This is a genomic window from Glycocaulis sp. (genome assembly GCF_050485565.1).
In the GTDB taxonomy this organism is placed as follows: domain Bacteria; phylum Pseudomonadota; class Alphaproteobacteria; order Caulobacterales; family Maricaulaceae; genus Glycocaulis.
Genome location: NZ_JBJHBQ010000014.1, coordinates 1 through 56,748 on the forward strand (window position 1 = coordinate 1; position 56,748 = coordinate 56,748).

The window sequence follows — 56,748 nt, forward strand, 5'->3', positions numbered from 1 at the left end:
GTCACCTATTGGTGACAATGTGCTGACGCTGGAGCTCAGAATGGAACCGGCAGAGTAGGCCGCCCGGTCAGGTATAGCCGATCCAGACCGCCAGCATCAGAGCCAGCGCCCCGGCAATGGTCAGCTTTATCATCAGCGGAAACACAAAGCGCAACCAGCGGTCATAGGGAATGCCGGCAAGGCCGAGTATGCCCATCAGCACCGCATTGGTCGGCACGATCATGTTGGAGAAACCGTCGCCAAACTGGAAGGCCAGCACCGTCACCTGACGGCTCACCCCGACCAGATCACCAATCGGGGCCATGATCGGCATGGTGGCGAAAGCCTGACCGCTACCAGACGGAACAAACAGGTTCAGAAGGCTCTGCAGCAGGAACATGCCGACAGCGGAAAACTCCGCGCGGACCTGATCCAGCGGCGTCGCCAGCGCGTTGACGATGGTGTGCAGCACCAGCCCGTCTTCAAGAATGAGCGAGATCGAGCGGGCGAAACCGACCAGCAGTGCCGTCGCCGTCAGCTGCGCCGCCCCGGTGATGAAGCTTTCAGCCGCATCATCAAGGCGCAGACGCCCGAAAATGATGGCTGCGACCGCCAGCGCCAGGAAGATGGCGGCGAGCTCAGTCAGCCACCAGCCCTGCAGCATCACACCGAGCACAAGGCCGACAATCGTCGCGCCGAGCGAGAACAGGACCAGACGGCGCTGCCAGTTCATCTTCGGATAGTCTTCCGCTGGCGGGGCCACGGTGGCGGGCAGCCCGGCCATCAGGCTCTTGGACGGATCGGCCTTCACCTTGCGGGCATAGCTGTAGACGTGATGGAAGCCGATGGCGAACATCGGCACGGCGATAGCAAGCCGGTACCACCAGCCCGAAAGCGGCTGAAGCTCGGCAATGTCCTGCGCGACCATCACGGTGAACGGGTTCATGAACGAAATGCCGTAGCCGACGCCATAGCCGACAACCATCATCCCGACAGCCGTCATGGAATCGAGCCGCAGCGCCGCGCATAGCGCGACCAGTATGCCGACAAAGGCGATGTATTCTGCGGCCATGCCGAATGTGGCGGAGAACGTGCCGAAGATGAACATGGCAGCAAAGATCAGCAGCGCCAGCCGGTCACGGAAATGGTGGAGCATGCCGCCAATCGCCGCGTCGATAGCGCCTGTTGAGCGCACCACGCCCAGCACGCCGCCAATCAGGAAGACAAAGAAGATGACATCAGATGCCGAGGCCATGGCGCGCGGCACCACGCTGAGCAGATGCCAGGGCGCCAGTGTCTGCGCGTCCTCGACCACCTCATAGGTGCCGGGCACCACCATCATCCGCCCGGCCTCGTTGGGCTGCATCTCGAAACTGCCCGCAGGCAGTATCCAGGTCAGCACCAGCGCGAAGGCCATCATGATGACCATCAAGACCAGCGTATGCGGTATCTGCAGCCAAGAGCGCTTACCCGCGCCTTCCTGTCCGGTCATCGGCAATCCCCTCTTATTGTCTTCGTCCGGCTGCCATTGGTGATGGGCGCGCCGCGAAGGTCAAGCGCACAACCGCGATAAAATACAGGGGATGGACGGTCCCGGTCTGATGAGGGGGCTGCCCCCGCCAGACCGGGCCGGTATCAGTCGGAATGCACCGCCAGCAGGGGGATGCGCGCCGCGCGGACAGCCGGGATAAACCCGCCCAGAAAGCCGACGATCAGGGCAAGGATCACCCCTTGCACCACCGCATCGGAGGTGACGGCGAAGGAGAACACCACTTGCGTGAAGCCCGACCCCAGCGTGGAGGCACTCACCCCGTCAAAGACAAGCCAGGTTGCCAGAGCGCCGATCAGCCCGCCTGCAAAGGCCAGCACCAGCGCCTCGGCCATGGCAGCGAAAAACGCCGGGAAACCGCCAAAGCCGATCGCCCGCAGGGTTGCCAGTTCACGCGTGCGTGCATCGACCGAGGCATACATCGCGTTCCAGGCGCCGGCGAGTGCGCCGATGGCCATGGCAAAAGCCAGCGGCCAGCCAAGGAACATGATGAGATTGGTCGTGCCGCCCGCTGACCGCGCGAAATAGGCCCGCTCGGAGAGCACCTCCATATTGAGACGAGGCTCGTTCTCCACGTATTCGCGAAGCTCCTCCACCGCTTCTGGCGAGGTTAGCCGTGCACGGATGGTCTGCACGCTGGAGCCACGGTCATAGAGGTTCTGGATCACGCCAAGATCAGCCCAGATTTCAGAATCAAACACCGATCCGCCGGTCGAGAAAACGCCGACAATGGTCCACTCATTGCTGCCCAGCCGGATGCTCTGCCCCAGCTCGAACCCGTCAAATTCACGCAGCACGCTTTCACCCACAACCAGCTCCCCGGTGCCGGGACTGAACATGCGCCCCTCCACCATCGAAAACTGCGGGCGAAGCTCCGGCCCGTACTGCCCGACCCCGCGAAGGGCCAGATTGGCCGGCGTCTGCGTGGCGCGCTTTATGCCATCGGCGATGACATAAAGCTCGGCGGAGATAAGAGGCTCGCCCTCATCGCTGGCGGCGATACCCGGCGCGATTTCAATAAGGCGCACCTCGTCGCGGGCGATATTGGAGTTCATCTCCGCCATCGCGCCGCCGCGCAGCATGATCGCCACATCTTCCGAGCCCGCACCATCGACGGTGGCCCTGAAACCGCTGGCCATAGCCATGAAGCCGAGCAGCACGCCAACCACCAGGGCGATGGAGAGGACTGTCGCCAGCGACATGCCCCAGCGCTGCGGGATGGAACGCAGATTGAGAAGCGTTACGGCTGTTGTCTGTTTGAGCATGATGATCTCTCCTAGATCTTGCCGAGCGCTTCGGAAATGCGCACCTGCATGGCATTCCAGGCAGGCAGCAAACCGGTCACGACACCCAGCGCCGCCATCAGGGCAAGCGCGGTCAGAACATTGGTCAGCGATATGCCGAATGGCGGCAGGAAGCCCGACATGGCGGCGCTGGCTGCAGAGGCCGCCAGCGTGGCAAGCCCCAGACCGATCAGTCCGCCAAGGAAGCTGAGCAGCATCGATTCCCACAGCACCATGCGGAAGATGCGCGGCGCGGTGAAGCCAAGCGTTTTAAGCACCGCAATCTCGCGGGTGCGTTCATTGACCGCCATCACCATGGTCGTACCGACAATCATCAAAATGGTCGCGAATGCCGCCCCGATAACCCAGGTCAGGATCAGGCCGATATTGCCGAACTGCTCCATGAAGGCTTCGTTGAACGCAGCCTCGGTAGTGGTCGATGTTTCCGCCGGCGAATTGGCAAACAGAGCATCGATTTCCTGACTGACCTGGTCGTTCAGGGCCGGGTTTGTCGTGTTGATCGTGAACCAGTGAAAGCCGTCGCGGCCAAAGGCCAGACTCTCATTGAAATACTCATAATGGAGCATGAGATAGTTGGTCGGATAGGTGCCTTCGGTGTCATCAAACACCCCGCAGATATCCAGCTCCCAAGCCTGCGAACCATCCATGTTCTGCCAGATATTGGACATGAGCGGGATACGGTCGCCCGTTGACCAGCCAAACTGGTTGGCAAGCGCCCGGCCGACAATCGCGCAGGTACGCCCCTCAAGGAACGCAGCGCGCTCTTCGGGCGGCAGGACGATCTCGGTGGGATAGGCATCCAGATAGGATTGCGGATCGACCGCGAAGCTCTGCACGAAGTTCTGCGGCTCCTGATAATAGCCGCCAAACCAGCTGGCCGGGGCGGCGTTACGTACCCCCTCCACCTGCTGGATACGGCCCCAATAGGCATAGGGCAGCGCCACGGTGAAATTGATCCGGTTGACGGTTACCAGCCGCTCCTGCGCCGCCGTGCCGGATCCGGCCGAAAATGCGTTCTGGAACGCGCCCAGCACACCGAAGATCAGGAAGGCGACCAGAATCGACACCATGAGCAGAACCGCCCGCAACCGCTTGCGGAACAGGTTCTTGCGGATAAGAGTTGCGTCGTTCATCAGGCTTTCCCCTTCTCCTCGAAGCGGCCCTTGTTCAGGTGCAGCTCACGCGCGGCATAGGTCGCCGCTTCCGGGTCGTGCGTGACCATGATGATGGTCTTGCCCAGCTCCTTGTTGAGCAGCTGGAGCGTCTGCAGGATTTCATCTGCCGTGCTGCGGTCCAGATCACCCGTCGGCTCGTCAGCCAGCAGGACTTTCGGGTCAGCCACGATGGCGCGGGCAATCGCCACGCGCTGCTGCTGACCACCGGAAAGCTGACCCGGACGGTGTCCGGCCCGTTCCACCATGCCGACAATATCAAGCGCGGTTTTCACCCGTTCTTTACGCGCCTTGCCCGACAGGTTCGTCAGCAGCAGGGGCAGTTCCACATTTTGCGCGGCGGTAAGCGTCGGCATCAGATTGTAGAACTGGAAGATGAAGCCGGCATTCTTGGCACGCCATTTGGCAAGGCGGCCCTGGCTGAGATTATCGATGCGCTGGCCCTCGAACAGGACCTCGCCCGAGCTGGGCTTGTCGATCCCGCCCAGCAGGTTCAGCAGAGTGGTTTTGCCTGAGCCCGACGGCCCCATGATGGCGATGAAATCACCCTGCGAGATCGTCATGTCGAGCCCGTCAAAGATCGCGACGGTCTCCTTGCCGCGCGTATAGCGCTTGGAGAGGCCCTTGAGTTCGTAAAGTCCTGATGCGTCTGCCATGATGTCCTGTCCCTTGAAAATTCAGTCCCGGCCAGTGGCCGTCATCACTCGATAAAGGTCACGCGGGCGGCCATGTCCGGCAGGACGCGGGCGTCGCGCTCATTGAGGGCCACGCGTACCTTGATGGTTGCGCGGCTGCGGTCTGCAGTGGGTATTATCGCCTCCACCCGGGCGGGAATCCGCCACTCCGGATAGGCATCCAGCACCGCCTCGACGCGCTGGCCGGGCGTCACGCGCTGGATCTGGCCTTCATTCACATCAACCTCGATCTCCAGCGAGGCCATATCCACCAGTGTCGCGACACCGGTACGGGTGAACCCGCCCCCGGCGGAGCCGGGAAAGAGTATCTCGCCAACTTGCGCATTCTTCGCGATCACGACGCCGGCAAACGGCGCGCGCACGACGTGGCGGGCAATCAGGTCCACCTGACTGGTCCGGCGGACACGCGCGCTGTCCAGCTCGGCGCGCGCAGCGCGCAGCTGGGCCTCAAGGCTTGATTGCTGGGCCTGCGCAGCCGTCAGCGCCGCTTCAGAGGCAATCTCCCGCTCAAACAGGCTGGACGCCCGGCGCGTAACCGTACCGGCCTCGCGCGCCTGAAACTCCAGAGACCGCACGCGCGCCTCGGCTGCCGCAATCTGGGAGTCGATAAGCTCCAGATCGAGCTGCGCACGCGTATCGTCCAGCCGGGCCAGCACTTCGCCCGCCTCGACCTCGGTGCCTTCTTCCACCAGCACTTCGGCAATGCGTCCGGTAATCTCGGCGGATACCGTCGCCTGACGGCGCGCCACCACATAACCAGAGGCGACAAGACCCGATGCGCGCGGTGCACGCGGTGCCGGAGCAGGTGCTGTTTCACCCGGCGCACTTGCCGCATTGCTGACTGGCGCAGGCTGCGAGCTGGCAGCGGTCTGCTGCGCGGGCGCAGCCTGTTGGCCATCATTACCGGTCAGGAACCATACCGCGCCTGCGGCCAGCGCCGCCGCTACCAGCATGGCGCCGATCAGCATGACCGGCGAAACGCCGCCACTGCGCCGCTCCTCCTCATCCCGGTTGATGCTCAGCGACCGCAATTTGTCCCGGCGATCATCACTCATTGATCTTGTCCCCTGCCTGTCCCGCGCCCTGATGCGCCACGCTGGCACAAGGGGTAGAAGCTCCGCCCCTACCTGTAAAGCACCCTTTACGATACATTTTCGTAATGTTCCGGCTGAATTGCTTTGGTCAAATTACTTTGATTTGCAAAGTTTATGGAGTCAACAAGCAAAATGACGTGATGGTGGTGGCTGATGGTGATGCCATAATGGCCTGGTGGCACGATGACGTGTTGGCGTAAAGGCGCGGTGGTGGAGCGATGACGTGTTGGCGTAATGGCGCTGCGGGGCAACGCGGATCATGCGGTATGGCTCGGCATGTCCGCCTCTTTCGCGTCATTGCCCCTCCCCCGGAATGGCTGGAGCAACATGCGATCAAGCCAGAGATCACGCGGTGTGCGGAACTGCTCGATGCCAATCGTCATCGCGTCATGTCCCGCTTCGGGTTGCGCACGGTAGGTGCCGAACAGCCGGTCCCACCAGGACAGGTTGAAACCGTAATTGCTGTCGGTTTCGTGGCGCAGGACCGAATGGTGCACACGGTGCATGTCTGGCGTCACCACGAACAGCCGCAACACCCGGTCGAGGCCGAACGGGAGGCGGATATTGGAGTGGTTGAACATGGAGGTGGCGTTCAGCAGCACCTCGAACACCAGGACGGCCAGAGCCGGTGCACCGAGCAGCGCCACCAGCGCGAGCTTGATGAGCATGGACGCTACGATCTCGCCGGGATGGAAGCGCAGGCCCGTCGTGGCGTCAAACTCCAGATCCGCGTGGTGCATACGGTGAAAGCGCCACAGCAGGGGCACTTTATGAAACATCACGTGCTGGCCATAGATCGCCAGATCCAGCAGCAGGACCGAAAGCGGCAAAGCTAGCCAGAGCGGCGTATCCAGAAGGTTGAACAGGCCCCAGCCCGCTCCTTCAGCCCACAGGGCAAAGGCCACCGCGAGCACCGGAAAGGCAAGGCGCAAAATCGCCGTGTCTAGCACGACCAGCGCCAGATTATTGCTCCAGCGGACCAGGCGTGGAATTTCGCGCCTGCGGCGAGGCGCAGCCAGCTCCCACACCATCATCACGCCCAGCACACCGCCGAACGCGGCGAGGCGCAGCACAGGCTCGGCGGCAAGAATGGTCTCGGGCATGGCTCCCTCATGACGCATCGCAAGCTCAGTATAGGACGCGCCTGAGGAATGAGAACGCGGCCAACCGGCATGGTGGACTATTGCCCGGCTGAGGGCATCAGCCGGGCAATCAGGAAATGCATCCGCATGGCCATTATGTCAGGCCGGGCAAGCGCATCGCTGACGCCGTGCCCACCCAGCTCATTCTCGATGAAGAACACCTCGCCACCGGCCGCCTGAAGGCGGAAGGCCAGCTTTCGCGCATGGGCCGGGCCGACGCGATTATCCGTGGTCGACACCGTGACGAGGAAGGGCGGATAGCGCCCGTCCGGCCGGATGGCCTGAACCGGCGAGTAGCCAAGAAGCGCCTCGCGCATTTCCGGCACGCGCGGATCACCATACTCGTCCATCCATGCCGCACCCATGGCGATCTGGTGATAACGCAGCATATCAGCCAGCGGAGCATCACTGACAGCCGCGCCGAACAGATCCGGCCGCTGGGCCGACACCACCGCGGAAAGCAGCCCGCCATTGGATGTGCCGAACACGCCCAGCATGTCGGGCGTCGTGAGCCCGCTATCGACAAGGTTTTCGGCGACCGCGATGAAATCGTCATAAGACACCTGACGGCGTTCACGCATCGCAGCGCGATGCCATGCCACGCCGCGCTCGCCGCCGCCGCGTATGGCGGGGACCGCCAGCGCGCCGCCCCGTTCAAACCACAGCCGCATGGCTGGCCCGCCCATGCCCCCGCCGAAATAGTTCGGCGCGAAGGAAATGCCGAAAGCGCCATAACTGGTCATCAGCACCGGCACCGGGCCATCGGGATGTTCCGGCCGGACGAGATAGAAATCGATGCGCTCACCATCGGGCGCAAAGGCCGAGCGGACTTCAGCGATATAGCCTGACGCATCAAAGGCCGGTTCGGCCTGCTCGATCTGGATATCTTCGCCGTCCGGGCCGGGAACGGACAGTGTGGGCGGCAGCAGGAAGCCCGCACGCCGGAGCACCACCTGATCACCAGCCGGATCTGCCGCCACCACTGAAACCTCTACGCCGGGCTCGGCCTGTGCCACTGTCCGGGCTGTCCAGCCATCGGCGCCGCGCCGCACCGCACGGATCTGGGTCTGGAGCGATGCGCGCACGGAAAAGAACACCTCATCGCGCGTCGAGGCAAACCCGCCAAAACTGTCGATGACCGCCTCATCCTCGGGGATATGAACGACTTCCAGCCGACCGGCACCCGGCGCCTGGGGATCAAGGCCGAAGGCGATCACACTCTCGGCAGGCACATCTTGGCCGTTGATCCGGGCTGGTTCGGAGAGCTGGAACACCACATGGCTTGTCGTGCCGCCCAGAGGCCCGAACGCCTTGACGGAGCGCGGCACAGGCACTTGGGCTACCCGGCCCTCGCCATCAACGGTGAACACCTCAAAGGTGGAATAATCGATCACGCGGGTGGCCAGCACCTGCGGATAGGCGCCGTAACGCAGAAGCTGCAAGGTGGCATCGCCCGGTTCGCCGGTCAGCACCACCGGGGCTTCCAGCGGGTCGCCGCCGCGCCGCCAGAGGCGTGCCGAGGCCGACCATCCCGCAACGGTAATCACGCTGTCGCCAAGGCTGTGTGCAACAAGGACCGTATCGGCATCAATCCAGGCAGCCTGCACCCGTGCGGCACCCAGCTCAAACCCGTCCTCCACGAAGCTCCCGGCTTCAAGATCAAACTCGCGCAAGGCGCGCTCATCCGCGCCGCCATCAGAGAACGCCAGCAGGCAACGGCTGTACTCGGGCGGCAGGCACGAGGACGTGTAGGCCCAGTCCAGCGTGAGCTGGGCGTTCATTTCGTCACCATAGGCACCGATATCCAATACGGTTTGCCATTCACCCGGCAGACCGTCCTCACCGCGGGGCGCCACTTGCAAAAGGCCGCGCGGATGGCTCGCATCACGCAACACCCGGACGGCACGCTCGCCCAGTAATGTGTAGGTTTGCGGCGGGCGATGGCCACGAACCGCCTCGCCCAGCTCCAGCGCTATGGCGTCATAGCCGGGCTCGGACGTCAGCGCCGCACGCGACGCTTGCGTTGCCGCACGCGCCCAGTCCAGCGCTTCCTCGCCGAAATCGGGTTCCAGCCATTCCAGATCATCCGCCGCAGGAAGGGGCGGGCAAATGACCAGCGCAAGTCCCGTTCCGGCAAGGGCAACAAACCGCCGCAAGCTCATCATTGCCCCTCCTCGCCCGGCTGGATGTCAATGAGCTGGATACGGAAAACAAGCGTGCTATTGCCCGGTATGGGACCGATACCATCCTCCCCATAAGCCATTTCCGGCGGCATGGTGACGATCCAGTCATCGCCCGGACGCATCAGCCGCAGCGCAATGCCCCAGCCGGGAATAAGCCGGCGCAACGGAAACTGCACCGGCTGCTCGGCCTCCAGCGAGGAGTCGAAGACTTCGCCGCTCTCCAGCCGCCCCTCGTAACGCACGACGATCTGGTCGGACAGGCGCGGGTGCGGGCCGTCTGCCGGACCGGAGCGGAGCACCTCATAGCGCAGCCCTTCAAGCACCACGACATCGTTGGAGGCGGCCGGCTCAAGCGTAGCGAAGCTGGCAGAGGAAAGAAGCAGGCAGGCAAAAATACAGGAACTGACCATAATGGCCTCCATGCAAGCGGGCTCCGGCAATGCCGGGGCCCGGATGACTAGAAGTCGTAGGTGAAGCGCACACCGGCTGTGCGCGGGCGCACATGGTGCTGGCGCAGTATGCCACCACCCAGCTGGGAAACGGTCACGCCCCGGCTGTCGGCAATGTTCTCGACAAAGCCCTCGATCCGGGCCCCCTGCACACGGAATGATCCGCGCGCATCGAGCACGTGATAGTCCCCCTGCTCCAGCGTTCCAGCCAGATTGCTCGGCGCACCGGATACATAACGGTGGGTCAGCATGGCCATCGGCTCAAGGGCACCATCACCGGTCCAGGTAACGGCGTTGGAGATGCGCCAGCGCGACGCCCCCGGCATACGCGCACCCGGCTCAACGGTCGTGCCGCCCGACACCACCTCATTACGCAATGTGGCATCCAGATACCCTACCATCGTCGTCAGGCTCAGCTGGGCCAGAGGCTGCCAGGTGGCCGAGACATCGACACCGTAATTGCGGGCCGCGCCCACATTGTCGGCAAAGGCGAGATTATCACCGCGAACGACCTGAAGCTGGATGTCGTCCCAGTCGATATAGAACACAGTCGCGTCAAAAAGCCAGGACCGGTCTGGTGACGAGGCGCGCACCCCGATCTCGTAGTTATAGAGCGTGTCCGAGCCAAAGCTTTCCGGAGACGGAAAATTTGGGTTCGGCGGGATGGGGTTGGGACCGCCGAAGCGGAAGCCACGCGAGGCCAGGGCATAGGCCATCAGGTTATCGCTGAACTCATAAGTCAGCGATATCTTGGGGTTGAACCCCGTCTCTCCTGCACTGGCCGGATCGGGCTCGGATACCGGATCACCGCTGGACAGGAGCGTAAGCAGCCCCGTCATCCGGCTTCTATGGTTGATGCTGGTATCGAAATAGCGCCCGCCTGCGGTCAGCGTCCAGTTCGGGGCAAAACGCCAGTTGGCCTCGCCGAAAACTGCCGCTTCCTCGCCGTTGACGCGCAACATGTAATCGGTGAAGCGGTCTCCGGGTGCCGCCAGCGCGCCGACCCCGGCCCCGAAGGCCGGCCCGTAAATCTGTTCGATGAGCGCTGCCGCTCCGTCGAACTCCGCATAACTCGGCATGTCGATCCGCGTACGGTTATAACTGGCACCAACCAGCCATTCGAACGTGCCGCCGCTAGGCGACATCAGGCGCGCCTCGAACAGATCGCCCGATGACTGCCGCTCGGCCACCAGCGGCACCTGTGTGGGAATATTGGCAAAAAGTCCGCCGAAATTGGCCGTGAAATCGGCGATGTTATGGGTGCTCTTGTCCATCCGCGCCGCGTGCAGGACGAGCGTCGCACTGCCCAGATCGATATCACTGCGCAGGCTGTGCACCTCGGTAGTGGCCCGGAAGGGCTCCAGCAGGCTGGACGAGCGGGTCAGGTCGCCAAGGCCGGGAAAGGCCGAAAAGGAGTCCTCGGTTTCGCTGCGGAAGAACAGGCTGAGCGCCGATACAGAGATCGCCTCGCTTGCCTGCCATTCCACCGATATGCGTCCGCCATAGCTGTCTATGCCATTGGTGTCGGTCTGCCCCACACCAACATTGTCCAGGTAGCCGGCATTGCGCCGGTAGGTGCCTACCGCCCGGATGGCGAGCCGGTCCTCGATGACCGGCACATTCACCATCGCCTTGCCGGTATAGTTGGGAGAGCCCGCGCTGGACGTGGATGACAGGCTGGTCTCAACCCGCCCATCAAATCCTGAATGGTCCGCGCGCGCCGCCACATAGTTCACCGCGCCGCCCAAAGTCGCCGAACCAAAGAGGGTGCCTTGCGGCCCGCGCAGCACTTCTACACGCTCCATGTCGAACGCATCGATGTCCGGAATGCCCGCGCTGTTGAACGGCTCGGTGAGCGGCACCTCGTTGATGTAGACGCCCGTGGTCCCCTGCCCCACATCAATTGACGTGGTGGACGAGACGCCACGAATGCTGATCGAGGAATAGCCCGGCATGGCATCGTTGAACTGGACGCCAGGCAGACGGGTGAGGTAGTCGGCAAAGCTCTGCGCGCCCAGCTCGTCAAGCTGGCGCCCGGTCAGGGCGGTTACCGAACCGGCAACCCTGCGCAGATCTTCCTCGCGCTTGCGAGCGGTGACATAGATGACCTCAAGCGCGGCAGACGATCCGCGTCCGGACGCATTGGCCATCCCGCCCCCGCCACCGGATGGCTGGGCGCGATTCTGCGTCGAGCCGGCCGAAGACTGTCCCTGCGTGGCAGCGGGGTGATGCGGAGCGGGTTCGATAACCGTCACGCCGCGCTCTGTCGTGCGGGCATTGACGTTGGCGGCGTCGAGCAACAGGGCGAGCGCCTGCGAAGGCTCGTAGCTCCCGCGCACGGGCGGTGCCATCTGGCCTTCAAGATCGGCCCGCGAGAAGGCAATTTCCGAACTCGACTGCCGTCCGAACTCGATCAGTGCGGTTGCAAGGGGCTGGGCCTCGATATCGAAATCCACAACCGCGCCCGGACTGGCAAGCGCCACCGCACTTGTCAGAACTCCGAGGGCACAGCCCGCCATCATTGCCGCAAGGCGGCCTGCAGAAGATGATCGTTTCATTATTCTCCCCGATCTTTCGCTCGCCGGAAACCCGGTCAGAAGCCCAGAACGCGGGAGAGGCGAAAGTCCGCACCTCGTAACGGCAGTTTTAGCAGTATGCATACCGCTCAAGGCAGCGCGCGTGGGGAGCCGGCCGGCTGTCCGGCCCTAGGAGTCTCCTGCCCAGACCAGCAGTATCTGCCCGTCATCGCGGACAATCCCGGCAGGCAGAACGGCAGACACCGCATCGAGAAAGCCCTCCGGACGTCCCGTGCGGTAAAGCCCGCTGATCCTGAATTCCTCCAGGCGCGGATCGGCAAGGATGATCGGTGCTCGCGTGTACCGGTTCACTTCAGCGAGGGCCGAGGCCAGAGGCTCGTCGTCAAGCTCGATGAACCCTTCACGCCACCGCATCTCCCGGCGCGCATCCATCTCTCGAAGCACGGCTGGCTGGCCGGCCGCCTCTACCAGCCGCTGGCCGGGCGTCAGCGTCACGGCATCTGCCGGACGCCCATCCGCCATGGAGGGCGGGCGTACGACCACTGATCCGCTGACAAGGGCAACATCGAACCGGTCATCTTCAAGGCGAACCTCGAAGGCGGTGCCAATCGCTGTCACGCGCGTTCCATTGCCGACGACGGAGAATGGGCGGGCCGGGTCACGCGCCACGTCAAAAAACGCCTGCCCCCTTTCCAGCCGGATCACCCGCTCGTCAGCGGAATATTCCACCCGAACTTCCGTGGCAGTGTTCAGCGTGACAAGAGTTCCGTCGGCCAGCACGAATTCCAGCCGCTCGCCCACCTGCGTCTGGTAGTGATCGGCCACCGCAAACCCGGCCTCGTCACCGGCACCTGCGTCCTGGAGGAATTGCAAGGCGAGATGCAGACCAGCCAGGCCAGCAAGCCCGGCCAGCAGCACGCTGGCGGCCACCGCTTGCCAGGGCAACCGGGGTGAGCGCCTGGGTCCGGCGAGCAGGGCAGACTTGCGCAGCGCCCTGAGATGGGCGGCATCAGCGTGATCGTCGAAAATCTCCAGCGCATGCGCGCCGCGATCAAACGCCTCGCGGTGCGCTGGCGCAGCTGCCAGCCAGCGCTCCAGCGCCGCGGCGTCCGCCTGTCCCAGCGGCCCTTCCAGCAGCAAAGCGTGCCAGTAGGCGGCCGCCTCACTGGCCGACATGGCCTCCAATTCCCGCTCCGGGCTCTCACGGTTCATCGCTCTGCCATCCTGTCAATCAGATGGGCAATGGCGCGCCGCATATTCTTCTCCGCAGCGCTTTCCGATATTCCCAACCGCTTTGCGATTGCGCGGTATGTCATGCCTTCAAGCCGCTTCAGCACAAACACCGTCCTTGGCCGTTCGGGGAGTTCCAGCAATATGGCCGTTACCATTTCAAGGCGTTCCTTGCCTATAAGAACGCGGTCATTCTCAAAACTCTCATCAGCCAGGTGCAGCCCGTCCATCGGTCCGTGCGCGTCCTCATGACGGACACGGCGGCGGCGCAGCCAGTCCTTGAGAACACTGCTGGCGGTCTCGAAGACATAGCCCCGGACGGAGTCGAAATGGGTGATGTCACCCCGCCGGACCAGCCGCACGAGCGTTTCCTGCGTCAGATCCTCCACCTCGGCGCTTTGCCGCACACGCTTTGCGAAATAGCGCATCAGCGACGGGCGGAACTCCCGGGTCAGGCGTTCCAGTCCGTCCGCGTCCGGATCAGACGCCCTATCTTTTGCTGAGGAGTCCCTCATCACCATCCCTCGCCAGGCGCGCCATGAAACATCCGCGAGGGAGCAAAATCAATCGGCACCATCCGCAATCCGATTATCAGACTCTCAGAACGCAGCGCCAGAAACAACGCCTATAGCCCAACACTGTGAAAGGCGCAGAAATCTCGAAGTGAATAAGGGAGCCGAGGGTCTCAGCTCGCAGCCCGCAAGGAGCGCGGACACAAGCGGCCTCAACCCTTGTGCATCAGGATCATTTTCTCGTGCGTCATGTCGCGCAGGGTGAAGGGGATGCCGCCCGTGCCGTAGCCGGACTGTTTGCGGCCCGCGAAGGGCATCCAGTCCGTGCGGAAGGCCGTGGGATCGTTGATCATCACCGCCGAGGCGTCGAAATGATTGGCGGCGTGCATCGCCACATCAATGTCCTGCGCGAAAATGCTCGCCTGGAAAGCGGTCGGCAGGCTGTTTGCCCGCGCGATCGCCTCGTCCAGCCTGTCATAGCGATAGACGGCGACCACCGGTCCGAACACTTCCTGCGTCGAAATTTTAGCATCGTCCGCCGGATCGAGCAGTACGGCTGGCCGGAGCGTGGTTTCCGACAGGCGTTCACCGCCGGTGGCAAGCCTTGCTCCTCCGCTGACCGCCTCGCGGGTCCATTCCGATACGCGCTCCGCTTCGCGCGGCAGGATCAGGGGGCCGACTTCTGTGTCGTGCAGCACCGGGTCTGCCGTGCGCAGGCTCTCCACGCGCGCCACCAGTCTTTGCGTGAAATCCTCTGCAATGTCTGCGTGGACGAAAATCCGCTGTGTCGACACGCAGACCTGCCCCGCATGGTAGAAGCCGCCCTTGACGATGGGCTCAATGATCTTCGCGATATCCGCGCTCCGGTCGACAATGGCCGACGCTGCGCCGCCATGCTCCAGCGCCACGCGCGTACCCGGCGCGGCTTTCGAGCGCAACGCCCAGCCGACCTTGGCTGATCCGATAAAGCTCAGAAAGGCGATGCGCGGATCGGTCGCGAGTTTTTCGGCCAGCTGATTATCGTCGGTGATGAAGGTCTGGCACCAGGCTCCCGGCAGCCCGGCCTCGTGCGCCATCGCCACGAAATCGAGGCAGGAGAGCGGTGTGGTGATCGCCGGTTTGACGATGACCGGACAGCCGGCCGCGATGGCGGGCGCGACCTGATGGACGATCAGGTTGAGCGGGTGGTTGAACGCCGAAATGGCGGCGACAACTCCGACAGGCTCTTTTGTCGTGAACGCCCAGCGGCCTTCAGACGCCGCTGACAGGCCCATCGGAATTTCCCGGCCTACAAGGTTTCGCAGCTCGTCTGCTGCATTATGGACCCCGTCAATGGCGCGCGTTGTTTCAACGATGGCATCAGGCAGAGGCTTCCCGCCCTCGCGCGCGATCTGCAGGGCGAGATGGTCGCGCCGGGCCTCCATCAGACCAGCCAGCCTGCGCAGGATCGCGATCCGCTCATGCGGCTGGAGCCAGCCGGTGCGATCCGCGAACACGCGCACAGCTGCCTCGAGTTTGCGCTCCAGCGCACCTGCGTCATCGGTTTCGATCTCGGCGATCAGGGCGCGGTCATAAGCCTGTACGACTTTCAGCATGTTCAAACCCTCGTCCCGTCCACGGTCATCCGCTCAGGCAAAGTCCACGTCAGGGGAACGGTTACGCAATTCGTCCACCAGCACCCGCGTATTTTCCGAATAATCGATCGGCACATCGACCAGATGGACACCGCCATCGGTGAAAGCAGCCTCGAGCGTTGGCACCAGATCCTCCACGGACGTCACCCGCGATCCTTTGGCTCCGTAGGCTTGCGCGTAGCGCACAAAGTCCGGATTGCCGAAGCTCATTCCGAAATCCGGGAAGCCATCCACGGCCTGCTTCCAGCGGATCATGCCATAGGCACTGTCATTGAGGATCATCACGACAAGGTTCAGCCCCAGCCGGACCGCCGTTTCCATCTCCTGCGAGTTCATCATGAAACCGCCATCGCCGCAGACCGCGAGTACCCGCCTGTCGGGGTAGAGCATCGCGGCCATCATGGCCGAGGGCAGGCCCGCGCCCATCGTGGCAAGCGCGTTGTCGAGCAGCAGCGTATTGGCGACGTGCGTGCGGTAATTGCGGGCGAACCAGATCTTGTACATGCCATTGTCGAGGCAGACGATGCCATCCTCCGGCATCACCTTGCGGACATCATGCACGATGCGCTGCGGCGTGACCGGAAAGCGGTCTTCCTCTGCGCGGTCATTGAGGCGGGCGAGGATTTTCTGACGCAGCTTCAGCATGGCCTCATCAGCCGGGAGACGCCCGTCCAGCCGCTCTGCGAGCGCCTCGACAGACGCCCCGATATCGCCGATCACCTCGAAATCGGGATGATAGACCTGTTCCACGCTCGCCGAATGGTAGCCGACATGAATGACTTTCGGCCCGCCAGCGCTCTCCATAAGGAAGGGCGGCTTTTCGACCGTGTCATGGCCGATGGCGATGATCAGATCAGCGTGATCGACCGCTTCATGGATGTAATCGCCTTCCGAGAGCGCGGCCGTTCCCATGAAGAGATTGGAGCCGCCGGTGACGGCGCCCTTGCCCATCTGCGTATTGAAGAAGGCGAGCCCCGTACGCCGCACGAATTGCGATAGCGGCTCCACAAGGGACGGACGGTTGCCCGCCGCGCCGATCATCACCAGCGGGTGTCTGGCAGCCAGTATCATCTCAGCGGCCTTGTCCAGTGCGGACGGGCTTGCAATCGCGCGCACCACCTCATGGACAGGAATTACCGACGCGCCGTGAGCGTCCTCCGACGCGACATCCTCTGGCAGTTCGAGGTGAACCGGCCCGGGCCGCTCCTCCATCGCAACACGAAACGCGTCGCGCACCATCGAAGGGATACTGCCGGCGCTGAGAATCTGGCGGGACATCTTGGTCAGGGGCTTCATCGAGGCGACGATATCGACGATCTGGAAGCGGGCCTGCCTGGCGCTCATCACCGGCTTCTGCCCGGTGATCAGGATCATCGGCATGGCGCCGAGATGCGCATAGGCCGCGCCGGTCGAAAAATTCAGCGCTCCGGGACCAAGCGTAGCAAGGCAGACGCCCGGCCTTCCCGTCAGCCGCCCATGGGTTGCGGCCATGAACGCGGCCGCCTGCTCATGCCGGGTGAGGATCAGCTCTATGCGCGAGGTTCGCAAGGACTCCAGAAGGTCGAGATTTTCCTCGCCCGGCACGCCGAATATCCGGTCCACGCCCTCATTCTCAAGCGCGGCCACGAACAGGTCCGACCCTTTCGTCATCGCATGAACTCCCTGAACCGGTTTTTTCCAACAAGGCACGGCCATCAGACGCGGGCCGCCCCATGGTTGTGCCACTCCCTGTCCGCGGGCGGAAGGGCCACGTCCCGACGCGCTCTGTCGCGCAACGCGGAACGCTTCGCGAGCTCCCCAACGCCCTGAACTGGCAGTCCCTGCACAGAAAGCCTGTCCAAGGGGTTCCAGTTTGCGCGACACAGATAAGCCAATTGCAGGTCTAGCTGGAGCGGAGGCCGGAGGATACGACTTTGGACCCGCCACATCCGGCAGTCTGTCCGAGGTTGAAGCCATGAGTTGGAACCCTGCAATCGAGCCCGGTTGTCCCGATAATGTCGGGAGTGACGCGATCGAGACCCTCATCATCCCGCGCACCCGCGATCTCGGCGATTTCGAGGTCCGGCGCGCTTTGCCCGCATCGAAGCGGCAGATGGTCGGGCCCTTCATCTTCTTCGATCAGGCGGGGCCAGCAGAATTGCTGACCGGGCATGGCGTCGACGTCCGGCCCCACCCGCATATCGGCCTTGGCACCGTCACCTATCTGTTCAAGGGCGATTTCCATCACCGCGACAGCACTGGTGCCGATCAGATCATCAGCCCCGGCGCGCTCAACTGGATGGTAGCCGGGCGCGGCATCACCCATTCCGAGCGCACGTCAGCAGAGGCGCGCAAAGGCCCCAACAGCCTTTTCGGCATACAGACCTGGCTGGCCCTGCCTGACAGCCATGAGGACGTGGACCCGAGCTTTGAACATTTCGGCAAGGAGACCCTGCCCGTGATCGAGGATCACGGCGTATCGGTCCGCCTCATTCTCGGAAACGCCTATGGCAAGGCCGCGCCTGCGGCGATGTTTTCCGAGACCTTCTACGCCGATGTGAGGCTTGAGCCGGGAAGCCGGCTGCCCATGCCGGACAATCACGAGGACCGCGGCATCTACATCGTTGAAGGTTCGATCTCGGTTGCCGGTCAGGAATTCGGCGCCGCTCAGATGATGGTCTTCCGCCCCGGTGACCCGATCACGGTCGCCGCCGGAGAGCGCGGCGCGCGCCTTATGATCCTTGGCGGCGCGACGTTCAACACGCCGCGCTTCATCTGGTGGAACTTCGTCGCCTCCAGCCGGGAACGCATCGAGGAAGCCAAAACTGAATGGCGCGCGGAGAACTGGGGGCAAGGACGCTTCGACCTGCCGGTCGATGACCGCGACGAGCACGTTCGCTTGCCCGACTGAACCACCCTGCCTGCCGGACTCAAACCGAATGGAGAACAAGAGACATGAACAGCAACTGGCCCCAAATCGACTATCTCAGCTGGCGTGAGACCTGTTCAGCGCTGCATCTCTATCTGCAGATCGTGGGCAAATACCGGCTGGCGCACACGCCCTGGATCAACCATTCGTGGAACGCGACCTTCTACGTCACGCCGAGGGGGCTGGCATCCTCGCCCATCCCTGACGGGCCGGGCATTGAGATCCTGTTCGACTTTCTCAATCACAAGGTCGTGGGCACATGTGGGGAAGGCCGCGAGCTATCGTTTGATCTGGGGCCATCCACCGTTGCGGCCTTCCATGCCCGCTTCGTGCAGCTGGTCTCCGATCTCGGTGGCGACCCGACCTTCCATGGCAGCCCGAACGAAGTGCCATTCCCGGTTCCCTTCGCCGAGGATGACCGCGACCGCCCCTATGACCGGGAGGCCGTGCGCAACTTCCACAAGGCACTGATTTCAATCGACCGGGTCTTCAACCGGTTCCGCACCTCTTTTCTTGGAAAATCCAGCCCCGTTCACCTGTTCTGGGGCGCGCTTGATCTGGCCGTAACGCGCTTCTCCGGACGCCGCGCGCCGCTTCATCCCGCCGGGATCCCGGCACTGCCCGATGACGTGGCGCAGGAAGCCTATGATCGCGAAGTCTCGTCAGCCGGTTTCTGGCCGGGCGGCAACAGCATCGACTACCCAGCCTTCTATGCCTATGCCTATCCATCGCCCGGCAATTACCGCGCCGCGACCGTCCAGCCCGAAGCGGCATTCTGGCACGATACCCTGTCCGAATTCGTCTTGCCCTATGACGCCGTGCGGTCAGCCCCCGATCCCGAAAAGGCTCTGATGGCCTTCCTCGTCTCCACCTACGAGGCGGCGGCGGAACTGGGCGGGTGGGACCGCGATCTGCTGGAATGTGACCATGGAGAACCCCGCAAGGTCCGTGCCCCCGATGCAGCGGTGGTGACCGCCGCGCCCGCCATCGGAGACGAAAAGGTCGAGCGTGAGGATGGCCCGGCGAAGGGCCGCTACCTACTGGTCATTGACGGTGCCGAGGCCGAAATGACCTACAGCCGCGCCGGCGACGGCATGATCATCATCGATCACACCCATGTTCCAGACACGTTGCGCGGCCGCAAGGTCGGGGAACGACTGGTACGCCAGGCCATCGAAGATGCTCGCCGGGACGGGGTCACCATCGTCCCCCTCTGCCCGTTCGCCAAGGCACAGATCGAACGTCATCCCGAATGGCATGACGTGATCCGCAAACCGCAGACATGAGGGGCGCTCTGCGATGACCGGCGCGGTGTGCGCCTGATAGCCCCAAGCAGTTGTTTAATATCAGCAAAAGGAAATACTATCATGGCTAGCATCACGACACCCGACGGCACGCAGCTCTTCTACAAGGACTGGGGACCCAAAGACGCCCAGCCTGTCATGTTCCATCATGGCTGGCCTCTGAGCGCCGATGACTGGGACAACCAGATGCTGTTCTTCCTGTCGCAGGGCTACCGGGTCATCGCCCACGACCGGCGCGGGCATGGGCGGTCTGACCAGACCGACACCGGCAACGATATGGACACCTATGCGGCCGACGTCGCGGCGATCACCGAGGCGCTGGATCTGCGCGATGCGATCCATATCGGACACTCGACTGGCGGGGGCGAGGTCGCGCGCTATGTGGCCCGCGCCAAGGCCGGACGCGTCGCCAAGGCCATCCTGATCGGCGCCATTCCGCCCGTCATGGTGCAGTCGGCATCCAACCCTGACGGTGTTCCGATGGAGGTGTTTGACGGCATGCGTTCCGCGCTGGCCACAAACCGGGCGCAGTTCTTCCGCGATGTGCCCAGCGGGCCCTTCTTCGGCTTCAACCGCGAAGGCGCGACGGCAAGCCAGGGCATGATCGACAATTGGTGGCGTCAGGGCATGGCAGGCGGTGCGAAGGCCCATTATGACTGCATCGCTGTCTTCTCCGAGACCGATTTCACCGAAGACCTGAAGGCCATCAATCTTCCCGTCCTGCTGATCCATGGCGAGGATGACCAGATCGTGCCGATCGAGAACTCTGCCCACAAGGCCATCAAGCTTCTCAAGCACGGCACGCTGAAGACCTATCCGGGTCTGTCGCACGCCCCGTTCGCCACGCACCCCGACATCATCAACGCAGACATGCTCGCCTTCGCCCGCCAGGTGTAACGCCGGAGGGGGTGGTCTTTGTCACCCGAATGACCAGAGGCTTGGGGGATGTTGCAGCGTGGCTGGCAATCATCCCCCGCGCCCTTCGCCAGCATTACAGCAGGAGAGAAACCCTCATGAAGATCGCCCGCATCAACCCGCCGGAGCTGCCGGACACCGAGGCGGCCGGATACTCCCAGATCTCGGTCGTCGAACCTGGCCGCATGGCGTACATTTCAGGACAGGTCGCCGTGCCGCCCGACGGTGCGCCGGTTCCGGCCGATCTAGCCGACCAGATGAAGATCGTTGCCCGGAATGCGCAGGCGGCGCTGGATGCGCTTGGCGCCAGCGCGAAGGATATCGTCATTGCGCGATGCCTCGTCACGGATCTCACGCCCGAACGGCTAGAACAGGTCATGCCTTCGCTGCTGGAACTCTTCGACGGCGCTCATCCCAGCCTCACCGGATATGGAGTGGCTGCCCTCGCCGCGCCAGAGTTTCAGGTCGAGTTGGAAATGACCGTTCGCCTGCCAGACTGACCCGCCCCCTGAATGGCCTATGTGTCCCGGCTTCGTCCTGGGACATCGCCCAGCACAAAGGACCATGAAATGCCCACGCTCTACTACGCTCCCGGCGCATGCTCGCTGGCACCCCATATCGTTCTGGAATGGATCGGCGCGCCTTATGAGGCCGTCAGGGTCAAGCACGGGTCTGAAGAATTGCTGGCCGTGAATCCGGCCGGTGCCGTGCCGACGCTCCGCGAGGATGATGGCTGGCTTCTCACGCAGGCCGGCGCGATCCTTGACTATCTGGCAAACAAGCACCCGGAAGCCGGGCTTTCCGGCGGTGACAGCCTGCGCGCCAGGGCCGAGGCGCATCGCTGGTCGGCCTTTCTGACCTCGGACGTTCATGCCGCCTTCTGGCCGGTCTTCATGCCCTTCCGCTACACGACCGATCAGGGCAAGGAGGCGCGGCGCGCGGTTGTCGAGGCAGGACACAAGCTGGTCGCCAAGCAGTTCGCCATCCTGAACACTCACCTCGACGGGCGCGAGCACATGCTGGATGGGGGGCGTTCGGTGATCGACGCCTACGCGTTTCCGATGATCCGCTGGGCGCAAAAGATGCTGCCCGGCGGGCTTGAGCCCTACGCAAACGTGCAGGCACTCCATGACAGGCTGGCTGCCGACGCCGCCGTCCAGAGGGTTCTCGCTCGCGAGGAGAGCAAGTAAGTTTCATGTCGGCTCGGCCTCAGCTCAGGCCGATGATCTCAAGCAAATAGGACTCCAGCTCCGCCTCGGTCATTTCGCGGGCGGCCAGCATCATGCGCTCGGCGTCAGCGCCCACCGCCACCCTACTCGCCGGGGCATCACCTTCCGCGATGTCGATGATGCGCGCCGCTGCTATGGCCATGTCCATACCGGCCGCCTGCATGCCCTCAAGCCGCCCGGACACGTTACCAAAGGCCTTGCCATAGAGCTTGCGATACTGCCGGGGCAGGGCCGCACTATCCGGCGAAATCCCCTCATCATTTTTCAATGCGCCGAGCCGGACGAGGGTGACGTCAATGCCGAACGGTTTCAGTTCGGTGCGGTACGTGGCTGAAAATGCTTCAATGGCCGCTCCCGACGCGCCTGATGGCCCGTCGAAGGCAAGCGGTACGCGCCCGGTCCAGTCACTGATCTGCACGATACGGCCGCGCGCGCAGCGCAGGGCTGGCAGGTAGGCGTTGATCACCGCCAGCGCCCCGAACACATTCATCTCGAAAACATGCCGGACGGCGTCGTGCGGCAGCGCCTCCACAGGTCCACGCGCGTGGTGTCTCGAAGTGCTTATCAGGAGATCAAGACCTGCCGGGCCGAGCGCGTCCGCCACACCGCAGGCCCACGCCTCGATAGCGACGGCCTTGGTGCTGTCGCAAACCATCAGGCTGACGCGCCCGGCGGAAGCCTCTTTGAGCTCTTGAGCCTCTTCCCAGGACGCAGCCGTCCCGAAGACGATATAGCCCCGCGAGGCAAGCCCGAGCGCGATCTCGCGCCCGAGCCCTGCCCCGGCGCCCGTGACGACGCCCGAGCGGCCCGGGCGCGAAGAGGCCGGTTTCATAAGGTGCCTGCTCACTAGCTGGCGGCGTCAGGCACCGGCGTGTTGAGCAGCTGCTGCTCCCACAGAAAGGCAATGCCGCTCCCGGCAAGGTGCTCGATCACCACGTCGACGAGCCCCGCAGCGGTTTCGGTCCGCGCCCAGTCGCGCTGCCATTCCGAAGCGAGTGCCACCCAGGTCATCATGTTGATACCCGCTGCAATCATGCGCTGGATCGCCACCTGATGGCCCTCGAGCGAAATACCGCCGGACGCGTCGGTAATGACCGTCACGTCCCAGCCTTCGCCGGCTGCTTGGATAGCCGGCATCGCAACGCAGATTTCGGTCCACAGTCCTGCGATGACCAGCTGCTTGCGGCCGGTCGCCTTGACCGCATCGACCACCTTCGGGTCCTCCCAGGTGTTGATGAAGGTGCGGTCAATCACCGTCTGGCCGGGAAACACGTCTGTAATCTGGGGAAAAATGCGCCCGCCCCGATCCTCTACGACGCTGGTCAGGATCGTCGGCACGCCGAAGACCTTTGCGGCCTTCGCCAGCCCTGCGGCATTGTTCACCACCATATGCGGATCGTGGCTGTTCAGGTTGGCGAGCTGGTAGGGCTGGTGGTCGATCATTACCAGCACTGAATCTTCCGGGCGGAGAAGTGAGGAAAGTCCGTTTCTGAAAGTCATGACAATATCCTTTGCTGTCACAACGCGTGGGACTGTCCTTCGAAGACAAATTGCGGACCCACATCGTCTGCGGTCAGTATCGTCATGTGTGAAGTTGGCGCGGTAGCGCCTTCCGGTGGCAAGCTGTGTCGCGAAAAGAGGAACACGGCCCTGCAAAGCGCCAGCTTGCGCCTCAGCCGGGCGTGCCGGCAACGTCGGGTGCTTTTGCAAAGCACTCGATCAGCATCTCGGTGAGGACCCGGACCTTCCTGGCAGGATGCTGGCCGGGAGGCCGGATGACGAATATCCCTGCCTCGCGGATGGGATAGCGCCTCATCACCGGAACAAGCGCGCCCGACACCAGATGTTCGTGGATCAGGGCGTCGGGAAGATACGCGATACCCACGGAGGCCAGCGCGGCAGCAACCAGCGCCGTTCCGTTGTCGGCCTTGAAGCGCCCCTGGGGGCGGACCGCCACGACATCGCTGCCGTCCATGAAATGCCAGGTTTCCGTGCCCTGCATGACAGCCTCGTGGCTGGCAATATCGGCTGGAGTTTCCGGCGCGCCGAACATCTCGATATATTCCGGGGTCGCGACCAGCTTGCCGTAGATTGGCCCTACGCGTCTGGCGATCAGGTTTGAGTCGGCCAAGTGGCCGACCCGGATGGCGCAGTCAAACCCTTCTGAAATGATATCCACGAAGCGGTCGCCATAAGAGGTGTGGATATGCAGGCTGGGGTGGCGCCGCGCCATATCTGCCAGCACCGGTGCAAAGTGGGTTGGACCAAAGGAGAGTGGCGCGGCGACACGCAGACGGCCACGAAGTTCACCGGCGGGCAGGATCGTTTCCCGGGCGGCGTCCATCTCGGCGCACACGCGCGCTGCGTGCTCGCGGAAAGTGGCGCCCGCTTCGGTCAGCGCTGCGCCGCGGGTGGACCGTGCGAGCAGCAATACGCCAAGTTCGGCTTCAATCCGGGCAAGCCTGCGGCTGACGATGGACTTGGATACGCCGAGCCTCAGCGCAGCTGCGGAAACGCCTCCCGCATCAGCGACTTCGACAAATGTGCGTAACTCTTCAATGTCCAAATCTGCGTTCCTTGTTTGGCAACGCAGTTGCCCAACTGGCGGTACTATCGCAGCAAATCTCGCAACGGCAATAGCGTGTTTGCGAGGCAGCTTGCCGGAGCCTTCAATGCCCGCAACCCGTTTGCCACTGTCAGACGTTTTAAAGCAATGGGGCTCACCGTCTCACCGACCTCCGCGTCAGCTTCTGCCTCCGATCGGATGAGCGAGACGCATATTCGGCCCTCCCCATGATCCGGGCCGGAAAGTTTTACGGGATATCCGTTCAGATATGTGGGCCCGCCCGGAAGAGGCCAGCCTCTCAAAACACGTCAGGGAGTCCCCAGTCTGACATCAACGCATCATCACAATGGAGCAAGCGTTCTCACCATCATGTTGCATGGGTAGGTATGGCGCGCCCGAAGAGATTCGAACTCCTGACCCCCAGATTCGTAGTCTCTGACTTTGCATTTTAGGCAAGCTGTTGAAAACACCCGGCTATTGCCTTCAGTTAATTGATTTTGCTTGTCTTTTAGGTGTCGCTACGTTGACAAAAGCGGACACTGAAGGCTAGTATCCGGACACGGTTTGCACATTCGGGTGCGGACATAGTGCGGACACAGAAGCCATGGCCAAGGTCGTCATCACCGACACAATCGCCCGCAAGCTGGATGCGCCAGAGACCGGCAACAAGATAACCTACGACGCGCGTGTGCCTGGGTTCGGGGTCCGCGTGACGGCCTCTGGCGCACGCTCTTTTGTCATCAACTACCGAACGAAGGGCGGACGCGAGCGACGCTACACAATTGGCCGCGTCGAGGACTGGCGCGCGACCGATGCACGCGCCAAGGCCAAGGAATTGCGCCAGAAGGTGGACGCTGGAGGCGATCCGCTCCAGAGCGAGCGCGATGTGCGTGCAGCGGCGACGGTGAAGGAGGCTTGGACTTGGTTTGAAGAGTCATACTTCCCCGAACTACGTCCGGCGACGCGGGCCGACTACAAGAGGCTTGCCAACATGTACGTGTTGCCAAGCCTTGGCGGCATGAAGGCCGCTGACGTGCGCCAAGAGCACATTCGCGCGATGTATCGGGGCATAGAGTCGCCATATCGGGCAAACAGGGCGCTGGCCGTGACCTCTAAACTATTCGCAGAGATGATCGCCGATGGCGGATTTATCGGAGTCGCCACAAATCCCGTGAAGCACGCCATCCCTGCCCGCAAGCGGCACAAGGAGGCGAAGCGCGAAGCCCCCCTCGGCACCGAGCATATCGCCCCCCTGCTGGCCGCTCTGGCGGGCGAACAGGACAAGCAGGGCGCGAACGTGATCCGACTTTTGATGCTGACAGGCGCGCGCCGTGGCGAGACGCTTAAAGCACAATGGAACCAATTCGACTTGGACAAGGGCTTCTGGACGAAGCCCTCCCACCACACAAAGCAGAACAAAGAACACCGCATCGCCCTGTCCGGCGCGGCGCTCACGTTGATGAAACAACTTTGGAACCAGCGCGATCAGGAAGCCGAAAGTGATTGGGTGTTCCCCTCTGGCCGGACTGGCGCGCATAGGACCGAACTCAAGGCGACATGGCGACGGGTGTGCATCGCCGCTGGCCTTGTGAAAGAGGAAACGCGAGGCGAGCGCGTGGTGCTCAAGCCCGTCGCCCGTCTGCATGACCTACGGCACTTTTACGCCAGCAACCTTGTGGCCTCTGGCGCGCACCTCACTGTAGTGCAGGACATGCTAGGCCACACGACCCCGGACATAACCCGGCGGTACATCAAGACAAAAGAAGATGCGCAGCGCGAGGCGGCGAACGCCGTGGGCGACCTGTTCAAGGAAGGCGCGGCGCAGTGAACGCATTCCGTCCAACAAACGGCAAGAGCGTCAATTAAATATAGACGGCCCGGACTCCGGGACTTCGCAAGACGAATTCGTGAAAAATGTGTTAACCCGCGCTTAAGCGTCATATTTCTTATATTGTCCTCCAACATGACAGACGGAGGGCGCTTTGGCCTTGCTTGACAATTATTTGCCGTCCGCTGACGCCGCCGCTGAGCTAGGCGTCAGCACGCGGACGCTCGCTCGCTATGAACGCGAGGGCCTAGCTGCCACGAAAGTCGGCAGGCGCAAGCTCTATTCGGAAAAAGCGATATTGGATTTTCTGGCCAAGCGGACAGTTGACCGAAGCGTCAAACCAGAACGCCGCCCCCGCCGCGCATAACCAGAAAAAAGGCCCCGCCGTGAGACGGGGCCTAGTCGTTTGTGAAACCAGCCAGATTTCGGATTTAATCTATGCCAAAAAACCAAATTTTGCAAGGGCTTGATGCTGGAAAGGCCGTGGATTTTCTGCGCCTGCTGAGGCCCGATGGACCATGGTTGCTGGCCGCGATTCCAACCGATGGTGGCGCACCAACGTGTGCGGCTTACGACGGGAGAACAGCCGCTTATGTTGCGGACTGGATCGAGCCTAAGAACAAGGCTAGACGCGGCATTTACTACCATATCAACGAGACTCGCGCCGGTCTGGGCAAGAAGGCCGACAAGGCCGATGTGACGGCGGTGGAGTTCATCCATGTCGATCTGGACCCCGACAAGTCCAAGCCGCTGGCGGAAGAACAGGCGCGCTTACGCGAGCTAACCTCGACCGGCTGGCCGGAGGGCCTACCGCTGCCGACTTTTACGGTCTGGTCCGGAGGGGGTGTGCAGCTGCTTTGGAGGCTTGCGGAGAAATTGCCTCCGGAGCGCTTCGCCGAGGCCGAGGCTGCATCATCTGCGATGGCTGACGCACTGGGCGGTGATGCCACACATAATATAGATCGGCTTTTCAGATTGCCGGGCACGGTTAACTGGCCTGACGCCAAGAAGACCGCCCACGGGCGCACACCCGTGCTCGCCGAGTTGCTGAATCACGATGCGAGTCGGGTTTACCCGCTGGACGCTTTTCCGAAGCTGACGGCCAAGCGCCCATCGCCTTTGGCCAAGGGACAAGGGGCGATCCCTGTCGACGCCAGCGCGATCCTGAGGCGCTTTGACCTGGCCCCCGACGCCCTTGATCTCATCACGAATGGAGCGCCCGAAGGCAAACGGTCCGATGCGATATGGCGGGTGATGTGTGAGCTTGTGTCTAAGGCGGCGACGCTTGACGAGGCCACGGCGCTGCTGACCTGCCTTGACCTGCCGATCAGCGCCAAGGTGCTGGAACAAGCGCAGCCCGCCAATTGGCTGAAGCCGCAATGGGAGCGGGCCTTCCACAAGGTTCTGATTGACTCCGACTTTCTGCGCAGCAAAGCCGGGGCCGTGCTGGGTGGCGATCAGCTTAACTTTCGCAAGGCCGTCGCGCGCTCAAGCATTTTGCTGGCACACAACGAATTCACGGGCCGGGCGTGCCTCGACAACGGCGGGGGCTTGCGCGAGCTTGGAGACGCTGACCTCGACGCGATGCGCAGCGACTTCGCAGCCCGTTTCGGCTTCCGGATATCGAAGGAACTGCTGCGGACGTACACCACGGCAGAGGCGAAGGGCGCGCCCTTTCACCCCGTCCGCGACAAGCTGGCGGCGCTGGAGGCCACGTGGGATGGCAAGGCGCGCTTGGACACGTGGTTGCCGCGCTACGCTCAAGCCGATGACACGCCCTACACCCGTGCCGTGGGAGCGCTGGTCCTGATCGCGGCGGTGCGCCGCGTGCGCCGTCCTGGAGTCAAGTTCGATACGGCCATGATCCTTGAGGGTAAGCAGGGGTGCGGTAAGTCCAGCCTCGTTCGCATCCTCGCGCTGGAGGACGCTTGGTTCTCGGACTCACTAAAGATGTCGTCCGATCCCAAAACGGTGATCGAAAACACGTGTGGGGCGTGGATACTGGAGCTGGCCGAGCTTCAGGGGCGAGCGCATGAGGTGGAAGCCGTCAAAGCGTTCCTCAGCGCGTCAACGGACCGCGCCCGTGTGGCATACGCAAGTGTGGCCAGCGCCGTGCCGCGCCAATTCATCTGCGTCGGCACCACGAACTCAACGGCGTACCTGAAGGACTCGACCGGTGCGCGTCGTTTCCTGCCCATCGCCGTGGGACAAATCGACCTCGACGCGCTGCGGGCCGACATCGGCCAGTTGTATGGCGAGGCGGCGGCACGAGAGGCCAAGGGCGAGGCGATCACCCTGCCCGAACACCTCTGGGCTGTTCAGGCCGAACTCACCGAGGCGCGGACGCTCCAGCATCCTTACGCCGAAACCATGCAGGATCAGTTTGGCGAGGCCCAAGGTTATATCACGATGGCCGACCTCTATGACATGCTGGGCGTGCGACACCGCCAAGCGCAGGACGCGCAGGCCGTCAGGGACTCGGCGGCCAGTCTCGGATTCACGCGCAGGAAGGTCAGGCTGGGCGGCAAGCCCGTCTGGGCCATGGTTCGCGGCGAGGCCATGACAGACCTAAACGAGATGATGTAGCTGCGTGGCCCGTGGGCCGGTGCTCATGGGCCGGTGCTGTTCCAAAGCGTTCCAACGCCGTTCCAACGCTTTGGAACGCCGAATCCCCAATGGAATAAGGCGAATCCGCCCCCCGTTCCAACGTTCCAACGAAAAACACCAAAACACACCCCCCCCTGCGCCCGGAGGTGTGTCAGGTAACGGAATAGGTAGGGGGGGGTAATTTTGTAGATTCCTTTGGAACGTTGGAACAGAACAGTGAAATGTGTTGCTTAACAATAGTTTAGTCCGTTCCAACGCTGTTCCAACGTTCCAACGCCGTTGGAACACCCCCGGCGAGCGTGTGCGCTGGATCATGGCCGATGGCCAGCCCCTCAAACTGACCCCCTCCGATGATTTTTCTTGCGCGCCTGAGAACGCAAAAGGAACAAAGTGTTAGCAACAGAGTCCTAATCTGTGGGTCTGTAATCCCTTGCTATTGTTTATACTACGCTTTTCCGCTATATTGAAGATGGTGTCCGCATCATGTCCGCCAGCGAGGAAATATGCCCCCCGAAACCGCCCCCATCACCGGCCCATCGCCCATGGCCCGCACCCGTGTTGCCAACGGGTCTGCTGCGCTATTGGCCGCTGACGGGCGAAGCCTGTGGGCGAGGCGATATAAAGAGGTGCTGGCGTCTCATGTCAGCGACAAGGGTGGCGACTCCGAAGTCACCGCTGCTGAGTTAGCGATCCTGAGGCGCGCTGCTGCCATCACCGTGGAATGCGAGCGCATGGAAGCCGAGTTCGCATCGGCTGGGCAGGCTGACCCTAAGGCGCTGGACCTGCACCAGCGCGCGTCTGGTAGCCTGCGCAGGCTATTGGAGTCAGTCGGCCTTGAGCGCCGCGCCAAGGCCGTCAACTCTGATCTGGGCACCTACCTTGAAGGCAAGGCCCGATGAAGCCGCTGGTATCCATGCGCGAGGCTCTGGCCGATCCGGCGCTACTTGGCAACGCCCTGCCCGGCCCATCATGGCTTGGGTGGCGCGCCTTGCTGATAGCGGCCATGGGCGAAGCGCTGACGGCGGAGGAATTGGCGGCGTTTACGCTGCTGACAGGCCGCACAGAAAGCCCGTCAGAGGCCGTTTCGGAGCTATGGGCCATCGTAGGCCGTCGAGGTGGCAAGAGCGCTGCTATGGCCACCCTGCTGGCCTATCTTGGAGGCCTCTGCGACTGGCGCGATGACCTGAAGCCGGGCGAGACCGGGACCGGCCTTGTCGTGGCCGCTGACCTTCGCCAAGCGCGCTCTGTCCTGTCCTATGCGGAGGGCGCGCTTATGGGAGGGGGGGTCCCCCTTCAGGGGGTCATCGTTTCGCGGACGGCGGATGCTATACAGTTAAAAAATAATATTGTTTTGGAGGCCAGAAGCGCCAACTTCCGCCGCTTGCGCGGCCTGACCGCCATTGCAGTTGTGGCGGATGAAATCGCGTTCTGGCGCACCGATGAACACGCGGCAAATCCTGATACAGAGATTTTGGCCGCCGCCCGTCCCTGTCTGGCGACTACTGGCGGCCCGCTGATCGCTGCATCATCACCTTATGCGCGCCGGGGCGAATTGTATGCGGCCTACCGCTCGCATCATGGCCGGGACGGCGATCCGCGCATCCTTGTTGCGCAAGCCGCGTCCCGAATATTGAACCCAAGCCTTCCCCAGTCGGTTGTGGACCGGGCCATGGAACGCGATCCCGCATCGGCTCGCGCCGAGTATGGCGCGGAATTCCGCAGCGATGTTGAGTCGTTCATCCCGCAAGAGACGGTCGACGCCTCGACTGATACCGGCGTCACGCTGCGCCAGCCCATCAAGACTGTGCGCTATGTCGGCTTCGCCGATCCCGCAGGCGGCGGCGGCAAGGACGCCTTCACGGGGGCCATCGCCCATCGTGAATCGGATGGCACGCTCATTCTGGACCTGCTGTACGAGCGCCGCCCGCCCTTTAACCCGGATGAGGTTGCCAGCGAGCTAGCGGCCATTTTTCGCCGTTACAGCGTTTCGGCGATCACCGGCGACCGCTTTGGCGGCGACTTTCCGAAAACCGCATTTTCGCGTGCAGGAATGAAGTACACGGCGTCAGCCAAACCAAAATCGGACCTCTACCGCGAACTCCTGCCCCGCCTGTCCGCTGGCGAGGTGCGACTCCTCGATAACCCCCGGCTCCTGTCTCAGCTCACTAGTCTTGAGCGCAAAACGGCCCGTGGTGGCCGCGACAGCATCGACCATGCGCCGGGTGCCCATGATGACGTCATCAACGCCGCCGCCGGGGCCTTGCTGGCCGCCGCCAAACAACGTCCCACCCGCCCCGAAGGCGTGCAGACCCTCAGAGGGCTTTTTTAGAAGGAAACCTCCATGTCCGACGACTTCCGAGTCCCGACTTCCCTGAACGAAGCCGCCGCCGATGCGCTGCGAAAACGCGATCCGCGCACCGGCGAGGCCGAACCGGACCATGCGCTAGCGCACCTCGCCCATGCCCTGAAAACCTCACGCGAGATTGCCGAGCGCAGCCGCGACCTGTCCGAAGCGCTAAAGCGCGACCGGACGATGACGCCCGCCGCTCGCGCCGTGAAACTCAAATCAACGGTGTTGTCAGTGGCCGAACGCGGCACAACGGCCATCGACTCGGCGCTCAATACGCTGGACGCGGAAATCGCGCGCTTGGAACATGTGACCTCAAGCCCGCCGCCCGGTGATCCTGCCCTTGCGTGCGAAATCCGCTCAAGGCTCGCCAGCATGAAGCCGGACGCCCGGCGCGAGGCGCTGACCACGGCAATCTCTGAAGGTGATGACACCATCACCGCCGCCGCCCTGTCAGCGCCCGCCATGTTGTCGGGCTTCGCCAAAACCGAGTTGGACGCGATCCGCCTTCGCTACCGCCAAGCCCGCCACGCAGCCGATCTGGACCGCCTGGGCCGTCTCAAAACTGCGAAAACCCGTGCGGAACTCGCTGGCCGGTCCTTCGTGGACTTCACCCGCCGCGCCGCCACGGACCCGGAAGCGATGATGGGCGAAGTCGCACAAAACGCCACGAACGAGGCACTGCGAAGCCTCGAAACCATTGGAAAGGACTGACCCATGCACCCGTCAAAAATCAATTACGACAACGGCCCTTTGCCGGAGGTCTTGTCGAATATCTCGCACGCCCCCGAAGGATGGGCCGATCTTTATCACCCCGCCGCCGATGGTACTTACAAGCTGCCCCCCGTCGTGAACGAGGTGCGCCGTGAGGTGCAATACCAAAGTGACGCTGAGATCGCGGAACTCAAGGGACTTATGGCCGACGCCGACAAGGCGCAGGAAAACTATCAGCGCCGTGCCAAGGAAAATGAGATTCGCAATCGGTATCACGATTTACTGGCCGATTTCGAAATGCCACGGGGGCTGAAGGATGGCCTCGTCGCCCTGCTTCGCGCTTCGATGCAGCCCAAGGCTGAAATCATCGAGGTGAATGACGGAATCACCGTGAAGGTAACGTGCCGCGACGGCCAGCCCTTGAACCGCTGGACGGTCGAAGCCGCGCTTCATGACCCTGAGCTGAAGCCATACCTGAAGTACTGGCCAGCATGGCGCGCCCAACAAGAGGAACGCAAGTTCACGCGCGAGTTGGAGACCATAAACTGACATGTAATCACTGTTGAGGGGGATAGCACCCCCTCAACACCTCTAAAACAGATTCGTCAAAAATAATATTGACATATCTATTATCGACAAATTGCAATCGAGCGCGCATTGGGGTGTGAAGTTTTATTTTCTTATTGGGGTCATTATGCGGTAAATTATTTGATGTTTCGACGAAAGAAAGAGTATTATCTGCCTTATCAATATTTTTCAATTCGAAACGGAATTCTCTTCCGGAGCCTACCCTTAATTTAATATAGTCATATTTATCAAGGTTCCCTAGGGGTGTGTAAGCAACGTGCTCGCTCTGACCCTCAGGATGGAATATCTCAGCTTCGCAGGGTTTATTTAGGTCGGCATTATCAGTTTTAATCCAAACGCTTCTATTGGATTCAATTCCACCATCACCATTCGCCATCGCCCTAGCCTCCCCATTTGACCCCCCCACGGTCACTGGCCAATGGCCTAGAGTCAATTAAATTCAGACCCACCTCCCGAGCCGTCTCGTTGGCCTCATCAGACAGACCGGCGACCTTGGTTGCTCGGCGGGCGTCTTCGCGGTTGATGCCGAGATCGCGGCTAGCGGCTTTGATGCCACCTTCAGGGCGACCACCTTGGGGTTTCGACACAGGTTGTGTCGATTGAGCCCGCTCCTCCGTCAGCACCACCCACCTGGCCACCTGCTCATCACGCTCCAGCGCAGTCAGGTCAGCACGGTGGAGGTTCTCGGCGATCTCCCATAGCTCGGCGTCGATCAGAGACGGTGGTTCATGGCCGCTGGCCAGTGGCCGGGGGTCAAACGTTTTTGCGCCAAGGCCGAATTCTCTTGAATCGGTTACCCCTCCCCCGCAAGCTGCTTGAAAGCAACAGGGGGCATATCATGCGCATTATCACAATCTCTCTCGCAGCGTTGGCGTTGACGGCGTGCGAGACCTACAGCTCATCGCCTTACATGGCGTCGACTCAGAACGTCATTGATATTGAGGATCGAGTCGGTGAAGCGCGTGTCCGCTTGGGCGACTTTTCTTCCGATCCGGAGGTAAATGATCGCCCGATATGTCGCCTAACCGCACCGCTCGATGTCTCGCCGGGGGTGCCCGTTTCCGAGTATGTCCGGCAAGCAATGCTGACCGAGCTTCATCAAGCGCGTGTTCATAGCTCCAGCGCTGATACGGTTATCGAAGGCACATTGGACCGGCTAGCGTTTAGCGCCACCGGCACTGGAAGCTGGGGGTTCACTCTATCGCTACGGAGTAACCGCCACCCTGATGGATACACCGTTTCATCTGAGCATGCTTTTTCGACGTCCTTTGATGGTCACATGGCATGCACCAACGGCATCAATGCGTTCGCGCCCGCCGTCAGCACCCTAATCAATGCGGCGGTGAATCACCCTGAGTTCCCCCGGCTCGCTGGCGCGCAGTAAGCCAAAGGTGAATACACAAGACGCAGTGGCTTGGGGCCTTTGGTTCGGGGCCGCTCGCCAAGGGCGAATCTTCTCGCAGTTACGGACACTGTGCGGACATAAATTTGAATGGCGTTTGCGCCGCCAATTCGGTCGCTTTAGGTTGTTGATTTTAAAGAGGAAATGGCGCGCCCGAAGAGATTCGAACTCCTGACCCCCAGATTCGTAGTCTGGTGCTCTATCCAGCTGAGCTACGGGCGCGCTGTCCTGACCGGCGGGGCAAAGCCCTCTCGTCAAGGCGCGCGAAACTAGCCGCGAGGTGCGGCCTTGGCAAGCGCCTGCCGGGGAAAATGGCAGAGCCTTTATGCAGGGCCCGCAGCCTCCCCGTTTCAGGCTTGAGCGAGGCGGGGCGCGGGCTGCGCGGCCTCTTCAAAAAACAGGGCCTGGGAGATGGCCGCCTTCACGGCATTGGGCAGGAAGGGCTTGGTTATCAGGAAGGCCGGTTCGGGCCGCTCCCCGGTCAGCAGGCGCTCAGGATAGGCGGTGATGAAAATCACCGGCACGGACAGGCTGGCGAGAATATCATTGGCCGCATCAATGCCCGAGGAATTATCAGCCAGCTGGATATCGGCCAGCACGAGGCCGGGCTGATGGCGGGCCGCTTCGGCAATCGCTTCAGACCGGGTTGTGGCGATGGCACATACCTCATGGCCCAGATCACCGACAATGGCCTCGATATCAGCCGCAATGATCGGTTCGTCCTCGATGATGAGCACACGCGTTTTCAGGGCGAGCTCGATATCGCCATGCGCGCGCGCGACAAGGTTTTCCACCTCCGCTTCGGGCAGAGCCAGGACCTGGCCAGCCTCCTGCGGTGTAAACCCTTCCATCGCCGTCAGCAGCAGGGCCTGACGGCTGCGTGCTTCCAGCCGCTGCAGGCGCGAATCCGGTCCGCGCTGCGCGTCTGCGCCAATCATGTCCACCACTGGCGACGCATCGTGAAAGACCCGGAACAACGCGATGCGCGGCGCCAGCGCGGTATTGAGCGTCACCTTGCCGGCCACCGCGCTCTCAAGCGCCAGCTGGACCAGTGCATCGCCGCGCTGCTGCTCGCCCGCCAGCGCGCGCGCATAGCGGCGCAGATAGGGCAGATGGGCGAAAACATCATCGATCTTCATGGGTCCCGTCCTCTTTTCCACGCGCTGCCCGCCCGTGTGACAGGGCGCATGAGTACCCGAATACGCGCACGCACGGGCTCTGGTTCCGGTGTGATGCAGCTGCCGGACATGCCGAATGCAGGGAACCGCATGATTTCGTGATGCGTTGGACATCTGAGCTAACGCAGCAAAGACCCGTTTCAACACGAACGCATGGATGCCGATCCGATGTCCCAGAATGCGAAGGACGACATGCCAGACCGCCAGCATAACAGGCCGGACCGGGCCGAGGCGGGTCAAAGTGCGCGCCGCCGTGTGCTCGGCGATCAGCTGCGCGCCTTTTACGACTCGGTGACCAGCGAGCCGGTGCCGGACACGCTGACCGATCTGATGGCCGAACTGGCGCGCAAATCCGCAGACCGGAAGGACGCTGCCAGCGAACCTCCAACCAATCCTGCCGAGGGCGGCGATAGCGGGCGGGACGGGTAATGACCGCACATGATGATGCGGCTGCGATGGCCGCTTTCCAGCAAGAGCTGACCGATGCCATTCCGCACCTGCGCGCGTTTGCACGCTCGCTGTGCGGCAATCCCTCCGAAGCTGACGATCTGGTTCAGGAAACCCTGATAAAGGCCTGGACGCACCGTGAGCGCTTCGAAGACGGCTCGTCCATGCGCGCCTGGACCTTCCGCATCTTGCGCAATCATTTCTACTCCGAGCGCCGCCGGGCCTGGCGCAAGCAGGAACAGGGTGGCGAAATTCACGAGAACGCCGCCGTGACCGGTGAAAGGCAGAGCTGGGCGCTGCAGCTGGACGATGTCCGCCGGGCCTTGCTGGACATCCCGGATGAGCAGCGCGAGGCACTGGTACTCGTCGGCGCCGGGGGATTGAGCTATGAGGAAGCAGCCGGGGTGTGCGGCTGCGCGGTCGGCACGGTGAAAAGCCGGGTCAGCCGGGGCCGGGCCGCACTGGAAAAGCGCATGAGCACCGGGGTGTGCCTGAAAGCGTCTCCGGGCGGGGCAGCGAAAGCGGCGGAGGATATTGTTGACCACATCCGCAACGCCAGCGCCGAACGGCTCACCGGCTGACGATGAAAGCTCAGGCTTGAGGAGCCGATCGCGCTGGCGCGCCGGCCTGCGGGTGCGGATGCTGGCCGTCATCGTGCTGGCCCTCATCCCCATACTGACGCTGAGCGGCCTCTACACCCAGTCGCGCTTTGAAACCGCCCGCGACAACCAGCGTGAATTGCTGGCGGCGCGCGCGCAGATCACCGCCCAGAGCCAGCGTCAGCTGATTATGGGCGCAGGCAGCATGATGAACGCGCTGGCCCGGCAGGCACCGGTGCGGCTGGGCGGCGCGCTATGCGCACGCGCCCTGGCACAGGCACTGGCCGACCAGACAGCCTATTCCAATCTGGTGCGGGTCAATGCGCGCGGCGTGGTGGCCTGTTCGGCAGAACCCCTTGATGATGCTGTCCGGTTTGACGAAGCGCGCTGGTTCGCCGAGGCACGCGATAGCGGCCATTTCATCGTGGGTGCGCTGGAGATTGATCCGATCACCAGCCAGGCGATCATCCGCGCGGTCAGCCCGGTATTCGATCCAGAGGGCGATTTCGCCGGCGCGCTGGCGACCGGTATCCGCCTGAGTGCTCTGGAGGATCTGGGCCGCGAGAGAGCCGGTGAGGCGCGCTCCGCCCTTGTCGACCGCGAAGGCCGGGTGCTTACACAAAGCCGCGATATGGGGCTGGCGCGCGTCGATGCCGCGCTGATGGCCGAGGCGGCACAGGCTGGCAGCGCGCGTTTTACCGGCGCCGGACCCGATGGCGCGCCCCGCCAGTTCGTGCTGGTCCCCCTGCTATCAACAGAGCTCTATGCGCTGCTGGCCGAAAGCGCGCCGGAATTTCTTGAATTTGCCCTGGTGGACGTGACCGGCACCATTGTGCTGCCGGTTCTCATGCTGGTGCTGGCGGGCGCGGTCATCTGGATTGCAACCGATGTGATGATATTGCGCTGGCTGCGCTATCTGCAGCGCGTGGCCGCTGCCTATGGAAAGGGCCGTTACTCGGTGCGCCCCCGCCGCGCCCGGCGTGCGCCGGGTGAATTGCGCGAGCTGGCCGCCGGGTTTGACACGATGGCCCGCTCGATTGCCGAACGCGATGAAGCCCTCACCCGCAGCCTTGCCTATCAGGAAATGCTGCTCAAAGAGGTGCACCACCGGGTAAAGAACAATCTGCAAATCATTACCAGCCTTATCAATCTGCAGATGCGAAGCGTCGATGACCCCAAGGCGGCCAAGGTGCTCGGCGATGCGCAATCGCGCATCAACGCGCTGGCGCTTGTTCATCGCAGCCTCTATGAGGCGGGCGATTTTGCGAAGATCAACTTGAAGCCCTTCTTTGAAGAGCTGTGCACTCTCACCCACGCGGCCGTAGGCGGCGAGGAGCGCACGCTTGATCTCGTGACCGAAATCGAGCCGGCACTTCTGGGCGCAGAGCGGTGCATTCCGCTGGCCCTGTTTGTCACCGAGGCGATGACCAATGCCTACAAGCACGCCTTTGAAGGGCGTGATAGCGGCACGCTGACCGTTTCGGTGCAAATGGACGGCGCGCGCAATCTGACCGCCAGCGTGACCGATAATGGCGTAGGCGCAGCCGGATCGCCTGAGCCGGGCCGCAGAGGCGTTGGCGGGGCGCTGTTTGACGCCTTCGCGCGCCAGCTTGGCGGCAAAGCCGAAGCAGGTGCAGGCCCCGATGGCGGGCATGGCGTGTCCATTACATTCCCGCTGCTCGACGATGAAGGCCCGGCCGAAGCGTGACACCCGTCTGGCGCACGTTCCCGATTGGCATTATGTCAGCGCCATGACCCAGCCTGATACCACTCCCACCGATCCTCTGGCGCTGGCACAGGCCCTGATCCGCGCGCCCTCGGTAACGCCGCTGGACGCGGGCGCACTGGACACGCTGCAGGCCGCGCTGACCACGCTGGGCTTTGCCTGCCAGCGCATGCCGTTTGGCGAGGTGGACAATCTCTATGCCCGCCTTGGCACCGCCGAGCCGGTCTTCTGCTTTGCAGGTCATACCGATGTGGTACCGGCAGGGCAGGAAACGGCATGGAGCGCTGCGCCCTTCGCCGGGGAAGTGCATGGCGAGGCGCTGATCGGGCGCGGCGCGGTGGACATGAAGGGCGCGATTGCCGCCTTCGTGGCCGCGACGGCGCGCTATCTGGAAAGCCAGGGCAAGCCCGCAGGTTCCATCGCTTTCCTGATTACGGGCGATGAGGAAGGCCCGGCGATAAACGGCACGAAGAAAATGCTGCAAGCCCTTGAGGCGCAAGGCGAACGCTTTACGCACTGCCTTGTCGGCGAGCCGACCAACAGGGCGGTGCTGGGTGATATGGTGAAAATCGGCCGGCGCGGCTCGCTCAATGGCGTTATCACCGTCGCGGGCCGCCAGGGCCATGTCGCCTATCCGGACCGGGCCATCAATCCCATCGGGGCGCTGATGGCGGTGCTGCGCGCCCTGACCGCCCGCAGGCTGGACGAGGGCAATGCGCATTTCCAGCCCTCCAACCTCGAAGTCACAAGCGTCGATGTCGGCAATCCCGCCCACAATGTCATTCCCGGCGAGGCGCGGGCAAAGTTCAACATACGCTTTAACACCGAGCAGGATGGCGAGGCGCTCAAAAGCTGGATCAGTGATGAAATTGCCAAGGTACAGCAAGGCTTTGCCGGCACAATCTCAGCTGACCTTACCGTGACCGGCGATGCCTTCCAGACACCAGAAGGCCCGTTCACCGCGCTGCTGGCCGAGGCCATCCATGCCCGCACCGGCATCGCGCCTGAGCTGAGTACCAGCGGCGGCACGTCTGACGCGCGCTTCATCAAGGATTACGCGCCGGTAGCCGAGTTCGGGCTGGTCGGTGCCAGCATGCACCAGATTGACGAGCAGACGCCTGTTGCCGATATCAAAGTGTTAACAGAAATTTACCACGATATCCTGACACGCTACTTCGAGGTTTTCGCCTGATGGGCGGCGCGATTGCGGATATCCGGTCCGGCACGCGCGGCGTCTGGACCATGCTGGCCTTCAAGGAGGGCTGGCGTCAGCATTTCGACGTGTCGGTGGACGGGTTTGTCCGCTCCTTCATGGCCGTCATCTACGCCCTGCCCGCCTTCATCCTGCTGATAATATCGGCCAATCACGTCCTGCCGGAATTCTCCGGCAATCCCGATGCGCAGGTCAGCCTCACCGACGCGATCGGCCAGTATGCGCGCATCTGGCTGCTCTTTCCCGTCATCGCCCTTGTGGTGGTGAAAGTGATGGGCCTGAAGGGCGGTTTTTCCGCCTGGGTGGTGGTGCATAACTGGGCGGTTTTCGTGCTGTTGCACGTGCAGGCCCTGTTCTGGCTGCTGGCCGCGGCGGGTATCGCCAATGCGGAGGCGCTGGGCCTGATGCTGGCGCTCTACCAGATCATCCGCCTTCTGGTGCACTGGCGCGTCGCTGCTGGCACTCTGGGCCTGCACTGGGGGCTGGCAGCGGGCGCGGCCTGTATCCCGCTCGTCATCGACGCGCTGATCGTCTACGGGTTTGCCAGCGCCTCTGGCGGGTAGTCCACAAACGCCAGATAGAGGCCGTCAGGCGGCGCGACAGGTCCGCAGCGCGTACGGTCTGCCGCTACCAGTGCGTCGCGGAAATCATCCACGCTCCAGCGCCCGCGCCCCACCTCCACCAGAGAGCCGGTGATGGAGCGTATCTGCCGGTGCAAAAAGCTGATCGCTTCGACTTTCAGCTCGATCGCGTCGCCGCGCCGTTCCACGCTGATCGCGTCAATCGACTTTACCGGGCTGTCCGCCTGGCACTGCGCATCGCGGAACGTCGTGAAATCATGTGTACCGACAAGGCTTTGCGCGGCAATGTTCATGGCCTGCACATCCAGCGGCACGCGCACCTGCCACGCCTTGCCGGCATCCAGCGCCAGCGGCGCGCGCCGGTCGATAATGCGGTAGACATAGCCGCGCCTCACGGCAGAGAAGCGCGCATGGGTGTCATCCTTCACCGCCCGCGCCGACAGGACCGAGACCGGGTGGGAACGCAAATGATGGTTCAGCGCATCGCGCACCACATCCGCCGGCCAGTCTTTTGCAAAGTCCACATGGGCGGTCATGGCAAGGGCGTGGACGCCTGAATCCGTGCGCCCTGCCCCATAGACCTCGTGACGGCCCTCCTCCAGCGCATCGGCGGCGCGCTCCATCACGGTCTGCACGGCAAGACCATTATCCTGCTTCTGCCAGCCGACAAACGGCCCGCCATCATATTCGATGGTGAGGAGATAGCGGGGCATGGCTAGAGCCGCGTACCCGCAGGCACCGCCGTGCCGCGCAGGAACTCGTCCGCGCCCATCACGCCCTTGCCCTCGCGTTGCAGGCGTTTCAGGCGCACCGCGCCGCGCCCGCAGGCGATAAGAAGGGAAGCGTCCAGCGCCTCGCCCGGCTCGCCATCGCCCTTTTCGGGTTCAGCAAAATGCACCTTCACGCGCACCGCGCCTTTGGGCGTGTCCAGGCTGAACCAGGCACCGGGAAAGGGCGAGAGGCCGCGTATATGGTCGCACACCTCACCGGCGGGGCGCGTCCAGTCGATGCGCGCCTCTGCCGATGAGATTTTCTTCGCGTAGGTGACGCCCTCTTCTGTCTGCGGCACGGCCTGCAGCGAGCCGCGCTCCAGCGCGGCCAGCGTACGCGGCCACAGCTCCGCGCCGGTCTCCATCAGCTTGTCGTGCAGGCTGCCGGCGGTGTCGTCGGGCGCAATCGGCACGATCTCGCTCATCAGGACGGGGCCGGTATCCAGCCCCTCCTCCATCTGCATGATCTGCACGCCCGTCACTTCATCGCCCGCCTGTATGGCGCGCTGTATAGGCGCCGCGCCGCGCCAGCGCGGCAGGAGGGACGCATGCAGGTTCAGACAGCCAAGGCGCGGTGCTGCAAGCGCTTCTTTCGGCAATATCTGGCCATAGGCGACCACGCAGGCCACATCGAGATCGAGGCTGGCAAAGTCTTCCAGCACATCCGCCTCGCGGAAGCGTTCAGGCGTTTTCACCTCGATGCCGAAGGCGTCCGCCAGCGCATGCACCGGGCTTTTGCGCAATTCCTGTCCGCGCCCGGCGGGCCTAGGCGGCTGGGTGTAGACGCGCACGATTTCGTGGCCCGCCCCGGCGATTGTGGCCAGCGAGCGCGCGGCAAATTCCGGCGTTCCCATGAAGGCTATGCGTAAACTCATGGCGTCAGACGCTTCCCTTGAACCAGCCAGCCAGGAAATCCACGAACAATCGTACCCGGTGCGCCAGATAGCGGTTGGACGGGAACACGGCCCACAATTCGCGCGCTTCGGGCGTCCAGTCATCCATCAGGGACACTACCCGCCCGTCGGCGATGGCCGCGCGCGCAGCCCAGCTGGGTACACACCCCACGCCCGCCCCGGCGCAGGCCGCAGCAACCGCCGCGCTGGCCCCGTTCAGCAATAGCCGCCCGTCCACCTTCACATCGGTCTTCACCCCGTCCTTTTCGAACCGCCACAGATTGGGCGCGGGCCGGTTGCGGTCAATGATGCATGAATGGCGGGCGAGGTCTGACGGGTGGACGGGAGTGCCTTCCGCCTCCAGCCAGGCGGGGCTGGCAATCGTGGTCATCGGCGCATCGGCGAGCCGCTTGGCGATCAGGCTGGAATCCGGCAAATGCCCCAGCCGCACGGCGAGGTCATAGCCCTCGTCCACCAGATCCACCATGCGGTCGGAAAGATCGAGGCGCACCTCCACCGAGGGCCATTGCTCCATGAAGGCCGTCACCGGATCGATCAGGCGGGCAGAACCGAAATCCACCGGCGCCGCCACGCGCAGGAAACCCGCCGCCGCCGCATTGTCAGCCGCCAGCCCGTGCTCGATCGCCTCATATTCGGTCAGCCAGGGCCGCACCCGCTCCAGCAATGCCCGGCCCGCATCGGTGAGCCTTACAGAGCGCGTGGTGCGTTCCAGGAGGCGCGCCTGCATGCGCTCCTCCAGCGCTGAGATCTGTTTGGACGCCGCGCCGGGGGTCAGCGAGTGACGCTCGGCAGCGCGCGTAAAGCTCTCCAGCTCGGCAACGGCCTGAAACAGGCGCAGGGCATCGATACGGTCCATGGAAATTTCCGCTATGGAATAAGTGAAAGAATTTCACGTCCATTAGCGAAATGCACGAGGCAAGTCATCCGTTCCGTGTGAAAAAAAGGGGTGGGGCTAAATGAGCGCGTCCGGCCCCACGACCGTCATCCAAGACTCGTCCAAAGGCGATACTTCCCGCAAGGGTTTCCCATCGCCACGGTGGGGCCGGTCGATTTCAGGCGGCAAAGCGGGGGGGCGGTCCGGTCGCCAGCGAGCTTTGGCAACTTGTTCCAAGTTCAAGTTTTCCGCTGGGTCGGAAGCATTATGGGAAACAAACTTGGCAGCAGATAAATTCACTCCATGGAGCTCAACACTTTGACAATTTGTCTCTTGAAGCAAAGCTCCCTCCAAGTCTGCATAACTAATATGAGCAAAACTCAGATCTGCGCCAGCCAGCTTCCCCTTTTGTAAATTCGCACTATCAAGCAACGCCCCTCTCAGTGTCGCCCCGGTAAGCTCTACTTTTTGAAGGTTCGCACTTCGTAGCCATGCACCTTCTAGCTCAACCCCGAAAAGCTGCGCTTCGCGCAAATCAGCGTTTGAGAGATCGAACTCCCGCAGGTCGGCACCATCAGGCAACCTGAGCCGCGCAAGCCTCGCACTAGAGAGATCAACTCCACCTGCTGTGTACAAAAAGGGGCGATGCTCAAACGGCCATGAGCGCGCCAGCACGGCTACAGCAGCCTCCCGGTCCACAGCGAGACGCGGGCCTTCATAGTCATCCGGCAGCGTAGCCGCGTCGGGCGCTTTTCGTACTTCCTCTGCGGATTGCTCCCGCACAAAGGCGGCCAGCGTTTCCCCAATCTGTCGGCCAAATGTCTTGTCGCCTCCGTCAGCAAAGGCGGATCGCATGAGTCCTTCCAACGCATAAATGGCACCGAGGCGGATGGCGGTTTCCTTGCTACCCAGCTGCTCCACCGCACGGGAAAAGGTTTCCGCGTCCTGCCCGCGTTGGGCGAGCGCATGCTCAGCCTGCATCAGCCGCGTGCGGCGCAGGGCATTGATCAGCGCTGCGCCTGCACCCGCACCGCCGAATACAAGACTGGCGGCCCAAAGCAGATTACGGAAATCCTCAGCCAGATAGCCGGGCCGGATCCATTCCACGCCAGGACAGACCAGATTGGTTCCCGGGCAAGGGTCGGCCAGATCGACGATCCAGAAGAACGCGGCAATCGCCGCCAAAACCCAAACGATTAGAAAGGCCGTGATTGCGCGGTTGTAAACGACACTTCCAAACCAGCGGAAAGGCCATGTCACAGCCCTCCATACGGACAGGAGCCACCGCCAAGTCTTTGCCGACCAGCGCACCGCCGTCCGAAAGGCAACCGCAAGCCGCCCCCGAATTTTCTCAACCCACCCATCCATATCCTGACTGCGCCCCGGTTTCGGGCGCACGTCAAGCGTGTTGCCGGTGATGACCGGGGATTACGCGGGCGGGGCGGAGCGCGTTGCGCAAAAAAAAGGCCCCGGAAAACTCCGGGGCCGGTCAGGTGGGGTGTGTTGGTGTGAGGCTTTTCCCTCGTCCTTCGAGACGCTCGCTTCGCTCGCCCTCAGGATGAGGGGGAAGATCACCAAGCCCTCATGCTGAGGAGCTTTCTTCAGAAAGCGTCTCGAAGCACGGGGCTTGGTTCGCCCTAGTGATACCCGCCGACGCCGCCATCGAGCATCAGGTTGAGATTGGTGGCGGTGCGGCGCGCACTGCGGCGCTCGCGCATGGCGGTATAGCGTTCCTCATAGCGCACATAGACGAGGCGCACGCCCGGCCCGTAAAGGCGTAGCAGCGAGCGCTCGTTACAGTCGCGCATGGCCTCTGCCGGGGCGCAGAACACCTCCCCGCCGCGTCCATAACGCAGCGCATCGCCGCGCTGGCACTGGATGACCTGACCATCCTCGAAACTGTCCGCCCCGCTTTCCAGACGATGGCCCAGCGTTGCCTGCAGCGTGGTGCCGGCCATGCAGCGGAAAATCTCGCCCTCAAAGCCTTCGCGCACGCGCTCATCGCGTTCAGGGCGTGCGGCCGGGTGCGGCGTGCCACGGTCATCGATGCAGACTGCGCGCACCACGCGCCAGCCCTCTACCATCCGCGAATAGCTTTCCTCTTCCATCTCGTACTCATCGGCGAGCGCCAGGCCCGCAATGGCGGTCGCCGCCGGAGCGGCACCGCGCGAGATGAAACCGCCCCCGCCATACACGATTGTATTGCTGCTGGCCTGCGCACCGGCAAACGCCATGGCAGAGGCTTGTGCGTTCACATTCACATTGACCTGATTATTCAGATAGATGCCGCCGATATTGATGCGCGGCCCGCCAATATGAACCGATGGTCCACCAATGCGGATCGAGGGCGCGCGCACTTGCGGCCCGTGCCCGTGCTGGCAGCAATGATGGCTGGGCGGCGGCGGTGATACCGGCGTCGGCCCGGCATGTGCCGCAGTGGCGGCCGCTGCGCTGGCAAAGGTCGCTGCGATCACTACGCCAAACGCTTTTGCGTATCGAGTTGAAACGCCCATTGGGTCACTCCCGTCTGTTTGCGCGCTTCCCCGCAAGAAGGATGCCGGTTTGTGCGGAGGGCTACAAAAAAGCACTTGGCAAGCCGCTTGCAGTCCCCCGCCCCGACCGGAGCACGCCTGTCCAAAAGCAGGACTGACAACGCGCTCCCCTTAAAGGGACTAAAGAGGACGGGCTGCCGATGCGCCACGAGAACACAAAGACGCTGTTTGCGTACTGGGATGCGAGAAGGCTTGGCCGCTCCGCGCCGACACGCGGCGATATCGCTCCGCGCGATCTGGCCGGGCTGCTCAGCCATCTGTTCATCCTGCGCCGGATGGACCGTGACCATCACATTTTCCGCCTGGCGGGCACCTCGCTGTGCCAGATGCATGCACGCGAGTTCAAGGACCAGAACTTTCTGGGGCTGTGGCGCGGCCATGACCGCCAGCACATGACGGCCCTGCTGGAAGGCGCGATGAGCGTACCGGCCCCTGCCTGTGCGCTGGCCGACGCGGTCTCGCTTGATGGCCGCTCGGTAGAGGTGGAAATCGCGCTCCTTCCGCTTCGCGGGCCTGAAGGGTGGGTGGACCGGTGTCTCGGCCTCTACCAGCCCTTGCAGGGGCGCAGCCTGGAGGGGCGTCCGGCCGTGCGCCACATATTGAAAGAACTGCGCCCGGCAGTAGAGCCGGAAAGCTCCGTGCAGGTATTTCGCGGCCTGCGCGACGGGCGCGTACCGGCCCGCGCCGCAAATGACTTCTAGCTTGGCCAAATTTTAACCAGCACCAGTCTAAATTGCCTGCCCGAACAATGAGGCTGGCATGGGACCCGTCACCGATCTGAGCACGCGCCTGGACAAGCGCAAGATACGCATAGCGGCCGCCGGCGCGCAGGAGCAGCGCCGCCACCGCCGTGTGCCCTTGCGCCTGCCCGGACGGTTTCTCGATCCCGTACGCGGTGAATTCGTCTGCACCCTCATCGATGTGTCACCGGGCGGCGCGAAAGTCGCCGCCGAAGCCCCGCCGGCGCTCGGCGAACGCGTTGTCATGCTGTTTGACGGGCTGGGCCGTGTGGAGGGTGATGTGGTGCGCGCCGGTGCGCGCGGCTTTGCCGTGCGCTTCAATGCGACACAGCGCAAGCGCGACCGGCTGGGCGATGCGATCACCTGGCGTTTCAATATGGAGCGCCTGGGCCTTGAAGAAGACCGCGCCGCGCCCAGAAAGCCCGGAACAGGACGGGTGAAAATCCGCCTGAAGGACGGCGTGCTGATCCAGGCCGATCTTGTGGATGTGTCGATCTCCGGGGCCGCCTTTGCCTGTCTGGAGCGTCCCCGTGTTGGCGAAAGCGTCAGCGTGGGCGACCTGACAGGCCGGGTGACTCGCTGGCTGGACAACGGCTTCGCGGTATCGTTCGATCCGCCCCGGGGTTGAGGTGAGATTTCCAGCGGAGCTGCCTTTTGTCTGCGCACGCGGCAGAAAAAGTCATGTTTGTGGCCCATACTTGCGCCAACCGGCCTGAATCTTGCCGTAACCCCTGCATAGTCTCTTCTTTAGAGGGCTTGGATGGAGTGTGACCCCAATGCCGCGGGATGATGGAATAGCGATGTCCTGGTTTGTGAAAGTCGATGGCCGTGTGTACGGACCCTATACGGGGGCGCAGATGCGCGCCTTTGTCAGTGAGGGACGCATAGCGGGCCACTCGGTCGTCTCGCAGGACCGCGAGGACGGCTGGGAAAACGCATCCGACGTCGCACAATTCAAGGCATGGCTGGATGAAGCCCGGCGCAGCCCCGGCACCAAGCGCCCCGCCGCCACTGATGCCCGCACGGCCAATTTCGTCGTCATCGCCACGCTGGCCGATGACAGCCGCTCAGGGTTTGAGGCGGCGCTGAAGGATTTCGGCGACGCGGAGAGCATTGCGCCGGGCGTCTGGCTATTGCGCGCGCCCGCCACGGCGGCAACACTGCGCAACGAGCTGAGCCATCTTCTGGCCCGCGAAGACAAGCTGATCGTGGTGGATGCCTCGCGCGACCGCACCGCCTGGTTCAATTTCGGCCGCGATACCGACCAGCGTATCCGCGAGCTGTGGGGCCGGCCGCAGTAGGATTTCTCTTTTAGTTGCGCAACGCATCCGCGTTGCGATGTTCCGCGAAAAGTCGCGGGCGCGCAGTCGCGCTTTTCAGGCCGCTTTGCGGCCTGCAAGGCCGACCGGCCGCCGGGCACTTTTGCCCGCAGCGACGCAGGGATGGGCGGAGCATCAAAAAAAAATCCCCTCAAATCTCCCTCAACCCTTCCGCAAAGCGCTTCGCGTTGGCGACGTAGTGATCCGCGCTGGCCTTGAAGATATCGCCCATCCCTTCCTCCAGCGTTTTGACCACCTTGCCCGGTGAGCCGAGTACCATGGAATTGTCCGGTATTTCCTTGCCTTCGGTGATGAGGGCATGTGCGCCGATAAGACAGTTCTTCCCGATCTTCGCGCCATTGAGGATGGTCGCGCCGATACCCACCAGCGAATAGTCGCCAATCTGGCAGCCATGCAGCATGGCCTGATGGCCAACCGTGATGCCCTTGCCGAGGACTGTCGGCTTGCCCGGATCGGCATGGATGACCGTGCCGTCCTGGATATTGGTGTCATCACCGATCACGATGTCTTCCACATCGCCGCGCAGCACCGCCCCGAACCAGACCGACACATTGCGCCCCAGCGTGACGCGGCCCAGCACGGTGGCTCCCGGCGCTACCCACACCCCCTCGCCGATCTTCGGACGCACCCCGTCCAGCTCGTAAACGCCCATAATGTGTTCCTTCCTGCTCGCTGCATCAGCACGGCGTGGCGAAACTGCATCGGTTGGATGTGAAGTTTCAGCGACGGACTGACTCATAATTCGTTCACTGTCTTAGCATGAGACTGTAGATGCGATTCGAGAGGGGAACAGCCGCCCATAGGCTGTCTTCGGATCGATCGTGAGGGATAGACGCTTCTAGCACGGAGGCCCGCGGCACAATGCCGTATGCACCCCCAATGCCAGACCCTTCCGGATCGGCCGCAAGTTCCGCATCTGCCCTGTCCAGCCTGCACCGTTTTTGCCCGCCCCTTATGCAGCCGCATGAGGGGTTTTTTCTTGTCCGGAGGACGCCAACATGAGCAAGCGCACCGCAAAACGCCGTCAGGGCGGGTTCAATGCCGAGCACTATGAGGAAGAGAAGGTCCGCGCCCTCTTCCCCGGCGCGAACTGGTCACCTGACGACAATGAACCCATGCGGGACCAGCGCTATATCAAGAACGTCAAACCGCGCTCTGAGGGGCAGGCGCGGCTGATGACGGCGATAGACGACCATAATCTTGTAATGGCCATGGGGCCGGCCGGTACCGGCAAGACCTATCTGGCCGTTTCCAAGGCGGTCGAGGCACTGGAGAGCGGTCAGGTGGGACGCATCGTCCTGTCACGCCCGGCGGTCGAGGCAGGCGAGCATATCGGCTTCCTGCCCGGCGCTCTGGAAGAGAAGCTCGCGCCTTACTTGCGCCCGCTCTACGACGCGCTGGCAGACCGGCTAAGCCCGAAGCGCCTGAAAGCGCTGATGGCCGAAGGTCTGATCGAGATCGCGCCAATTGCCTATATGCGCGGGCGTACGCTCAACAACGCCTATATCGTGGTCGATGAGGCCCAGAACTGCACCTACGGCCAGCTCAAAATGCTGCTGACCCGTCTGGGCTGGAACTCCACCATGGTCGTCACAGGCGACCCGGCACAGACCGACCTTCTGCCGGAAATGTCCGGCCTTAAGGATATCTGCGAGCGCCTTGAAGAGGTGAAGGATATCGCGGTTGTCCGGCTGGAAGCCAAGGACATCGTGCGCCACCCGCTCGTCGCCTCGATGCTCGACGTGCTGTAACAGACAGCAAAGCAGGCACATAAAGGCCCCGGCCAGAGGACAGCCGGGGCCTTTTTGCTGACGGTAGTTCCGCGCGCTAGAAGCGGAAATTTGCACCGGCGCGGATGACATCGAACTGTGTATCGATGGTCGCGCGGCCAATCGTGCCGTCATCATAGCTGGTGTCGAAGTTGGAGCTTCCCAGATCCACCCGCGAATACTCAGCCCGCAGGGTCCAGAAATCGGTCACGCCCCATTCGACACCGGCACCATAGGTCCAGCCGAACTGGTTGGAGCTTTCGCTGTCGGTGATTTCAGCCGCACCCACACGGTAATTGCGGTCGAAATCGACGCGGCCATAGGCACCGCCACCCGTCGCGTAGATCAGGAACCGGTCGAACGCGACACCGCCGCGCAGGCGGGCCGTGGCGAAGTAGTCCACCTCGAAATTCAGGTCTGTAAACCCGTCAGGATTGTCCGCTGCCCCGCCCGGAGCGTTCGGGATAGAGGTGTTCGAGCTGATATCGGAGAGCTGGACGTCAACTTCACCGCCCAGCACGAACATGCCGGTCTGCCAGTTTGCGCCGGCCTGGATACCGCCGACCCAGCCATCGCCGTCAAATGTGCGCATGGTGGGAAAGGTGCCGCCAGCCAGAGCGCCGGGGAAGAAGGCGGAGCCAGCATCAATCTCCAGCGCTGCATCGAGATCGAACTCGGCATTGCGGCCCTGTCCGAGATTCACGCCGACATAGGAGCCGGTCCAGTTATAGTCGCCAGCATACTGTGCCAGCGCGGACGGGGCGATTACGGGGAGTGCGGCTGCCGCCGCGAGTAAAGCCAGTTTACGCATCAGTTTGCCCTTTTTTGGTCGCTTGCGCCGCGCATTGGCGCGGCATGACTGATGCCCAATCCATGTGAGGTAAACGCAGCATGCCCCGCCACGGATGCAAAGCCTGCTGGGGGCCAGATGCCGGTGTTACTCATCTGCAACACCGCGTCAGGGTGAGGAACGCTCCACGCGGGCACGCAGCCGCTCCACCGCCTCGCCGACGGAGCGCCGCTCCAGATCGACCACACCGTTCGCCTCGCGCATGGCATCGGCGTCTATCGCGTTGAGCAAGGGTGCCAGCGCCTGCGCAATGGCAGGCCGGCCAGTAGCAGACGGACCGATGAGCACCAGCGCGTCATAGGGCGGCAATATACCGGCCGGGTCTTCCAGTATCACCAGATCAAACGCTGAAATGCGTCCGTCCGTCGTGTAGGCAGTGATGGCGTCCACCTCGCCATCGCGGACCGCGCCGTACATGAAGGTGGAATCCATGGCGCGGGTACGCGCAGAGCCAAGCCCGTACGTGTCACGCAGGCCCGTCCATTCGGCGCGGGCGAAGAACTCCGGATCCGCGCCGATGGAAAGCCCGTCAATGCTGGCCAGATCGCCTATGGTGGCAAGGCCGTGGCGCTCGGCTGCTGCCTGGCTTACCGCGATGCCATAGGCGTTTTCAAAGCCCAGCGCGCCCAGAACCAGCACCTGATGGCGCGTCCACATCCAGCTGGTGATCTCCGCCAGCATGACATGACGGCCGGGCAGGTCCTCGCGCTGCATGATCGTGGCCCAGAGCGTGCCGGAATAATCCACATAGACATCAATCTCGCCGGAAGTGAGGGCATCGAAGGCGACGGTGGAACCCAGATTGTCCCGGCGGCGCACCTGCGCCCCTGCATCGCCCAGCACCTCTTCGAACAGGCCGGCGAGAATATATTGCTCGGTGAAAGCCTTCGCGCCGACCGTGACCGGTTGCTCACCAAATCCGCCTGCGTGCACGCCCCGGTCGGCGCGCGCGCCAATCGCACCTGATGGCCCTGCCAATACGCCCGCAGGCACGAGCGCCAGCGCAGCGATCATCGCCAGCCCCGTCCCGGCAACAAGCGCCCTGCCCGCCTTCCGGCGCGCCGCCGCGCTTTCCATCAGCTTGAGAAGGCCGTCGATAACAAGCGCCGAGAGGGCGGCGGCCACGCACCCGAAAATGACCAGCGTCCAGTTGCGGGTCTGCAGGCCGGAGAAGATGTAATTACCCAGCGAGGCTGCCCCCACGGGCGTAGCCAGCGTTGCCGCCCCGATAACCCAGACCGACGCCGTGCGCACGCCCGCCATCATGGTCGGCAGAGCCAGCGGCAGCTCGACACGCACCAGGCTTTGCAGGCGCGTCATACCGACACCGCGCGCCGCCTCGCGCACCACCGGGTCAACGCCCTGAAGCCCCACTATCGTGTTTCGCAGGACCGGAAGGACCGCATAGAGCGTGAGCGCGGTGAAGGCTGGCAGAAAGCCGATACGCCCGCCAAGGAGCGGCACCATCAGGGCCAGCAGCGCCAGGGCCGGAATGGTCTGAAATACGCCCGCAACGGCCAGCGCTGGCCCGGCAATCACCTTGTTGCGGGCCGCCAGCACACCCAGCGGCAGGGCTATCAGCAGGCCGCACGCCATGGCGCCCAGAGACAGGCGCAGATGCCCGCCCAGATATTCCGGCAGCAGGGCGAAGGGCTGGGCGAGCGCCTCCATCATCCCTGCCCCGACAGAGCAGCCACGCGCTCAGCCTCCCGGCGCGGTGTCGCCAGCAGGGTTTCCACATACGGGTCTGCCGGATCGGACAGGAGCTGCGAGGGCGTGCCAAGCTGGATGATGCGCCCGTCACGCATGACGGCAATCTCATCGGCCAGCAGCAGGGCTTCGGCCATGTCGTGGGTGACCATGACGGCCGCAAAACCCAGCCGGGCGCGCAAAGCCTGAACGTCCTCGCGCAAGCTGTCGCGCGTGATCGGGTCCAGCGCGCCAAACGGTTCATCCATCAGCAGCAAGGGCGGCTCGGCGGCGAGCGCGCGGGCAAGGCCCACACGCTGGCGCTGGCCACCGGACAGCTCTGCCGGATAGCGGTTTTCAAACTCTGCAGGGTCAAGCTGGACCAGTTCCAGCAGCACACTAATGCGGTCGCGTGTCCGCTCGGCATCCCACCCCGCAAGGCGCGGCGTCACCGCGATATTCTCGGCCACGGTGAAATGGGGAAACAGCCCGTCGCCCTGCATCACCCAGCCCATGCGGCGGCGCAGGGTGACGGCGTCCAGCGCGGTCACATCCTCGCCCTTGAAACTGACCGTGCCGGAGCTCGGCTCCAGCAGGCGGTTGATCATTTTCAGCGTGGTCGTCTTGCCGCAACCGGACTCGCCCACCAGCGCCAGCAGAGCGCCTTCGCGCACGGTGAAGCTTGCCGCATCGACAGCCAATGTGCCGCCGGGGAAGGTCTTGGTCAGTGCCTGGACATCAAGTACCAAGCGCCCTCACCTTACAGATCGTCGAGATCGATATCGAGAATGGTGATCTCGAAGGAATAGGAGGTCTCGCCCTCATCGACATTCTTCGAAACGACGCCAAGGCATTCTGCTCCCAGATAGATTTCCGCGCACTCATCCGGGCGCTGGCGCATCTGGACTTTCAGCTCCGGGTTGAGGCGCTGACGCAGAAAAGCCTCAACCTTGCTGGCTTCGGTGTGATTGAAAACGGTCTGGGACATGGGGGCGTCTCGCCTCATTTGATGATGAACGGACCGGAACCGGTCTGGAAGATGCGGGGATTCGCGCAGGAATGCGCGTTCAGCCGCAAACTAGCGGTCTGCCGGAAAGGATCAATCAGGAAGGCTGTGATCCATGGTGCGCGCAGGCTCCGCGCAGGCCCCGCCCACCGGCTTGGCCGGCACACCGGCCACCGTGCAGCGGGCCGGCACATCGCTCAACACCACCGAACCGGCGGCGATGCGGGCATGGTCGCCGACACTGATATTGCCGAGCACCTTGGCCCCGGCCCCGATCAGCACGCCATTGCCGATTTTCGGGTGGCGGTCGCTTTCCTCAGCGCCCGTACCGCCCAGCGTCACCTCGTGCAGGATCGACACATCATCGCCCACCACCGCCGTCTCACCGATCACGACCGAGCTGGCATGGTCGATCATAATGCCCCTGCCAATGCGCGCCGCCGGGTGGATGTCCACGCCGAACAGTTCGCTCATGCGCCCCTGCAGATGAAAGGCCAGCGTTTCGCGGCCCTCAACCCACAGCCAGTGCGCAATGCGATAGGCCTGAAGCGCCTGATAGCCCTTGAAGTAGAAAAAGGGCTGCAGGAGAGACCTGCAGGCCGGGTCGCGCTCATCCACCGCCAGCATGTCGGCCGCCGCGCTCAGCACGATTGCCTCGTCCGCGCCCAGCGCCTCGCTGACCACATCATGGACCAGCATGGCGTCAAGCTGGCCATCAGCGAGTTTCAGCGCGATGCGGTGGGCCAGCGCCTCGGCAAAGCTGCCATGGCGCAATATCCCGGCATTGACGAGGCCGGCCAGCATGGGTTCCTCGGCGGCGACCGATGCCGCCTCCAGGCGCAGCCGGTTCCACAGCGCGCGCAGATCAGTGTCCTGCCGGATCGGGGCTACAGCGTCAGCTTGGGCCATGGGGCTCTTCCTTTCCGGCCGGGTTCAGTATCGCTCTGGAAACCGCCTCTGGCAGCTCGCCATGGCGTGCCATGTAGTCAGCCTTCAGCAGCATTGCCAGTGTGAAGGCGTCACGAATTCGCCCATCCATCGCCTCGCGCAAGGCTGCAGCGAACGCCACGCGGCGCGTTTCGATGTCCTCGGTGCCTTCCGGCTCCGCCTCACCCTGGCTGATATCCCAGGCGATAAAGGCCACCGCGCGCTCATTGGTGATGGAGTTGGACATGTCCAGCTGGAGAAATTCCAGCCAGTTCGCAGCCTCCAGCCCGGTCTCCTCGGCCAGTTCGCGCTTTGCGCTGTCCAGCGGCAATTCATTCAGCGGACCGCCGCCTTCGGGCAGCTCCCAGCTCCAGCAATCGAGCGCAAAACGATACTGGCCGACCAGCATCACCGAGCCGTCGGCGAATATCGGCAATATGCCAATGGCGAGATTTTCCGGCTCCATGACGCCATAAAGGCCCGGCTTGCCGTCTGGCCGCGTCACGTCGTACTCGCGCACTTTCATCCACGGGTTCTGATAGGCCAGTTTCTCGCCGTGAACGGTCCACGGGCCGCGTTCAGTCCCGGCGCGGCGCTTGCGTGAGGTCATGGGACGCGGTCCTTCCTGCAGCAGCAGACCCGCTACCGCTTACGACGCCGGGGCCGTTTCGGGCAAGACCTGCGCGCCAGCCCCCCTGAAGCGCACCAGCATCACGAAGGCGGCAGGCGCAAAAATGAGCGCCAGCATGGCAGAACCGGCCACACCGCCCGCCACAGCCGCCGCAAACGGCAGCCAGAAGGAATCGCCTTCAATGATAAGCGGGGCAAACCCGCCCATCGTGGTCAGGGTCGTTGCGATGATATGGCGGGTGCAGTCCACCACCGTCTCGCGGATCGCCAGCGCCTCGCCGGCCAGCGCCGCGGCGTTGTTGCGCAGGGCCGACAGCACCACGATAGTGCCATTGATCGACAGGCCCACCAGCCCCATCGAACCGACAATCGCGTTAAAGCCCAGAGGCATGCCAAACAGCCAGACCCCGAACAGGGCAAGGCCCACCGATAGCGCGCCCACGGTGAACACAATCCCTGCATACCGGAACGAGTTGAAGGCCAGCACCACCGATCCGATCATCAGGATCAGCAAGGGAAGCGCGGTGGACATCAGATCAGCCATGGCATCGCCCTGGCTTTCAGCCTCACCGCCAACCACCAGACGATAGCCGGGCGGCATCTCGATGCCGGACGCATCCAGCCGGGCAAAGAAGCTCTCCAGCGCGGGCGCGGGCAGCACGAAGGGGGAGAGATAGCCATAGACCGGATTGGCCCGCTCGCCATCCAGCCGGATGATGGATGCGGTCTGCGGCACCAGCGTCATCGCTCCCAGCGCACCGACCGTGCTCATCGCGCCGCCGCCCTGACCCGGCAGGGGTGTAGCCGCAATACTGTCCGCCGCCGCGCGCCTGTCTGCTGGCCCGACGACCCGCACGGGCAACACTTCAACGCCTTCCACCACGGTTCCGCCGAGTACGCCGTCCAGATCCGCCCGGATACGCCCTGCCACATCGGTAAGGCGCAAACCTGCCAGCGCGGCCGAAGCTTCATCCGTCGACAGGCGGGCCACCGGCTCACCCAGCAGCAATTGGGCCTGCGTATAGGTAACGCCCGGCGTCGAGGCGAGCACGCGGCGTATGTCCTGCCCCAGCGCATCGAGCACCGCCAGTTCCGGGCCGACAATCTTCAACTCGATAGGGGCGGGCGTGGGCGGTCCCTGCTCGAAGGGAGTGGCCAGCACCATCGTATCGGGGAAGGCTTCGCGTGCGCGCGCCTGAAAGTCCTGTGTGATGGCGCGGGTATGGACGGGCGAGAGTGTGCGCACCCATCCGGCAGCGTAATTGGGCCGTCCGGCCTGTCCCCGGCGCATATTGTAGTAGACGCGCGGCGACGATCCGCCGAGCACCCAGCCGACATCCTCAACACCATCATATTCGCGCAGCATCGCGGTCACCGCCTCGGTGCGGCGGCGGGTCTCTTCCATGGAGACGCCAGACGGCAGGGTGATCGATATCTCGAACATGTCCCGGTCGGTCGGCGGGAAGAATTGCGATGGCAGGGTGGAGGCAGCCAGAAAGCCCGTGACCGGCAGGATGACCGCCAGCAGCATGCCAATGGCCGGCTGGGCAATCACGGCGTTGAGAAGCTTGCGATAGGCCCAGGCCAGTGGCTCGGAACGCAGACCATCGCGCCAGAAGGGGCGCGGCCCCTCATCTGCACTGTCCGCGTCGTCAAACCACGCCGCCAGCGACAGAATGATCGTGAAGGCCAGCGCGAAAGAGCTGACGACGGCAAAGATCACCGACACGCCAATCATCGAGATGAACTCGCCCGCAGCGCCCGGCATCAGCGCAATCGGCGCGAAGGCGAACACGGTCGTGGCCGTAGACGCCAGCAGGGGGACGAACAGCGTGCGCGCCGCCTTGTCGACGGCTGCCAGCCGCTCAAGGCCGCGCCGCCGGAGCAGGCGGTAATCATCTACCACCACAATCGCGTTATCGATCAGCAGGCCGAGCGCCACCACAAGACCCGTCACCGACATCTGGTGCAAGGGCTGGCCGTAGGCATTGATCAAGAACAGGACCAGCAGAACGGTGAGCGGCAACGCCGATCCGACGATGAGCGCAGAGCGCCAGCCCATCATCAGGAACAGCACGCCGAACACGATCAACGCCGAATAGCCCAGATTGACCGCCAGCCCGTTCAGGCGCTTCTGGACATAATCGCTCTGGGAAAAGACGATATCGACATCGAGGCCCGGCGTGGCAGCACGAAAACTTTCCACCACGCGCTCGGCCTGACGGCCCCAGCTGTCCACCCGCCGGTCAGGCAGGATGAACGCCCCCACAAACACCGAGCGCGTGCCATTGAACCAGGCTTGAGTGGCGTCCGGCTCGCGCCGCGCACGCTCGACAGTCGCGATATCGCCAAGGCGCACAAAGCCCCGCCCCTCGCGCCCGCTCAGCGTGACCGCGCGTACCCGCTCAAGGGTGTCGAACGCGCCGTCCACCTCGACAATGAAGTCATAATCGTCACCGGCCATCCGCCCGGCAGGCGTACGGGCATCGGAGCGGGCCAGAAGGGCAGCGACCTCGCCTGCGGTGATGCCAAGAGCCGCCGCCGCTTCGGGATCAAGGACAACGCGGATTTCCTCTTCCGGCGCGCCGAAAAGCTCTGTCCGGTAAGTTGCCTCCAGCCCGCGCAGCCGGTCTTCCAGCTCACGCGAGAGCCGCCCCAGCGCGCCAATACTGGCATCAGAGCCCTCCGGCCAGGACAGGGCAATGATAATGCTGGAAGCGCCCATATATTCGCGTATCACCTGCGGCGGGGAGACTTCGGCGGGAAGACCCGCCTGCACGGACGCCACCTGTTCGCGGACTTTGGTCCACGCCTGCTCCACCGCCGCTCCGGTGATGTCCTCGCGGATGCCAAAACTGACCGAAGAGATATTGGCGCGCGAAACAGCCGTCGTCTGGTCGATCTCGGCCAGCTCCATCAGCGCGCGTTCGATACGCTCCGATACCAGCGATTCCACCCGCTCGGCATCGGCACCTGGATAGAGCGTGACCACCCGTCCAAACCGCTCGGCCAGATACGGGTCTTCCTGCCGCCCCATGGTCGCCAGCGCCGCAAT

General features: G+C 63.2%; 53 protein-coding genes and 1 tRNA gene (1 of these 54 only partly in view). 22 read left to right on the forward strand and 32 right to left on the reverse strand.

Going from position 1 to position 56,748, the window contains the following annotated elements; translation table 11 throughout:
* Positions 1-67: 67 nt before the first annotated feature.
* The 13 genes from ACQ5ID_RS13050 to ACQ5ID_RS13110 all read right to left on the reverse strand — a co-directional run bounded on the left by ACQ5ID_RS13050 (position 68) and on the right by ACQ5ID_RS13110 (position 17,130).
* Positions 68-1,471: a YfcC family protein gene (locus ACQ5ID_RS13050; protein WP_429912864.1), complete on the reverse strand. Its 1,404-nt coding sequence runs from the start codon at positions 1,469-1,471 to the stop codon at positions 68-70.
* 143 nt (positions 1,472-1,614) lie between these two features.
* On the reverse strand, positions 1,615-2,793 hold the full coding sequence (locus tag ACQ5ID_RS13055) for an ABC transporter permease (RefSeq protein ID WP_429912865.1): 1,179 nt from the start codon (positions 2,791-2,793) through the stop codon (positions 1,615-1,617).
* Between the two features lie 11 nt (positions 2,794-2,804).
* Complete coding sequence (locus ACQ5ID_RS13060; protein ID WP_429912866.1) at positions 2,805-3,965, reverse strand: ABC transporter permease; 1,161 nt, start codon at positions 3,963-3,965, stop codon at positions 2,805-2,807.
* Complete coding sequence (locus ACQ5ID_RS13065) at positions 3,965-4,660, reverse strand: ABC transporter ATP-binding protein (protein WP_429912867.1); 696 nt, start codon at positions 4,658-4,660, stop codon at positions 3,965-3,967. The genes ACQ5ID_RS13060 and ACQ5ID_RS13065 overlap by 1 nt, the downstream gene beginning before the upstream one ends.
* Positions 4,661-4,704: 44 nt before the next feature.
* Complete coding sequence (locus ACQ5ID_RS13070; protein WP_429912868.1) at positions 4,705-5,754, reverse strand: efflux RND transporter periplasmic adaptor subunit; 1,050 nt, start codon at positions 5,752-5,754, stop codon at positions 4,705-4,707.
* 296 nt (positions 5,755-6,050) lie between these two features.
* The gene (locus ACQ5ID_RS13075) at positions 6,051-6,896 is read right to left on the reverse strand and encodes a sterol desaturase family protein (RefSeq protein ID WP_429912869.1); all 846 of its coding nucleotides are present in this window, start codon (positions 6,894-6,896) and stop codon (positions 6,051-6,053) included.
* A 77-nt stretch (positions 6,897-6,973) separates the two neighbouring features.
* Positions 6,974-9,100: a prolyl oligopeptidase family serine peptidase gene (locus tag ACQ5ID_RS13080; protein WP_429912870.1), complete on the reverse strand. Its 2,127-nt coding sequence runs from the start codon at positions 9,098-9,100 to the stop codon at positions 6,974-6,976.
* A complete protein-coding gene (locus tag ACQ5ID_RS13085) occupies positions 9,097-9,528 on the reverse strand; it encodes an FKBP-type peptidyl-prolyl cis-trans isomerase (RefSeq protein WP_429912871.1) in 432 nt (143 codons plus the stop codon). The genes ACQ5ID_RS13080 and ACQ5ID_RS13085 overlap by 4 nt, the downstream gene beginning before the upstream one ends.
* 47 nt (positions 9,529-9,575) lie before the next feature.
* Entirely contained in the window at positions 9,576-12,125 is a 2,550-nt protein-coding gene (locus tag ACQ5ID_RS13090) for a TonB-dependent receptor (protein ID WP_429912872.1), read from the reverse strand.
* A 147-nt stretch (positions 12,126-12,272) separates the two neighbouring features.
* Positions 12,273-13,316 carry a FecR family protein gene (locus ACQ5ID_RS13095; protein WP_429912873.1) on the reverse strand — a complete coding sequence of 348 codons (1,044 nt, stop codon included), beginning with the start codon at positions 13,314-13,316 and terminating at the stop codon, positions 12,273-12,275.
* Entirely contained in the window at positions 13,313-13,849 is a 537-nt protein-coding gene (locus ACQ5ID_RS13100; RefSeq protein WP_429912874.1) for an RNA polymerase sigma factor, read from the reverse strand. The genes ACQ5ID_RS13095 and ACQ5ID_RS13100 overlap by 4 nt, the downstream gene beginning before the upstream one ends.
* 209 nt (positions 13,850-14,058) lie before the next feature.
* Complete coding sequence (locus ACQ5ID_RS13105; RefSeq protein ID WP_429912875.1) at positions 14,059-15,441, reverse strand: aldehyde dehydrogenase family protein; 1,383 nt, start codon at positions 15,439-15,441, stop codon at positions 14,059-14,061.
* A gap of 33 nt (positions 15,442-15,474) precedes the next feature.
* Positions 15,475-17,130, reverse strand: coding sequence for an acetolactate synthase large subunit (locus ACQ5ID_RS13110; protein ID WP_429912876.1), 1,656 nt, complete (start codon positions 17,128-17,130; stop codon positions 15,475-15,477).
* Positions 17,131-17,434: 304 nt separating this feature from the next.
* Between ACQ5ID_RS13110 and ACQ5ID_RS13115 the strand changes: the two genes are divergently transcribed.
* The 5 genes from ACQ5ID_RS13115 to ACQ5ID_RS13135 all read left to right on the forward strand — a co-directional run bounded on the left by ACQ5ID_RS13115 (position 17,435) and on the right by ACQ5ID_RS13135 (position 21,797).
* On the forward strand, positions 17,435-18,370 hold the full coding sequence (locus ACQ5ID_RS13115) for a pirin family protein (RefSeq protein WP_429912877.1): 936 nt from the start codon (positions 17,435-17,437) through the stop codon (positions 18,368-18,370).
* Between the two features lie 44 nt (positions 18,371-18,414).
* The gene (locus tag ACQ5ID_RS13120; RefSeq protein ID WP_429912878.1) at positions 18,415-19,674 is read left to right on the forward strand and encodes a DUF5996 family protein; all 1,260 of its coding nucleotides are present in this window, start codon (positions 18,415-18,417) and stop codon (positions 19,672-19,674) included.
* 81 nt (positions 19,675-19,755) lie between these two features.
* Positions 19,756-20,589: an alpha/beta fold hydrolase gene (locus tag ACQ5ID_RS13125; RefSeq protein WP_429912879.1), complete on the forward strand. Its 834-nt coding sequence runs from the start codon at positions 19,756-19,758 to the stop codon at positions 20,587-20,589.
* Between the two features lie 116 nt (positions 20,590-20,705).
* A complete protein-coding gene (locus ACQ5ID_RS13130; RefSeq protein ID WP_429912880.1) occupies positions 20,706-21,107 on the forward strand; it encodes a RidA family protein in 402 nt (133 codons plus the stop codon).
* Positions 21,108-21,176: 69 nt separating this feature from the next.
* Positions 21,177-21,797, forward strand: a complete 621-nt coding sequence (locus tag ACQ5ID_RS13135) for a glutathione S-transferase family protein (protein WP_429912881.1) — start codon at positions 21,177-21,179, stop codon at positions 21,795-21,797.
* Between the two features lie 19 nt (positions 21,798-21,816).
* Here ACQ5ID_RS13135 and ACQ5ID_RS13140 read toward each other — a convergent pair whose 3' ends face one another.
* The 3 genes from ACQ5ID_RS13140 to ACQ5ID_RS13150 form a co-directional block, all read right to left on the reverse strand.
* A complete protein-coding gene (locus ACQ5ID_RS13140) occupies positions 21,817-22,668 on the reverse strand; it encodes an SDR family NAD(P)-dependent oxidoreductase (RefSeq protein ID WP_429912882.1) in 852 nt (283 codons plus the stop codon).
* Between the two features lie 14 nt (positions 22,669-22,682).
* Complete coding sequence (locus ACQ5ID_RS13145) at positions 22,683-23,336, reverse strand: hydrolase (protein WP_429912883.1); 654 nt, start codon at positions 23,334-23,336, stop codon at positions 22,683-22,685.
* Between the two features lie 172 nt (positions 23,337-23,508).
* Positions 23,509-24,402 (reverse strand): LysR family transcriptional regulator, encoded by an 894-nt coding sequence (locus ACQ5ID_RS13150; RefSeq protein WP_429912884.1) that lies wholly within the window; start codon positions 24,400-24,402, stop codon positions 23,509-23,511.
* Positions 24,403-25,006: 604 nt separating this feature from the next.
* Here ACQ5ID_RS13150 and ACQ5ID_RS13155 point away from each other — a divergent pair.
* From ACQ5ID_RS13155 to ACQ5ID_RS13185, 7 genes are all read left to right on the forward strand, one after another.
* Positions 25,007-26,230, forward strand: a complete 1,224-nt coding sequence (locus tag ACQ5ID_RS13155) for a tyrosine-type recombinase/integrase (protein WP_429912885.1) — start codon at positions 25,007-25,009, stop codon at positions 26,228-26,230.
* Between the two features lie 175 nt (positions 26,231-26,405).
* Positions 26,406-26,597 carry a helix-turn-helix domain-containing protein gene (locus tag ACQ5ID_RS13160; RefSeq protein ID WP_429912923.1) on the forward strand — a complete coding sequence of 64 codons (192 nt, stop codon included), beginning with the start codon at positions 26,406-26,408 and terminating at the stop codon, positions 26,595-26,597.
* Between the two features lie 71 nt (positions 26,598-26,668).
* A complete protein-coding gene (locus tag ACQ5ID_RS13165) occupies positions 26,669-28,816 on the forward strand; it encodes a VapE domain-containing protein (protein WP_429912886.1) in 2,148 nt (715 codons plus the stop codon).
* 563 nt (positions 28,817-29,379) lie between these two features.
* Complete coding sequence (locus ACQ5ID_RS13170; RefSeq protein ID WP_429912887.1) at positions 29,380-29,736, forward strand: hypothetical protein; 357 nt, start codon at positions 29,380-29,382, stop codon at positions 29,734-29,736.
* A gap of 233 nt (positions 29,737-29,969) precedes the next feature.
* Positions 29,970-31,166 (forward strand): hypothetical protein, encoded by a 1,197-nt coding sequence (locus tag ACQ5ID_RS13175; RefSeq protein WP_429912888.1) that lies wholly within the window; start codon positions 29,970-29,972, stop codon positions 31,164-31,166.
* Between the two features lie 12 nt (positions 31,167-31,178).
* A complete protein-coding gene (locus tag ACQ5ID_RS13180) occupies positions 31,179-31,898 on the forward strand; it encodes a hypothetical protein (protein WP_429912889.1) in 720 nt (239 codons plus the stop codon).
* Positions 31,899-31,901: 3 nt separating this feature from the next.
* Positions 31,902-32,447 (forward strand): hypothetical protein, encoded by a 546-nt coding sequence (locus ACQ5ID_RS13185; protein WP_429912890.1) that lies wholly within the window; start codon positions 31,902-31,904, stop codon positions 32,445-32,447.
* Positions 32,448-32,454: 7 nt separating this feature from the next.
* Here ACQ5ID_RS13185 and ACQ5ID_RS13190 read toward each other — a convergent pair whose 3' ends face one another.
* Complete coding sequence (locus ACQ5ID_RS13190; protein ID WP_429912891.1) at positions 32,455-32,862, reverse strand: hypothetical protein; 408 nt, start codon at positions 32,860-32,862, stop codon at positions 32,455-32,457.
* 462 nt (positions 32,863-33,324) lie between these two features.
* Between ACQ5ID_RS13190 and ACQ5ID_RS13195 the strand changes: the two genes are divergently transcribed.
* A complete protein-coding gene (locus ACQ5ID_RS13195) occupies positions 33,325-33,870 on the forward strand; it encodes a hypothetical protein (protein ID WP_429912892.1) in 546 nt (181 codons plus the stop codon).
* Between the two features lie 163 nt (positions 33,871-34,033).
* Here ACQ5ID_RS13195 and ACQ5ID_RS13200 read toward each other — a convergent pair.
* Positions 34,034-34,110 (reverse strand) — tRNA-Arg (locus ACQ5ID_RS13200).
* A 128-nt stretch (positions 34,111-34,238) separates the two neighbouring features.
* Complete coding sequence (locus ACQ5ID_RS13205; protein WP_429912893.1) at positions 34,239-35,027, reverse strand: response regulator; 789 nt, start codon at positions 35,025-35,027, stop codon at positions 34,239-34,241.
* A gap of 207 nt (positions 35,028-35,234) precedes the next feature.
* On the opposite strand from ACQ5ID_RS13205, the gene ACQ5ID_RS13210 reads away from it, so the two are divergent.
* Genes ACQ5ID_RS13210 through ACQ5ID_RS13230 form a run of 5 tightly spaced genes read left to right on the forward strand, consistent with a single transcriptional unit; the run spans position 35,235 to position 39,614 of the window.
* The gene (locus tag ACQ5ID_RS13210; protein WP_429912894.1) at positions 35,235-35,495 is read left to right on the forward strand and encodes a NepR family anti-sigma factor; all 261 of its coding nucleotides are present in this window, start codon (positions 35,235-35,237) and stop codon (positions 35,493-35,495) included.
* On the forward strand, positions 35,495-36,094 hold the full coding sequence (locus tag ACQ5ID_RS13215; protein ID WP_429912895.1) for a sigma-70 family RNA polymerase sigma factor: 600 nt from the start codon (positions 35,495-35,497) through the stop codon (positions 36,092-36,094). The genes ACQ5ID_RS13210 and ACQ5ID_RS13215 overlap by 1 nt, the downstream gene beginning before the upstream one ends.
* Positions 36,051-37,820, forward strand: coding sequence for a sensor histidine kinase (locus tag ACQ5ID_RS13220; RefSeq protein ID WP_429912896.1), 1,770 nt, complete (start codon positions 36,051-36,053; stop codon positions 37,818-37,820). Before ACQ5ID_RS13215 ends, ACQ5ID_RS13220 begins: the two co-directional genes overlap by 44 nt.
* A 43-nt stretch (positions 37,821-37,863) precedes the next feature.
* Positions 37,864-39,030, forward strand: a complete 1,167-nt coding sequence (dapE, locus tag ACQ5ID_RS13225; protein ID WP_429912897.1) for a succinyl-diaminopimelate desuccinylase — start codon at positions 37,864-37,866, stop codon at positions 39,028-39,030.
* Complete coding sequence (locus tag ACQ5ID_RS13230) at positions 39,030-39,614, forward strand: hypothetical protein (protein WP_429912898.1); 585 nt, start codon at positions 39,030-39,032, stop codon at positions 39,612-39,614. Before dapE ends, ACQ5ID_RS13230 begins: the two co-directional genes overlap by 1 nt.
* On the opposite strand, the gene truA is transcribed toward ACQ5ID_RS13230, so the two are convergent.
* From truA to ACQ5ID_RS13255, 5 genes are all read right to left on the reverse strand, one after another.
* On the reverse strand, positions 39,584-40,345 hold the full coding sequence (gene truA / locus ACQ5ID_RS13235; RefSeq protein WP_429912899.1) for a tRNA pseudouridine(38-40) synthase TruA: 762 nt from the start codon (positions 40,343-40,345) through the stop codon (positions 39,584-39,586). The genes ACQ5ID_RS13230 and truA overlap by 31 nt on opposite strands.
* A 2-nt stretch (positions 40,346-40,347) precedes the next feature.
* Entirely contained in the window at positions 40,348-41,277 is a 930-nt protein-coding gene (fmt, locus tag ACQ5ID_RS13240) for a methionyl-tRNA formyltransferase (RefSeq protein ID WP_429912900.1), read from the reverse strand.
* A gap of 4 nt (positions 41,278-41,281) precedes the next feature.
* Positions 41,282-42,172 carry a LysR family transcriptional regulator gene (locus tag ACQ5ID_RS13245; RefSeq protein WP_429912901.1) on the reverse strand — a complete coding sequence of 297 codons (891 nt, stop codon included), beginning with the start codon at positions 42,170-42,172 and terminating at the stop codon, positions 41,282-41,284.
* Positions 42,173-42,268: 96 nt separating this feature from the next.
* Entirely contained in the window at positions 42,269-43,450 is a 1,182-nt protein-coding gene (locus ACQ5ID_RS13250) for a pentapeptide repeat-containing protein (RefSeq protein ID WP_429912902.1), read from the reverse strand.
* Between the two features lie 377 nt (positions 43,451-43,827).
* Positions 43,828-44,664 carry a hypothetical protein gene (locus ACQ5ID_RS13255; protein WP_429912903.1) on the reverse strand — a complete coding sequence of 279 codons (837 nt, stop codon included), beginning with the start codon at positions 44,662-44,664 and terminating at the stop codon, positions 43,828-43,830.
* Between the two features lie 218 nt (positions 44,665-44,882).
* Between ACQ5ID_RS13255 and ACQ5ID_RS13260 the strand changes: the two genes are divergently transcribed.
* From ACQ5ID_RS13260 to ACQ5ID_RS13270, 3 genes are all read left to right on the forward strand, one after another.
* Entirely contained in the window at positions 44,883-45,443 is a 561-nt protein-coding gene (locus ACQ5ID_RS13260) for a PAS domain-containing protein (protein ID WP_429912904.1), read from the forward strand.
* 58 nt (positions 45,444-45,501) lie between these two features.
* A complete protein-coding gene (locus tag ACQ5ID_RS13265) occupies positions 45,502-46,110 on the forward strand; it encodes a PilZ domain-containing protein (RefSeq protein ID WP_429912905.1) in 609 nt (202 codons plus the stop codon).
* Between the two features lie 172 nt (positions 46,111-46,282).
* Positions 46,283-46,783: a DUF4339 domain-containing protein gene (locus tag ACQ5ID_RS13270; RefSeq protein ID WP_429912906.1), complete on the forward strand. Its 501-nt coding sequence runs from the start codon at positions 46,283-46,285 to the stop codon at positions 46,781-46,783.
* A 169-nt stretch (positions 46,784-46,952) separates the two neighbouring features.
* Here ACQ5ID_RS13270 and ACQ5ID_RS13275 read toward each other — a convergent pair whose 3' ends face one another.
* Entirely contained in the window at positions 46,953-47,474 is a 522-nt protein-coding gene (locus ACQ5ID_RS13275; protein WP_429912907.1) for a gamma carbonic anhydrase family protein, read from the reverse strand.
* 346 nt (positions 47,475-47,820) lie between these two features.
* Here ACQ5ID_RS13275 and ACQ5ID_RS13280 point away from each other — a divergent pair, with 346 nt between their 5' ends.
* Positions 47,821-48,573 carry a PhoH family protein gene (locus tag ACQ5ID_RS13280; protein ID WP_429912908.1) on the forward strand — a complete coding sequence of 251 codons (753 nt, stop codon included), beginning with the start codon at positions 47,821-47,823 and terminating at the stop codon, positions 48,571-48,573.
* Between the two features lie 76 nt (positions 48,574-48,649).
* Here the strand turns inward: ACQ5ID_RS13280 and ACQ5ID_RS13285 are convergent, their stop codons facing one another.
* The 7 genes from ACQ5ID_RS13285 to ACQ5ID_RS13315 form a co-directional block, all read right to left on the reverse strand.
* The gene (locus ACQ5ID_RS13285; protein ID WP_429912909.1) at positions 48,650-49,402 is read right to left on the reverse strand and encodes an outer membrane protein; all 753 of its coding nucleotides are present in this window, start codon (positions 49,400-49,402) and stop codon (positions 48,650-48,652) included.
* A gap of 147 nt (positions 49,403-49,549) precedes the next feature.
* Entirely contained in the window at positions 49,550-51,115 is a 1,566-nt protein-coding gene (locus ACQ5ID_RS13290; RefSeq protein WP_429912910.1) for an ABC transporter permease/substrate-binding protein, read from the reverse strand.
* Complete coding sequence (locus ACQ5ID_RS13295) at positions 51,112-51,879, reverse strand: ABC transporter ATP-binding protein (RefSeq protein ID WP_429912911.1); 768 nt, start codon at positions 51,877-51,879, stop codon at positions 51,112-51,114. Before ACQ5ID_RS13295 ends, ACQ5ID_RS13290 begins: the two co-directional genes overlap by 4 nt.
* A gap of 11 nt (positions 51,880-51,890) precedes the next feature.
* Positions 51,891-52,118, reverse strand: coding sequence for a DUF3126 family protein (locus tag ACQ5ID_RS13300; RefSeq protein WP_429912912.1), 228 nt, complete (start codon positions 52,116-52,118; stop codon positions 51,891-51,893).
* Positions 52,119-52,229: 111 nt separating this feature from the next.
* Positions 52,230-53,045, reverse strand: a complete 816-nt coding sequence (gene cysE / locus ACQ5ID_RS13305; RefSeq protein WP_429912913.1) for a serine O-acetyltransferase — start codon at positions 53,043-53,045, stop codon at positions 52,230-52,232.
* Positions 53,032-53,673: an NUDIX domain-containing protein gene (locus ACQ5ID_RS13310; RefSeq protein ID WP_429912914.1), complete on the reverse strand. Its 642-nt coding sequence runs from the start codon at positions 53,671-53,673 to the stop codon at positions 53,032-53,034. Before ACQ5ID_RS13310 ends, cysE begins: the two co-directional genes overlap by 14 nt.
* Positions 53,674-53,712: 39 nt before the next feature.
* Positions 53,713-56,748, reverse strand: partial view of an efflux RND transporter permease subunit gene (locus ACQ5ID_RS13315; protein WP_429912915.1) — the 3' portion only. Its footprint extends 69 nt past the window's final position; only the last 3,036 of its 3,105 coding nucleotides appear in the window; its start codon lies off the right edge, out of view; it ends in the stop codon at positions 53,713-53,715.

Coding starts and splice junctions, on each gene's coding strand:
- ACQ5ID_RS13050 (WP_429912864.1), bottom strand. CDS start 1,471: ATGACCGGACAGGAAGGCGCGGGTAAGCGCTCTTGGCTGCAGATACCG.
- ACQ5ID_RS13055 (WP_429912865.1), bottom strand. CDS start 2,793: ATGCTCAAACAGACAACAGCCGTAACGCTTCTCAATCTGCGTTCCATC.
- ACQ5ID_RS13060 (WP_429912866.1), bottom strand. CDS start 3,965: ATGAACGACGCAACTCTTATCCGCAAGAACCTGTTCCGCAAGCGGTTG.
- ACQ5ID_RS13065 (WP_429912867.1), bottom strand. CDS start 4,660: ATGGCAGACGCATCAGGACTTTACGAACTCAAGGGCCTCTCCAAGCGC.
- ACQ5ID_RS13070 (WP_429912868.1), bottom strand. CDS start 5,754: ATGAGTGATGATCGCCGGGACAAATTGCGGTCGCTGAGCATCAACCGG.
- ACQ5ID_RS13075 (WP_429912869.1), bottom strand. CDS start 6,896: ATGCCCGAGACCATTCTTGCCGCCGAGCCTGTGCTGCGCCTCGCCGCG.
- ACQ5ID_RS13080 (WP_429912870.1), bottom strand. CDS start 9,100: ATGATGAGCTTGCGGCGGTTTGTTGCCCTTGCCGGAACGGGACTTGCG.
- ACQ5ID_RS13085 (WP_429912871.1), bottom strand. CDS start 9,528: ATGGTCAGTTCCTGTATTTTTGCCTGCCTGCTTCTTTCCTCTGCCAGC.
- ACQ5ID_RS13090 (WP_429912872.1), bottom strand. CDS start 12,125: ATGAAACGATCATCTTCTGCAGGCCGCCTTGCGGCAATGATGGCGGGC.
- ACQ5ID_RS13095 (WP_429912873.1), bottom strand. CDS start 13,316: ATGAACCGTGAGAGCCCGGAGCGGGAATTGGAGGCCATGTCGGCCAGT.
- ACQ5ID_RS13100 (WP_429912874.1), bottom strand. CDS start 13,849: ATGAGGGACTCCTCAGCAAAAGATAGGGCGTCTGATCCGGACGCGGAC.
- ACQ5ID_RS13105 (WP_429912875.1), bottom strand. CDS start 15,441: ATGCTGAAAGTCGTACAGGCTTATGACCGCGCCCTGATCGCCGAGATC.
- ACQ5ID_RS13110 (WP_429912876.1), bottom strand. CDS start 17,130: ATGACGAAAGGGTCGGACCTGTTCGTGGCCGCGCTTGAGAATGAGGGC.
- ACQ5ID_RS13115 (WP_429912877.1), top strand. CDS start 17,435: ATGAGTTGGAACCCTGCAATCGAGCCCGGTTGTCCCGATAATGTCGGG.
- ACQ5ID_RS13120 (WP_429912878.1), top strand. CDS start 18,415: ATGAACAGCAACTGGCCCCAAATCGACTATCTCAGCTGGCGTGAGACC.
- ACQ5ID_RS13125 (WP_429912879.1), top strand. CDS start 19,756: ATGGCTAGCATCACGACACCCGACGGCACGCAGCTCTTCTACAAGGAC.
- ACQ5ID_RS13130 (WP_429912880.1), top strand. CDS start 20,706: ATGAAGATCGCCCGCATCAACCCGCCGGAGCTGCCGGACACCGAGGCG.
- ACQ5ID_RS13135 (WP_429912881.1), top strand. CDS start 21,177: ATGCCCACGCTCTACTACGCTCCCGGCGCATGCTCGCTGGCACCCCAT.
- ACQ5ID_RS13140 (WP_429912882.1), bottom strand. CDS start 22,668: ATGAAACCGGCCTCTTCGCGCCCGGGCCGCTCGGGCGTCGTCACGGGC.
- ACQ5ID_RS13145 (WP_429912883.1), bottom strand. CDS start 23,336: ATGACTTTCAGAAACGGACTTTCCTCACTTCTCCGCCCGGAAGATTCA.
- ACQ5ID_RS13155 (WP_429912885.1), top strand. CDS start 25,007: ATGGCCAAGGTCGTCATCACCGACACAATCGCCCGCAAGCTGGATGCG.
- ACQ5ID_RS13165 (WP_429912886.1), top strand. CDS start 26,669: ATGCCAAAAAACCAAATTTTGCAAGGGCTTGATGCTGGAAAGGCCGTG.
- ACQ5ID_RS13170 (WP_429912887.1), top strand. CDS start 29,380: ATGGCCCGCACCCGTGTTGCCAACGGGTCTGCTGCGCTATTGGCCGCT.
- ACQ5ID_RS13175 (WP_429912888.1), top strand. CDS start 29,970: ATGGCCACCCTGCTGGCCTATCTTGGAGGCCTCTGCGACTGGCGCGAT.
- ACQ5ID_RS13180 (WP_429912889.1), top strand. CDS start 31,179: ATGTCCGACGACTTCCGAGTCCCGACTTCCCTGAACGAAGCCGCCGCC.
- ACQ5ID_RS13185 (WP_429912890.1), top strand. CDS start 31,902: ATGCACCCGTCAAAAATCAATTACGACAACGGCCCTTTGCCGGAGGTC.
- ACQ5ID_RS13190 (WP_429912891.1), bottom strand. CDS start 32,862: ATGGCGAATGGTGATGGTGGAATTGAATCCAATAGAAGCGTTTGGATT.
- ACQ5ID_RS13195 (WP_429912892.1), top strand. CDS start 33,325: ATGCGCATTATCACAATCTCTCTCGCAGCGTTGGCGTTGACGGCGTGC.
- ACQ5ID_RS13205 (WP_429912893.1), bottom strand. CDS start 35,027: ATGAAGATCGATGATGTTTTCGCCCATCTGCCCTATCTGCGCCGCTAT.
- ACQ5ID_RS13210 (WP_429912894.1), top strand. CDS start 35,235: ATGTCCCAGAATGCGAAGGACGACATGCCAGACCGCCAGCATAACAGG.
- ACQ5ID_RS13215 (WP_429912895.1), top strand. CDS start 35,495: ATGACCGCACATGATGATGCGGCTGCGATGGCCGCTTTCCAGCAAGAG.
- dapE (WP_429912897.1), top strand. CDS start 37,864: ATGACCCAGCCTGATACCACTCCCACCGATCCTCTGGCGCTGGCACAG.
- ACQ5ID_RS13230 (WP_429912898.1), top strand. CDS start 39,030: ATGGGCGGCGCGATTGCGGATATCCGGTCCGGCACGCGCGGCGTCTGG.
- truA (WP_429912899.1), bottom strand. CDS start 40,345: ATGCCCCGCTATCTCCTCACCATCGAATATGATGGCGGGCCGTTTGTC.
- fmt (WP_429912900.1), bottom strand. CDS start 41,277: ATGAGTTTACGCATAGCCTTCATGGGAACGCCGGAATTTGCCGCGCGC.
- ACQ5ID_RS13245 (WP_429912901.1), bottom strand. CDS start 42,172: ATGGACCGTATCGATGCCCTGCGCCTGTTTCAGGCCGTTGCCGAGCTG.
- ACQ5ID_RS13260 (WP_429912904.1), top strand. CDS start 44,883: ATGCGCCACGAGAACACAAAGACGCTGTTTGCGTACTGGGATGCGAGA.
- ACQ5ID_RS13265 (WP_429912905.1), top strand. CDS start 45,502: ATGGGACCCGTCACCGATCTGAGCACGCGCCTGGACAAGCGCAAGATA.
- ACQ5ID_RS13270 (WP_429912906.1), top strand. CDS start 46,283: ATGTCCTGGTTTGTGAAAGTCGATGGCCGTGTGTACGGACCCTATACG.
- ACQ5ID_RS13275 (WP_429912907.1), bottom strand. CDS start 47,474: ATGGGCGTTTACGAGCTGGACGGGGTGCGTCCGAAGATCGGCGAGGGG.
- ACQ5ID_RS13280 (WP_429912908.1), top strand. CDS start 47,821: ATGAGCAAGCGCACCGCAAAACGCCGTCAGGGCGGGTTCAATGCCGAG.
- ACQ5ID_RS13285 (WP_429912909.1), bottom strand. CDS start 49,402: ATGCGTAAACTGGCTTTACTCGCGGCGGCAGCCGCACTCCCCGTAATC.
- ACQ5ID_RS13290 (WP_429912910.1), bottom strand. CDS start 51,115: ATGATGGAGGCGCTCGCCCAGCCCTTCGCCCTGCTGCCGGAATATCTG.
- ACQ5ID_RS13300 (WP_429912912.1), bottom strand. CDS start 52,118: ATGTCCCAGACCGTTTTCAATCACACCGAAGCCAGCAAGGTTGAGGCT.
- cysE (WP_429912913.1), bottom strand. CDS start 53,045: ATGGCCCAAGCTGACGCTGTAGCCCCGATCCGGCAGGACACTGATCTG.
- ACQ5ID_RS13310 (WP_429912914.1), bottom strand. CDS start 53,673: ATGACCTCACGCAAGCGCCGCGCCGGGACTGAACGCGGCCCGTGGACC.